This is a genomic window from Rhodoferax sp. SPJ4 (assembly GCF_058216275.1).
This window is the reverse complement of record NZ_JBYZMN010000004.1, coordinates 166,278-221,433: the sequence shown is the minus strand read 5'-3', so window position 1 is coordinate 221,433 and position 55,156 is coordinate 166,278. Positions and strand designations below refer to the sequence as shown.

Here is a 55,156-nt window from a genome sequence, read left to right as displayed (position 1 = left end):
AACCCGCCACGGGTGGCGGGCATGTCGCTGCCGGTGCCCAAGGGCCAGATCAGCTTCGAGGCCGTCACCGCCGCCCCTCCAGGCACCCAGACCCTGGTGCTGCGTGGCATCAGCTTCGCGGTCGCGCCGGGCGACGTGCTGGGGGTGATCGGCCCCAGCGCCTCGGGCAAGTCGTCGCTGGCCCGGGTGATGGTGGGCGTCTGGCCTGCCGTGGCCGGCAAGGTCCGGCTGGACGGGGCCGACATCTACCAGTGGAACAAAGATGAACTGGGCCCCCATGTGGGTTACCTGCCGCAGGACATCGAGCTGTTTGCCGGCACGGTGAGTGAGAACATTGCCCGCTTCGGCGAGGTCGATGCCGAGAGGGTGATTGCCGCCGCCAAGCTGGCCGGCGTGCACGAACTGGTGCTGCGTTTCCCCAATGGTTACGACACCCCGCTGGGTGACAGCGGTGGTGGCCTGTCCGGCGGCCAGAAGCAGCGCATCGGTCTGGCCAGGGCCTTGTACGGCAACCCGGCCCTGGTGGTGCTGGACGAACCCAATTCCAACCTTGACGAGGTGGGCGAGCGCGCCCTGGCCGCCGCCATCGTGCAACTGCGACAGCGCGGTGCGCTGGTGGTGGTGGTGTCGCACCGCACCAGCCTGCTCAGTGTCACCAACAAGCTGCTGGTGCTGGTGGACGGCGTGGTGCAATCGTTCGGTCCCACCCGCGAGGTGCTGGATGCGCTGAACCGCAAAAACGCCGCTGCGGCGCCGGCGCCGGCATTGGCCAGTGCGCCCCCGAAGGCCACAGAAAGCAAGGCATCATGACCACCTCTGAAACCCGTCCGACAGCCGACGCTGCGCCGGTGACCGATGCCGTGCCCCGCGTCGCGGCTTCCGTTGGAAGCCTGTCGCGCATCGACGAAAAAATGTTCTCGCGCATTGGCTGGGTGGTGGTGCTGGTGGGGGTGCTGGGCTTCATCCTGTGGGGGGCTTTTGCGCCGCTGGACCAGGGGGTGCCGGTGCCCGGCACGGTGATCGTCGACGGCAACCGCAAGACGGTGCAACACCCCACCGGCGGCATCGTCGACCAGATCCTGGTGGACGAGGGCGCGGTGGTCAAGGCCGGGCAGGTGCTGGTGCGCATGAACAGCACCCAGGCCAAGGCCCAGGCCGAGGTGCTGGGGGCGCAACTGGTGTCGGCCCGCGCTGTGCAGGCCCGTTTGCTGGCCGAGCTGGGCAGCGCCGACCGCATCACCTTCCCGCCCGACCTGCTGGCGCGCGGCAACGAGCCGGTGGTGGCGTCGGCCCTGTCCCTGCAGCGCCAGCTGTTTGCCAGTCGCCGGGCCTCGCTGGCCGGCGACATGTCGGCCACCCAGGAGGCGATCCGGGGCGTCGAGGCCCAGCAGCAAGGCATCGTCAGTGGCCGCGAAAGCCGCAAGCTGCAGCAGGAGTCGCTGAAGGAGCAGCTGGCCAGCATGCGCGAACTGGCCGATGTGGGCTATGTGCCGCGCAACCGCATGCTGGAGATCGACCGCCAGTACGCCCAGATCAATGCCGCCCTGTCCGACGACCAGGCCGCTTTGGGCCGACTGCAAAGCCAGGCCATCGAGCTGAAGCTGCGGCTGCTGCAACGGCGCGAGGAGTACCAGAAAGAGGTCCGCACCCAGCTGACCGACACCCAGCGCGACGCCGAAACCCTGGCCAGCCGCCTGACGGCGGCCGAGTTCGAGATGCTCAACACCGAGGTGCGCTCGCCGGTCGAGGGCGTGGTGGTCAGCCTGGCCGTTTTCACCTCGGGCGGTGTGGTGCCGGCCGGCTTCCGCCTGATGGACATCGTGCCGCAGAACCAGCCCATGGAAATCGAAGGCCAGGTGCCGGTGCATTTGATCGACAAGGTCCACCCCGGCCTGCCGGTGGACATGACCTTCCCGGCGCTGAACCAGCACAAGACCCCGCATGTCAATGGTGAGGTGACGGTGGTGTCGGCAGACCGGCTGGTCGATGAGGCCACCAAGCAGCCTTACTTCAAGCTCAAGGCCAAGGTCAGCCCGGCCGGCATGAAAGACCTGGCCTCGCAGCAGATCCGTCCCGGCATGCCGGTCCAGGTGTTCATCAAAACCGGTGAGCGCTCGCTGTTCAGCTATCTGTTTAAGCCCATCCGCGACCGGCTGGCCACGTCCATGTCGGAGGAGTGACGCCATGACCACCTGCTGTTCCCCCTGGCGGGGGCTGGTCCTGCTACTGGTGCTGGCCGCCGCGCCATGGGCCAGTGCCGAGGGATTGACCGAGGCCTTTGAAGCGGCACGGGCCCACGACCCCAAGTTCAGGAGCGCCTTGCGCGAATTCGAGGGCAGCCAGGAAGCCCGCATTCTGGGCCGGGCCAACCTGTTGCCCGACCTGTCGTTCAGCGCCTCACAGGCGCAGGTGCAACTCGACCGCAAGATCGGCGTCGCGCAAGACCACCTGTCCTACCAGAGCGAAAGTCGGGTCTTGCAATTGCGCCAACCCCTGCTGAACCTGGACGCCACCGCCCGCAACCGCCAGGGCGAGGCGCAATCGCTGTTCGGTGAGTCGGTGTTTGCCACGCGCCAACGTGAACTGATCCTGCGCATGCTGGAGGCCTACAGCAACGTGCTGCTGGCGCAGGAGCAACTGGCGCTGGCCGAGGCCCAGGCCGCCACGCTGGGCCAGCAGGTCGCCAGCAGCCAGCGCCTGTTGCGGCTGGGGGAAGGCACCAAGACCGATGTGTTCGAGGCCCGTTCCAGTTACGAGGTGGCCCAGGCCCAGATTGTCGAGGCCCAGAACGCGCGGAACAACCTGACCGCCGAACTCGCTGCCATCATCGGCCCGCGGCTTAAACCCGTGCCGCGGCGCCTGGTCAAGGAGTTGCCGCTGTTCACGCTGCAGCCGGCCACGCTGGCCGAATGGGAGACCCTGGCCATCCAGCAGAACAGCGACATCGAGGCCCGTCGCCAGGCGCTGGCGGTGGCGACGGAAGAGGTGAGCCGCGTGGAAGCCGGTCACCTGCCCCGCATGGACCTGGTGGCGGCCATCAGCCGCAGCGCGTCCGAATCGGTCAACACCATCAACCAGAACCTCGCCCAGCGTAGCCTGGGCGTGCAGTTGAACGTGCCCTTGTTTTCGGGTGGCCGCGTCAGCGCCCAGGTGCGCCAGGCCCTGGCGGCCCGCGGCCGGGCCGAGGCCGACCTGGACGACGCCATTCAGACCGTGCAGGTGGACCTGCGCAAGCAGTTCAATGCGGTGCAAAGCGGGGCCCTGCGGGTGCGCGCGCTGGAAAAAGCCTTTGAGACCACGCAGTTGCAGGTCGAGGCCACCAAGCGCAGCGTGCAGGGCGGCGTGCGTGTCCCGCTGGATGTGCTGAACGCCGAGCAGCAGAGCTACCTGGTGGCGCGTGACCTCGCGCAAACCCGCTTCCAGTACCTGATGGCCTGGCTGCGGCTGCGTTCGGCCGCGGGGCTGTTGAGCCCGCAGGACCTGACCCAGGTGGAGGCCAGCCTGCAGACGGGTCTGGCCACCTCGGCCATGTTCACCACCGAATGACGCCGGTCACGCCGGCCTGACGCTCCATCGTCTGGCGGGTGCGGCCAGGGCGCTTGACTGAGGGACAATCCCCTCATGGTGCTGTTGTTCGTGTTGAGTTTCGTGGCCTCGCTGGCCTCTGCGGTTTTCTGTATCCGCACAGCGCGCGGCCATGCCAGGCGTTACAGCCAGACCACCCCGCAGCGCTTTCACAAGGGCGATGTGCCGCGGCTGGGTGGCGTGGGCATCCTGCTGGGCATGGCGCTGGCCTGGGGTGCGGCCATGGTGTTCGACCTGGACGGGGGCGGACCCAATGTGCAGCTCAGTGGTCCCTGGGTGGGCATGTGGCTGCTGGCGGCACTGCCGGCGGTGCTGGGCGGTGTGGTGGAAGACCTGACGCAGCGGCTGGCGGTGCGCTGGCGGCTGGCACTGACCTGTTTGTCGGCGGCCCTGGCCTGTGGCCTGCTGGCGCTGGCGGTCGGCCGCACCGGTCTGCCCTGGCTCGATGCCGGTCTGCTGGCCTGGCCTTGGCTGGGTGTGGCGATCGCCTTCGTGGCCGTGAGTGGCCTGCCCCACGCTTTCAACTTGATCGACGGTTACAACGGCTTGTCGGGCACGGTGGCCTTGCTGATCAGCCTGGCGCTGGTGCATGTGGCGCTGCAGGTGGGCGACCGGCAACTGGCCGCGATGGTGGTGGGCCTGGCCGGTGCCACCGCCGGTTTTCTGCTGCTGAACTACCCGCGTGGCCTGCTGTTCGCCGGCGATGGCGGGGCCTATTTGTGGGGCGTGATGATTGCCATGGCCAGCATCATGCTGGTGCAGCGCCACCCCGGTGTGTCGCCCTGGTTTCCGATGCTGCTGCTGGTCTACCCGGTGTGGGAGACGCTGTTTTCCATCTACCGCAAGCTGGCCCGGGGCAGCTCGCCGGGCGTGGCCGACGCGCTGCATTTCCACCAGCTGATTTACCGCCGCATCGTGCGTGAGGTGTTCGACGAAGACGACGCCCGCCGCATGCTGGTGCGCAACAACCGCACCTCGCCCTACCTGTGGGGCTTCACCGTACTGAGCGTGGTGCCGGCGGTGCTGTTCTGGCACAACACGCCGGTGCTGGTGGGCTTCTGCCTGCTGTTTGTGGTGAGTTATGTGGCGGCCTATGTGGCCATCATCCGCTTCAAGGTGCCGGAGTGGCTGCGGCGCTGAGCTGCGTCACAATCGGGGCCATTGCCAACCCGAGTTTCTTCCCATGAGCGACACCCCCCAATCCAGCGAAGCCCCCGGCAGCCAAGTTTCAGCACGTGACAAGGCCGAAATCCTGGCCCAGGCCCTGCCCTACATCCGCAAGTTCCACGGCAAGACCCTGGTCATCAAGTACGGCGGCAACGCCATGACCGACCCCGAGCTGCAGGCGGATTTTGCCGAGGACGTGGTGCTGCTCAAGCTGGTGGGCATGAACCCCATCGTGGTCCATGGCGGTGGCCCGCAGATCGACGACGCGCTGGCCAAGATCGGCAAGAAGGGCACCTTCATCCAGGGCATGCGTGTCACCGACGAGGAGACCATGGAAGTGGTCGAGTGGGTGCTGGGCGGTGAGGTGCAGCAGGACATCGTGGGCCTGATCAACGCCGCCGGCGGCAAGGCCGTGGGCCTGACCGGGCGCGACGGCGGGCTCATTCGTGCGCGCCAGATGAAGCTGGCCGACAAGGACGACCCCAGCAAGGAACACGACATCGGCCAGGTGGGGGAGATCACCGCCATCGACCCGGCGGTGGTCAAGGCGCTGCAGGACGACCAGTTCATTCCCGTCATCAGCCCCATCGGCTTTGGCGAGCGCAACGAGAGCTACAACATCAACGCCGACCTGGTGGCGGCCAAGCTGGCCACGGTGCTGAAGGCCGAGAAGCTGGTGATGCTGACCAACATCCGTGGCGTGCTCGACAAACAGGGCGAGCTGATCGTGGAGCTGACGCCGCGCGAGATCGACGAGCTGATTGCCGACGGCACCATCAGCGGCGGCATGCTGCCCAAGCTGGCCGGTGCCATCGACGCCGCCAAGAGCGGGGTCAACGCGGTGCACATCGTCGACGGCCGGGTGCCGCACGCGATGCTGCTGGAAATCCTGACCGACCAGGCCTACGGCACGATGATCCGCTCGCACTGAGCGGGGGGCGGTTCAGGTCAGCGGGCCTTGGCGGCCGTCGGCCCGCAGGCCCGGCACAGCAGCATGGCCAGCTGCTGCAGCGCCTGCCATGGCAGTGCCGGCCAGCCGGCGCGCGGCAGGCCTTTGACGATGCCGTCCACCGCATGGGCGGCCGCCAGCAGGCGGTCGGTGCGGGCCCGGTCCAGCCGCGGCAGGGCGCGTTCGAACAGCCTTTCCTTGGCGCCCCAGACCCGCTGCTCGCGCAAGGCCATCGGGATGGGCCGGCCGGCGTCGACCGCGGTGCGCAAGCGGTGCAGGGTGCGGATGTCCTCGGCCAGCGTCCAGTGCACCAGCACTTCGGCCACGCCCTCGGCCTGCAGCCCGTCCAGCATGCGCTGGGCCCGCACCGCCTGGCCCGACAGCACGGCCTCACCGAGCTTGAAAACGTCGTAGCGGGCCACGTCCAGCACCGCCTGTTCGATCTGCGCCAGCGTCAGCTCGCCCTCGGGGTAGAGCAGGTCCAGTTTCTGGATCTCCTGGTGGGCGGCCAGCAGGTTGCCCTCCACCTTGTCGGCAAAAAACTGCAGCGCCCGCTGGCCGGCCTCGCCGCCCTCGGCCCGCTGGCCCTGGGCCTGCAGGCGCTGGGCAATCCAGCCGGGCAGGGCGGCCCGCTCCACCGCCTCCAGCTGCACCGTCACGCCATGCTGCTCCAGCGCGTTGAACCAGGCGCCGGTGCGGGTGGCCTTGTCGAGCCGGGGCAGCAGCACCAGGGTCACGGTGTCGCTCTGGCCCTCGGACTGCGCGGCCAGCTGCTGCAAGGCCACGCTGCCCTCCTTGCCCGGCTTGCCGGTGGGGATGCGCACCTCGATGAGTTGCTTGTCGGCAAACAGGCTCAAGGCGCTGCCGGCGGCCAGCACGCTGCTCCAGTCGAAATGGGCGCCGGCCACGGTGAACACCGTGCGCTCGGTGTGCCCCCGGGCTTTGGCCTCGGCGCGGATGGCGTCGGCGGCTTCCTGCACCAGCAAAGCCTCGTCGCCGTGCAAGGCGTACAGCGGCCGCAGCCCCTTGCGCAAATGGGCAGCGAGTTGCGACGGGGCCAGCTGCATCGCTTGGGGCTCAGGCCAGGCGGATGGTGGACAGGCGGCGCAGCAGCTGGTTGACCACTTCCTTTTCCATGTCGCGGTACAGCAGTGCTTCTTCGGTTTCCTTGGCCAGGGCCACCGATTCGTTGAAGCTCAGCGAGCGGTTCTGGGCGATGTCCACCGCCGGAATCAGTTCAATGCCGTCGCGCGAAACCAGACGGAATCTGAACAAGACCCGCAGGTCGAACTCGCGCACCTGGCCGGTGGGGCCGATGCCCACCACCACCTTTTGCCGCAGGTCGGTCAGCACCTCCAGCCGCACGTCGGCGTCCATGGCCTGGGCCTGGGGCAGCAATTGGACCTGGCTGTTGCTGGCCATGCTGCGGCGGAACTGGGCACCGAGCGCCGAGCCGGGCGCAAAGCCGGCATACAGCGAGGCAAAGTCGAAGGTGGGGGCCTGGCGCAGCGTGAAGCCGCAGCCGGCCAGGGTCATGGCCAGCCCACCCAGGGCGGCCGTGCGAACAAAGTGGCGGCGCAACATGCTCACAGCACCACGTTGACCAGACGGCCAGGCACCACCACCACCTTCTTGGGGGCGGCGCCGTTGGCGATCTTGGTGAAGGCCTCGCTGGCCAGGGTCAGCGCCTCGATGGTGGCCTTGTCGGCCTGGGCCGGCACGGTGACCGCACCGCGCAGCTTGCCGTTGATTTGCAGCACCAGCTCGATCTCGTCCTGCACCAGGGCCTGCGGGTCGACCACCGGCCAGGGTGCGTCCAGCAGTTCGCCCTGGGCGGCGTAGCCCAGATCGGTCCACAGCGCGTGGGCGATGTGGGGCGTGGCCGGGTAGAGGCAGCGCAGCAGAATGCCAAAGCCCTCGCGCAGCGCCAGCGCGTCGGCGGCGCTTTGCGGCAGGCCGAAATCGTCCAGCGCGTTGAGCAGCTTCATGGTGCCCGACACCACGGTGTTGTACTGCATGCGCTGGTAGTCGTAGTCGATCTGTTTGAGCACCTGGTGCACCTCCAGCCGCAAGGCTTTGGACCGCTTGTCAAACACCGTACCGGTCGGCGTGGCACCGGCCGACTGGGTGAACAGCGCCGCCGTGGCGAGCTTGGCGCCGAAGTTCCAGACCCGACGCAGAAAGCGGTAGCTGCCTTCCACCGCGGCGTCGTTCCACTCCAGCGTGGCCTCGGGCGGCGCGGTGAACATGGTGTAGAGGCGGGCGGTGTCGGCGCCGTATTTCTCGATCAGGTCCTGCGGGTCGACGCCGTTGTTCTTGCTCTTGCTCATCGTGCCCACACCTTCGTAGGCGATGGGCGTGCCCACGGGCAGCAGACCGTCGGCACTGTCGACCGCGTTCTTCAGCTTGGCGCCGGTGACCTTGCCGGTGTCGTCCAGCACATGCTCGACGTCGTGCGGCCAGAAGTACTCCTTGCCGCCCTTGCCGGTGCGCCGGCTGTAGATGTGGTTCAGCACCATGCCCTGGGTCAGCAGCTTGGTGAAGGGCTCGTCGATGGCCACCAGCCCCAGGTCGCGCATGACCTTGGTCCAGAAGCGGGCGTACAGCAGGTGCAGGATGGCGTGCTCGATGCCGCCGATGTACTGGTCCATGCCACTTCCCCCCGATGGAGACTGGGCGTCACGCATCCAGTACTGCGTGCCTTCGGCCACCATCTGGTTGGCCTGCGGGTCGCAGTAGCGCATGAAATACCAGGAGCTGTCGACAAAGGTGTCCATGGTGTCGGTTTCGCGGCGGGCGGGCTGGCCGCACACCGGGCAGGTCACGCCGGCGTGGAAGCCCTCGTGTTTGTGCAGCGGGTTGCCCGAGCCATCGGGCACACAGTCCTGCGGCAGCACCACCGGCAGGTCTTTTTCCGGCACCGGCACCGCACCGTGTTCGGCGCAATGGATGATGGGGATGGGCGTGCCCCAGTAACGCTGGCGGCTCACCCCCCAGTCGCGCAGCCGCCAGGTGGTTTTTTTCTCGCCCAGGCCCAGCTCGGCCAGCGCATGGGCTACCGCGTCCACGGCTTCTTTGTGGTGCAGGCCGCTGAAGTTGCCGGAGTTCACCGTCACGCCGCGCTGCTTGTCGGCGTACCAGTCCTGCCAGCGTTCATAGTCGAAATGCTCGCCATCGACCAGCACGACCTGGCGGATCTCGATGCCGTATTTCAGCGCAAAGGCAAAGTCGCGCTCGTCATGCGCCGGCACACCCATCACTGCGCCGTCGCCATAGCCCATCAACACGTAGTTGCCCACCCAGACCGGCAGCTCGGCGCCGGTGATGGGGTGGGTGACCACCAGCCCGGTGGGCTGGCCTTTTTTCTCCTGCGTGGCCAGTTCGGCCTCGGTGGTGCCGCCCTGCTTGCATTCCTCGATGAAGGCGGCCAGCGTCGGGTTGGTGGCCGCAGCGTGCACCGCCAGCGGGTGTTCCGGTGCCACGGCGCAGAAGGTCACGCCCATCACCGTGTCGGCCCGGGTGGTGAACACATACAGCTTGCCGTCACCGATCAGTGCGCCGTCGGCGCCGGCGATCTGGTGCGGGAAAGCGAAGCGCACGCCTTCGCTCTTGCCGATCCAGTTCTCCTGCATCAGCCGCACCCGCTCGGGCCAGCCGTTCAGCGTGGCCTGGGGGTTGCCCACCTGCACATGGTCGAGCAGTTCCTGAGCGTAGTCGGTGATCTTCAGGTAGTAGCCGGGGATTTCGCGCTTTTCCACCGTGGCGCCGGTGCGCCAGCCCTTGCCGTCGATGACCTGCTCGTTGGCCAGCACGGTCTGGTCCACCGGGTCCCAGTTGACGACCTGGGTCTTGCGGTAGGCGATGCCCTTTTCCAGCATCTTCAGAAACAGCCACTGGTTCCACTTGTAGTAGGCCGGGTCGCAGGTGGCGACCTCGCGGCTCCAGTCGATGGCCAGGCCCATGGCCTGCATCTGCTTCTTCATGTAGGCGATGTTGTCGTGGGTCCATGCGGCCGGCGGCACCTTGTTCTTCAGCGCCGCATTCTCGGCCGGCAGGCCGAAGGCGTCCCAGCCCATGGGCATCAGCACGTTGAAGCCCTTCATCCGCAGCTGGCGGGTCAGCATGTCGTTGATGGTGTAGTTGCGCACATGGCCCATGTGCAGCTTGCCGCTGGGGTAGGGCAGCATGGAGCAGGCGTAGTACTTGGGCTTGGCCTGGTCCTCGGTCACGCGGTAGGCGTCCTGAGCGGTCCAGTGGGCTTGCGCGGCGCGCTCGACCTCGGTGTGGTTGTATTTGTCGTTCATGGCAGATGGTGGGCGCGGCAAAGGGGCCCGAAGCGCTCGATTTTAGGCGCTGGGGGCCAGTCGCCGGGGGCGTTTCAGCGCCGGGCGTTGGCCGTCGGGCCGGACAGGGGCTCGGCCACAAAGCCGATGCGGTTCAGACCGGCCTTTTGTGCCACCCCCATCACCTGCACGACGAGGCCATAGGGCACGGCCGCGTCGGCGCGCAATTGCAACTCGGTGTCGGGCTGGTCGGCGGCCTGGCGGGCCAGTTCGGCGGCCAGCTGGTCCAGCGTGACGGGGCGGTCGGCCACAAAGGCCTGGCCGGTTTTGTCGACCACCACGGTGATGGCGGCCGGTGTGGCGGCGGGCTGGGCGGCGTCGGTGCGTGGCAGGTCCAGCCGCACGCTGCTGGCCAGCAGCGGGGCGGTGAGCATGAAGATCACCACCAGCACCAGCATCACGTCAACCAGCGGCGTCATGTTGATCTCGGCCATCGGCGGGTCGGTGTCATGGCGGCCCAGGCGACCGAAGGCGCCGGTGGGCCGCAGCGAGGCGTCGGAGGCGCGCGACCGGGCGGCGGGGCGGACGGGCATGGTGGGCTGGCTAGAGCTCGTCGGACAGCGACAGCACCAGCTCGCGCAGGTCGTGGGCAAAGCCTTCGAGATCGCCCTCGATGCGGCCCACCCAGCGGCCCAGCACGTTGTAGGCCAGCACCGCGGGAATGGCCACGGCCAGGCCGGCGGCGGTCATCACCAGGGCCTCACCCACCGGGCCGGCGATGCGGTCGATGGTCACCTGGCCCACGCTGGCCATGGCGGTCAGGGCCTGGTAGATGCCCCAGACCGTGCCCAGCAGGCCGACAAAAGGCGCGGTGGCGCCCACGGTGGCCAGCAGGGTCTGGCCGAACTGCAGCTGCCGCAGCCCGGCCTGCAGCGCGGTGCGCAGGCCACGGGTCAGGGCCTGGGAGGGGTCGCCGGCGCTGGCCAGCGTGGCCACCGGCGCAGGCCCGGTGGCGGCGAGCAGGGGGGTGACCAGGCCGGCGCGGTCAAACAGCGCGGCGGCCTGGGCGCCATCGGCCAGGTTGGCGGCCTGCCAGAAGGCGGCGGTGCTGCGTGCCACATCGCCCAGGGCGCGGCGCAGCAACCAGCTTTTCCACAGAATCACCACCCAGCTGGCGACCGACATCGCCAGCAGCAACAGCGCCACACTGCGGCTGACCGCATCGCCCGAAGACCACAGGGCGCCCATGGTGGGGTGGGTCAGGCCAGGCCGAGCACGTCGAACATGTCGAACAGGCCGGTGCGCTGGTTGCCGAGGAAGCGCACCGCCCGCAGGCTGCCCTGGGCATAGGTGGCCCGGCTCGACGATTTGTGGGTGACCTCGATGCGCTCACCGATGCCTGCAAACAGCACCGTGTGGTCGCCGACGATGTCGCCGCCGCGGATGGTGGCAAAGCCGATGCTGGACGGGTCGCGCTCGCCGGTCACGCCTTCGCGGGCGTAGACCGCGCAGTCCTTCAGGTCACGGCCTAGCGCCTCGGCAATCACCTCGCCCATTTTCAGCGCGGTGCCCGAGGGGGCGTCGACCTTGTGGCGGTGGTGGGCCTCGATGACCTCGATGTCGTAGCCGGTGGACAAGGCCTTGGCGGCCATCTGCAACAGCTTCAGCGTGACGTTGACACCCACACTCATGTTGGGCGCCATGACGATGGCGATGTCTTTGGCCGCGGCCTTGATCTCGGCCTTTTGCGCGTCGCTGAAGCCGGTCGTGCCAATCACCAGCTGCACCCCCAGTTCGCGGCAGGCCTTCAGGTGGGCCAGTGTGCCTTCGGGGCGGGTGAAGTCGATCAGCACCTGGGCCTGGGCCAAGCCCTGGGCCAGGTCGGCGGTGATGGCCACGCCGCTGGGCTGGCCCAGAAAGGCCGCGGCGTCCTGGCCCAGCGCCGGCGAGGACGCCACGTCGAGGGCGCCGGCCAGCACGCAGTCGTCGCTGGTGCGCACCGCTTCGATCAGCATCCGGCCCATGCGGCCCGATGCCCCCGCGATGGCCACGCGGTGGGGAAGGGGCGTGGCGCTCATTGCTGGGCGCTTTCGAGTGGCGGGTAGACGGTGAGCGCGGGCGCGCTGGCGGGCGCGGCATCGGCTGCCGCCACCGCGGGCTTGCCGGATTTGAATTTCTGCAGCGTTTCCTCGCTGGCCTGCAGCTCTGGCACCTTGCCAAACTTGCGCTTGGTGTCCAGTGTGCGGACGAACTCGGTCTCGCTGGGCAGGTCGGTGCCGTCGAAACGGTCGAAGTTGTCGCCCTTGAAGAACACGGTGAAGCGGCGCACCTGTGGTTCCGCGCCGTTGCGGCGGATGGTGAACACGTAGTCCCAGCGGTTGTCGTGGAACAAACTGGTCAGCAAGGGGGTGCCCAGGATCTCGCGCACCTGGTTGCGGTCCATGCCGGGGGTGAGCAATGCGGCCTGTTCGCTGGAAACGAAGTTGCCCTGCACCACCTCCACCTGGTAAGGCGCGATGGCCCGCACCACCTGGTTACTGGCATTGTTGAAACTGCTGCAGCCCGATGCCAGGGCACACAGGGTGGCGCCGGCCAGCACCAGCGGGCGAAAACCGGAGCGGTGTGGGAGAGGAAAGGGCATGTTCAAACCGGTGGCAATATGGTCAAATCATTGTACCGGCATGCTGTTTTCAGCCGCCCCTCCCCTGACGCCCTCGCCCGCGCAGGCCGTCACCACGGTCCCGCGCCCGACGAAAGCCTTGCATGAACACCATCGACGAACTCAAGAACACCGGCCTCAAGGCCACCCTGCCGCGCTTGAAGATTTTGGAAATTTTCCAGAAGGGCGGGCAGCGCCACATGACGGCAGAAGACGTGTTCCGGGTGTTGCTTGAGGAGCGCTCCGACGTCGGCCTGGCCACCGTCTACCGGGTGCTGACCCAGTTCGAGCAGGCGGGCATTCTGGACCGCAGCAATTTCGAATCGGGCAAGGCCATTTACGAACTCAACGAAGGCCAGCACCACGACCACCTGGTCTGCCTGGACTGCGGCAAGGTCGAGGAATTCAACGACCCCGAAATCGAGCGCCGCCAGCAGGCGGTGGCGTTGGCGCGCGGCTTTGCACTGCAAGACCACGCGCTGAGCCTGTACGGGCACTGCACCAAGGCCGACTGCCCCAGCCGGCCGGCACCTGGCACGCGCGGCCACCACGCTTGAAATGGGGTTGCGCCGGAAAGAGGCGCAAGCGATCAGGGTCCATGCGTTGCTTGCAACGCGCAGCGACCTCAGTGGTCGTTCTCCATCGCCCGGCGCTGCCGGGTGACGAACTCCTGGTAGGTGTCGATGCCTCGCAGCTGCAAAATGGCGTTGCGCACCGCGGCCTCCACCAGCACCGCGATGTTGCGGCCGGCCACCACCTGAACCACCACCTTGCGCACCGGCACGCCCAGCACGTTCTGCGTCAGCGGCTCGGCCGGCATGCGTTCGTAGTCGCGCTCCATGATCTCGCGGCGCACCAGGTGGACGATGAGCTTGAGCCGCATCTTGCGGCGCACCGCGGTCTCGCCAAAGATGGCGCGGATGTCCAGCAGGCCGATGCCGCGCACCTCCAGCAGGTTTTGCAGCAGCTCGGGGCAGCGGCCCTCGATGGTGGTCTGGTTGATGCGGAACAGGTCCACAGCGTCGTCGGCCACCAGGCCGTTGCCGCGCGAAATCAGCTCCAGGCCCAGTTCGCTTTTGCCCAGGCCCGATTCGCCGGTGATCATCACGCCCAGACCCAGGATGTCCATGAACACCCCGTGGATGGTGGTGCGGTCGGCGAAGTGCTTGGACAAATAAGCCCGCAGCACGTCGATGACAAAGGCCGACGACTCTTGGGTGGCGAACATCGGAATCTGCGCCCGTTCGCACATCGACAGCAGCGTGTCGGGCGCGGCCTGGCCATCGGCCAGCACCAGCACCGGCGGCTCCAGCGTGACGATGCGGCTGATGCGGCGCGCACAGTCGTCCGGTGAGCCGCGGGTCAGGTAGGCCACCTCGCGTTCGCCGAGAATTTGCACCCGGTAGGGGTGGATGTAGTTCAGGTAGCCCACCAGATCGGCGCCGGAACTCGCGGCCTTGACGGCCACCTCGTCAAAACGCCGCTCGGAAGCGCCCAGGCCGGCCACCCATTCCCAATGCAGGGCCGCGCGGTGGTTTTCAAACAGCGCGTCGGCGCTGACCGCAGTGGCCTTCATCAGGCGGGCTGGATCGACTGCCAGCTGGCAATCATGCCGTGCAACTCATCGGCGCTGGGGCTGGCCTTGATCTTCTCGCGCAGGGCCGCGTCGCTCAGCAACTCGGCAATTTCCGACAGCACTTCCAGGTGCTTTTGCGTGGCCGCCTCGGGCACCAGCAAAAAGATCAACAAGCCCACCGGCTGCTCGTCAGGGGCGTCGAATCCGATGGGCTGGGCCAGCTGGAACACCGCCGCCATAGGCGATTTCAGACCCTTGATGCGGCCGTGCGGGATGGCCACGCCATGGCCCAGGCCGGTGGAGCCCAGGCGTTCGCGGGCGAACAGGCTGTCGGTGATCAGGGCTCGGCTCAGGCCGTGGAGGTTTTCAAACAGCAGGCCGGCCTCTTCAAAGGCCCGCTTTTTGCTGGTTGCGTCCACACGCACAAGCACCTGTGCCGCGGGCAGGATGGAGGCGAGTCGGTTCATGGTGGGTCTGCGCAGGATTATGCACCTGCGGGGCAGGTGCTGGAGCCGGAGTATGAATGCGTCGTCAGGCCGGTGAACAGCGGGTCGGTGGCGATGCGTGAATATTTCACGAAATTTACTCACCTTTAAATCGAAAATTCACAATCGTGGTTTACCCTTGAGTGCCAGTACTGCTTTCGTACTGCATTTTCTAGGAAATTCCCATGTCCTCCAGTGCTTCCTTCAACCTGAACCTGCTGGGTCACAAAGCCAGCGCCGCCTCTGCCAACGACGGCAGCGCCGGCACCGCTACCCTGCAATTTGGCGATCTGTTGGCCATCAGCGGCAATGGCCAGGCGCCGGCCATGACGGCACCCAGCTTGCCTGCAGCGCCAGCGCTGCCCACTCTGGCCTTGCCCGCGCTCCCAGTGCTGGCTGCGCCGGAACTGCCGGCTTTGGCCGTTCCCACGCTGCCGGCATTGCCGACCGATGCGCCGGCTTTGCCCGCCCTGGCTGTGCCCACCCTCGCCGTTCCCACGTTGCCGACCCTGGCCGTGCCAGAACTACCGGCTTTGGCCTTGCCCGCACTGCCTGCCGATGTGCTGGCCTTGCCCACGCTGACCGCCCCGGCTGTGCCGGAGCTGCCCACCCTCGCCGTTCCCACGCTGCCGACGCTCGCTGCGCCAGAACTGCCTGCTTTGGCGGCGCCCACGCTTCCCGCCTTGACGGTTCCCACGCTGCCCGCATTGCCTGCCGATGCGCTGGCCTTGCCCACCTTGCCCGCCCTGGCCGTGCCGGAACTGCCCGCCGTCGCCGTTCCCACGTTGCCAACCCTGGCCGCGCCAGAACTGCCGGCTTTGGCCTTGCCCGCACTGCCTGCCGATGCGCTGGCCTTGCCAACGTTGCCCGCCTTGGCCGCGCCAGAGTTGCCAGCACTGGCCGTGCCGACGCTGCCGTCGTTGCCCGCCTTCTCGGGCGGCCTCCCGTCTGCTGCGGCCATTCTCGACATCGTGGCGCCGTTGCAGGCCCAACTGGGCGCGCTGCTGGCCAATGCGCCGCTGTCGCCCAGCACGCTGCCGCTGGACTCGCTGCCGGTCAGCATCAGCCATGGCGACGGCAGCGGTACGCTGGAGGTGGGCTCGCTCACCGCCACTGGCGCCCTGCACGGCATCAACAGCACCGCTGGCCTGCTGAGCCTGCTGCCCCCGCTGCCGCTGGCTTCCTTGGTCTGAGACTGACTGTTTCCCCGGGGCTCTGGCCAGCGGCCAGGCCGGGGATGGTCCATGAAAAAAGCCGCCCTTGGGCGGCTTTGGCTTTTGGGGCGCCAGCGTTCACATCAAACGCTTCGGTGCCTCGTGGTGGTGTGATTGCAGCCGGTCCTTGTGGCGGACCACCTGCCGGTCGAGCTTGTCGACCAGTTCATCCACCGCCGCGTACAGGTCTTCGTGCGAACTCTCGGCAAACATGTCGTTGCCCTTCACATGGATGTTGCACTCGGCGCGCTGCCGCTGCTGCTTTTCTCGGAGTTTTTCGACGCTCAACAAGACTTTGATGTCCACCAGTTGGTCAAAATGCCGGGTGAGTTTGTCCAGCTTGTTTGTCACGTAACTGCGCAGGGCAGGGGTGACCTCGAGGTGGTGACCGCTGATCGTCAAGTTCATACAAAGAACCTCCTTGGCTTCAGTTGAAATACGCCATGGGTTGCCATGGCACGACACACCGTTCACTTGAGTTCACTATGCGCCCGTTGCAGGGCAATTGCAAGTAGCCCTTTCGTTTGCCGACAGGGCGTGGAATGGCGGGGGTTCCGCCCGCTGTTTCCGGCTTGGGCCGACCGCCTCGGGGCTTACCCTAAACTGCAACGAAATTTTCAGGCAAGCCATGAGCCTAGACACCATGATCCACGCCGGATTGAACGGCGCCGGCACCCGCCCGTCCTGTGGCCTGGTGCTGATGGGCGGCGGTGCCCGCACGGCCTACCAGGCCGGCGTGCTGCTGGCGCTGTCCGAAATGCTGCGCCAGCGCGACGGCCCGCAGCGCCAGTTCCCGTTCCAGGTGCTGGTGGGCACCTCGGCCGGCGCGATCAACGCCACGTTTCTGGCCAGCGGCGCCACCCGCGGCCTGCAGCCCTTTGACGACCTGGCCCAGTTCTGGGCCCGCACCCGGTCCAGCGACGTGTACGACCTCAGCGTGTCGCCGCTGGCCAGTGTGCTGGGCCGGGCCAGCCGCTGGGTGGCGGCGCTGAACCTGTCGCGCAACGTGCGCCGCCAGGGCGCGCTGCTGGACAACCTGCCGCTGGTTGACACCTTGCACAAGGCGATTTACCTGCCCGGCATCGACGAGGCCTTGCGGGCCGGCACGCTGGACGCGCTGGCCATCACCGCGTCCAGCTACAGCAGCGGTGTGCACTGGACCTTTTGCCACACGCTGCGCGACGAAACCAGCAGCGGCTGGCTGCGGCCAGGCCGGCAGGTGGATTTCCAGCCCATCACCATCGAGCACCTGATGGCGTCCAGCGCCATCCCCTTCATCTTTCCGGCCACGCCGTTGTGGGTGGACGGCCACCGCGAGTTTTTTGGCGATGGCTCGATGCGGCAGATCTCGCCGCTGTCACCGGCGCTGCACCTGGGCGCCAACAAGATCATGGTGATCGGTGTGGGCCAGCCGCAGCGCGCCGGCTTTGCCGGCCCGGCGCCCATGGGCCAGCTGCGCACCCCCAGCCTGGGCGGCATCGCCGGCCATGCCATGGCCAGCGTGTTCCACGACACCTTGCAGGCCGACGTGGAGCAGGCCCAGCGGGTCAACGAAACCCTGGCCCGGCTGGCCCCATCGGTGGCCGGTGGCCTGCCCTACCAGCGGCTGGATGTGCTGGCCATCCAGCCTTCGCAGTCGCTGGACGCGCTGGCCCAGGCCCATGTGCGCGAGTTGCCGATCAACCTGCGATATGCCTTCAGCGGCCTGGGCGCGCTGGACCGGCGCCGCGGCGGCGGTGGTGCGGCGCTGGCCAGCTACCTGTTGTTCGAGCCGGGTTTTGTCAACGCCTTGGTGGCCCTGGGCCAGCAGGACGCACGGGCCAAACAGGCCGAGTTGCTGGCATTTTTTGCCCCGCCCGCCGCCCCGTGACGCGGCGTTTTGGGCGCATAATTCTGACAACTTCACTCCGGAGAATCTCCTTGGAAACCTGCCCCAGTTGGTAGCTTCCAGCGCCCGCACGGGACGTTGGAAGCGCACCGAACCCAACCCCGACGCGGGCTCCTCCATTGAGCCTGCCCACCTTTCTGTCTTGCAAGGGAGCGCGCCATGCTCAACATCTTCACCCTGGCCAACGGGCGGCTGTTCCAGGAAGAAATCGAATCGCTCGAAGAGCTGAAGAAATTCCAGCCGATCTGGGTCGACCTGGAGTCGCCCACGGTCGAGGAAAAACGCTGGATCAAGCAGCATTACGGCCTGTCGATTCCCGAAGACGCGATGGACGAGGACATCGAGGAATCGGCCCGCTTCTATGAAGAAGACAACGGCGAGCGCCACATCCGCAGCGACTTTCTGGTGGCCGACGCCGAAGAGCCACGCACCGTGCGGGTGGCTTTCATCCTGAACCTGGTCAACGAGGAGTTGCGCAGCAAAGGTGTGCTGTTCTCCATCCATGACGAGGACGTGCCGGTGTTCCGGCTGCTGCGGATGCGGGCGCGCCGCATGCCAGGGCTGATTGAAGACGCCCGCGAGGTGCTGCTGAAATTGTTCGATGCCGACGCCGAGTACTCGGCCGACACGTTGGAAGGCATCCACGACGCGCTGGAAAAAGCCAGCAGCCAGGTGCTGTCGGGCGACATCACGGACGCGCTGGCCGGCGAGGTGCTGGCCACCATCGCCCGCCAGGAAGACTTGAACGGCCGCATCCGCCGCAACGTGATGGACACCCGGCGCGCGGTGAGCTTCATGATGCGCAGCCGCATGCTCAACACCGACCAGTTTGACGAGGCGCGGCAGATTCTGCGCGACATCGACTCGCTGGACTCGCACACCGCCTTTTTGTTCGACAAGATCAACTTCCTGATGGACGCGGTGGTGGGTTTCATCAACATCAACCAGAACAAGATCATCAAGATCTTCTCGGTGGCCAGCGTGGCCCTGCTGCCACCCACCTTGGTGGCCAGCATCTACGGCATGAACATGCGTTTCCCCGAACTGGAATGGCTGGGCCAGACGGCCAGCTACCCCTATGTGGTGCTGCTGATGATTGCCAGCGCGGCGGTGCCGATGTGGTACTTCGCCAAGCGCGGCTGGCTGCGCTGAGGCAGAGCCCGGGCGATGCGTCCACGCCGTGTGCTGACCGTGGTGGGGGCCGTGTTGGCGGTGCTGGTGGCGGTCTATGGCCTCAAGGTCTGGCATGCCCAGGGCATTTGCGCCGAGCTGCAGGGCCAGTGGGAGCAGGAGGGCTGGGTCGGCGATTGCCGCTTCCTGGAGCGCAACGGCCAGCGGCCTGCCTCCTACCGCTGACGGGCCGGTGGCGGCCTCAGAGCCGCTGCAACCAGGCCTCGACCACCGCCCGGCTGTAGTGGCTGGCCACGTCGCGCACAAAGGCCGAGAAATCGGCATGGGCGTCGTCGTCGGCCCGGTCGGACACGGTGCGCAGTGCGGCAAAGGGCAGGCCGTAGTCAAAACACACCTGGGCCACCGCCGCCCCTTCCATTTCCACCGCCAAGGCTTCGGGCAGTTCGGCCTGCAGCCGCTGGCTTTCGGCGCTGGTGGAAACAAACCGGTCGCCGCTGGCCACCAGGCCGCGGTGCAGCCGCAGATCGGCCAGGCCATAGGCTTGCCGGGTTTCGGGCGCCAGCCAGCGGGCATGGTCGTCCAGCACGCCCTGGGCGGCGGCGGCCAGCGCGGCGCTGAGGGCGGTGTCGGTGCTGAAATGCGAGCGGCCGTACATCGGCACCTCGTAGCGGGGCACGATGGGCGAGGAGTCCAGGTCATGCTGGATGAAGCTGTCGGCCAGCACCAGGTCACCCACCCGCACCCCCGGCGCCAGCCCGCCGGCCACGCCGGTGAACAGGATGCGGCCCACGCCAAAACGCTCTATCAGCGCGGTGGCGGTGGTGGCCGCCGCCACTTTGCCTATGCGTGACAACGCCAGCACCACCGGCTGGCCGTGCAACTGGCCGGTGAAAAAGGTCCGGCCCGCGTGCTGCACCCGCTGGGCGCCGTGCAGGTGGTCGACCAGGCCGCGCTGCTCGTCGAGCAGGGCGCTGAGGATTGCGGTGCGAACGGTCATGGCGGGCGGCTTTCGGGGCAATAAAAAAGGGCGGCCTCGCGGCCGCCCCGAATTTTCCTCGACCGGCAGGCCGCCGGTCACCTCGCACTCAATTCACTTCTTGTCCCGCAGCTCGCGCCGCAGGATCTTGCCCACCGGGGTCTTGGGCAGTTCGGTGCGGAACTCCACCACCTTGGGTTGCTTGTAGCCCGTGAGGTTGGCCTTGCAGAAGGCGCGCACATCGGCTTCGGTCAGGGCCGGGTCTTTCTTGACGATGACCAGCTTGACCGCTTCGCCGGTCTTCTCATCGGCCACACCCACCACCGCGCACTCCATCACGCCCGCCAGGCCTGCCACCACGTCTTCCACCTCGTTGGGGTAGACGTTGAAGCCGCTCACCAGCACCATGTCCTTCTTGCGGTCGACGATCTTGTAGAAGCCTTTGGCGTCAACGACGCCCACGTCGCCGGTCTTGAAGTAACCGTCGGGCGTCATGACCTTGGCGGTCTCGTCCGGGCGCTGCCAGTAGCCGGCCATCACCTGCGGGCCCTTGATGGCGATCTCGCCCGGCTGGCCGGCCGGCACCTCGTTGCCGTCGTCGTCCAGCAGCTTGAAATAGGTGTTGGGAATCGGCACGCCGATGGTGCCGGTGTACTCGGTGCTGGTGGTCGGGTTGCAGCTGGCCGACGGCGAGGTCTCCGACAGACCGTAGCCTTCGCAAATCGGGCAGCCGGTTTTCTCCAGCCACAGCTTGGCCACCGCGCCTTGCACCGCCATTCCGCCACCCACCGAGATCTTCAGGTTGGACCAGTCCACGGTGTTGAAGTCCGGGTGGTTGGCCAGGCCGTTGAACAAGGTGTTGACCGCCGGGAAGCTGTGGAAGCGGTGCTTGCTCAGCTCCTTCAGCACCGCCGGCAGGTCGCGCGGGTTGGGGATCAAAATGGTCATGCCACCGGTGCGCATGCCCAGCATCATGTTCACCGTGAAGGCGAAGATGTGGTACAGCGGCAGGGCGCAGATGGCGGTGGGTTGTTCACCGGCCGGCACCTTCTTCATCACCGGGTCGTTCCAGGCCTCGGACTGCAGCACGTTGGCGATCACGTTCTTGTGCAGCAGCACCGCGCCCTTGCTGACGCCGGTGGTGCCCCCGGTGTACTGCAGCAGCGCCATGTCGTCGGGCTTGATGTCGGGGCGCTTGAGCGTGCCCTTGGTGCCGCGGGCCACCGCGTCGTTCCAGCGCACCGCACCGGGCAGGCTGTAGGCCGGCACCATCTTCTTCACGTTGCGCACCACGTAGTTGACGATGCTGCCCTTGATCAGGCCCAGCATGTCACCCATGGCCACCAGCACCACATGCTTGACCGGCGTGGCGGCAATGCACTGCTGCAGCGTGGCGGCGAAGTTCTCGATGATGACGATGGCCTGGGCACCCGAGTCCTTGAGCTGGTGCTCCAGCTCGCGTGGGGTGTACAGCGGGTTGACGTTGACCACCACAAAGCCGGCGCGCAGCACGGCAGCCACCGCCACCGGGTACTGCGGCACGTTGGGCATCATCAAGGCGACCCGGTCGCCCTTGGCCAGGCCCAACCCCTGCAGGTAGGCGCCAAAGGCCTCGCTCAGTGAGTCGGTCTGCGCAAAGCTGACGTTCTTGCCCATGAAGCTGTAAGCCGTGCGGTCGGCGAACTTCTGGAAGCTTTCCTCCATCAGCGCCACCAGCGAGCTGTAGCGGGTGGGGTCGATGTCGGCCGGCACACCAGGGGGGTAGGCCGAGAGCCAGGGGCGGTCAGTCATGGGGGGTCTCCTTTGTCTGTGGGGGGCGGACGCTGGGCTGTGCCCGGCGTCACTCGATGGCTTTGCCCATGTCCTCGACGACCTTCTTGGCGTCGCCGAAGACCATCATGGTCTTGTCCATGTAGAACAACTCGTTGTCCAGGCCGGCGTAACCGGCGGCCATAGAGCGCTTGTTGACGATCACCGTCTTGGCCTTGTAGGCCTCCAGGATCGGCATGCCGTAGATGGCGCTGCCCTTGACATGGGCGGCCGGGTTCACCACGTCATTGGCGCCCAGGATGATGGCCACATCGGCCTGGCCGAACTCGCCGTTGATGTCTTCCATCTCGAACACCTGGTCGTAAGGCACCTCGGCCTCGGCCAGCAACACGTTCATGTGGCCCGGCATGCGGCCAGCCACCGGGTGGATGGCGTACTTGACAGTGATGCCCTTGTCGGTGAGCTTTTGCGCCAGCTCCTTCACCGCGTGCTGGGCCCGGGCCACCGCCAGGCCATAGCCCGGCACGATGACCACGGTCTCCGCATTGCCCAGCACAAAGGCGGCGTCGTCGGCGCTGCCGCTCTTGACGCTGCGCTGCACCGCGCTGCCGGTGGCCGCGGTCGCCGCGTCACCACCAAAGCCGCCTAGAATCACGTTGAAGAACGAGCGGTTCATCGCCTTGCACATGATGTACGAGAGGATGGCACCCGAGCTGCCCACCAGCGAGCCGGCAATGATCAGCATGGAGTTGTTGAGACTGAAGCCAATGCCCGCGGCCGCCCAGCCCGAATAGCTGTTGAGCATCGACACCACCACCGGCATGTCGGCCCCGCCGATCGGGATGATGATCAACACCCCCATCACAAAGGCCAGCGCCAGCATGGCGAAGAAGGCGGTCCAGTTCTCGGTGGCCATGAAGACCAGGCCCAGGCCCACGGTGGTCAGGCCCAGCACCAGGTTGATCTTGTGCTGGCCGGCAAACTGCACCGGCGCGCCCTGGAACAAACGGAACTTGTACTTGCCGCTGAGCTTGCCGAAGGCGATCACCGAGCCGCTGAAGGTGATGGCGCCAATGGCCGCACCCAGGAACAGCTCCAGCCGGTTGCCGGCCGGAATCGGCAGGCCCTTGGCGGCGATGCCAAAGGCGTAGGGCTCGGCCACCGCCGCCACCGCGATGAACACCGCGGCCAGACCGATCATGCTGTGCATGAAGGCCACCAGCTCGGGCATCTTGGTCATCTCCACCCGGTTGGCCATGTAGGCCCCCAGGCCGCCGCCGACCACCAGGCCGCCCAGCACATAGGCCATGCCCAGCGACTTGCCGCCGGACAGCTCGACGATCAGCGCGGCGGTGGTCAGCGCGGCAATCGCCATGCCGATCATGCCGAACAGGTTGCCGCGGATCGAGGTCGTGGGGTGACTCAGGCCCTTCAGCGCCTGGATGAAACAGACCGAGGCCACCAAATACAACAGCGTGACGAGGTTCATGCTCATTTGGCAGCTCCCTGAGCGGCCGGGGCCTTCTTTTCTTTCTTCTTGAACATCTCCAGCATCCGGCGCGTCACCAGAAAGCCGCCGAAGACGTTGACCGCGGCCAGCGCCACGGCCAGCACGCCCATGGTCTTGCCCAGCGGGGTTTCGGTGAGTGCGGCAGCCAGCATGGCGCCGACGATGACGATGGCCGAGATGGCGTTGGTCACTGCCATCAGCGGCGTGTGCAGCGCAGGCGTCACGGTCCACACCACGTGGTAACCCACGTAGATGGCCAGCACAAAAATGATCAGGTTGATCAGGGTGGGGGACACGGCATCCATGAAAGCGGCTCCTCGAATGTTGTTATTTGCGGCGCAGTTCGCCGTTGTGCGTCATCAAACAGGCGGCGACGATGTCGTCCTCGAGGTCCACCTTGAGCGTGCCCTCCTTGGTGATGATGAGCTTGAGGAAATCGAGCACGTTGCGGGCGTACAGCGCCGAGGCGTCGGCCGCCACCAGCGCCGGCAGATTGGTCTCGCCGACCAGCGTCACACCGTGCTTGACCACGGTGCGGTTGGCCTCGGTCAGCGGGCAGTTGCCGCCCTGGGCTGCGGCCAGGTCCACGATCACCGAGCCGGGCTTCATGGCCTTGACCATGTCTTCGGTCACCAGCACCGGTGCGGCGCGGCCGGGAATCAAGGCGGTGGTGATCACCACGTCGGCCTGGGCCACCCGCTTGGCCACTTCGGCCTTCTGGCGGTCCAGCCAGCTCTGCGGCATGGGCCGGGCATAGCCGCCCACGCCTTCGGCGGCTTCCTTCTCTTCGGCGGTCTCATAGGGCACGTCGATGAACTTGGCGCCCAGCGACTCGACCTGCTCCTTCACCGAAGGCCGCACGTCGCTGGCCTCGATGACGGCGCCCAGGCGCTTGGCCGTGGCAATGGCCTGCAGACCGGCCACACCCACACCCAGGATCACCACGCGGGCGGCCTTGACGGTGCCGGCGGCGGTCATCAGCATGGGGAAGAAGCGCTGGTATTTGTCGGCGGCCATCATCACCGCCTTGTAGCCGGCGATGTTGGCCTGGCTGGACAACACGTCCATGCTTTGCGCCCGCGAGGTGCGGGGCGCGGCTTCCAGCGCAAAGCCGGTCAGGCCGGCCGTGGCCAGGCGCTGCAGGCCTTCGCCATCAAAGGGGTTGAGCATGCCCACCAGGGTGCTGCCTTTGGTCAGTGCAGCCACCTCGGTGGCTTGGGGGGAGCGGACCTTGAGCACCAGCTCGCAGCCGTAAGCGCCAGCGGCGTCGGTGATCTCGGCACCCACCGCGGTGTAGGCGGCGTCGGGGGCGCTGGAGGCCAGGCCGGCACCGGACTGCACCCGCACGGTGTGGCCCTGGGCCTTGAGTTTCTTGGCTGTCTCGGGGGTCACAGCCACACGGGTCTCACCGGGTAGGGTCTCGGTGGGTACGCCAATCAGCATGCGCGTCTCCTCTCAATGCTTGTTGTTCACCCGTTGTTCGCCCGCCTCGGTGGCGTGGGCCGGAGGCGGCGGACGCAAACGGTGTGAAATTGTTACTTAACGAAAGCTTACATGACTTTTTTGCGCTGGTTCGACAGGACAAACGATCAGTCGGCCCTCTCTAAAACCAGCGCATCCTATGGTAGCCGCTCTTGACGGCCGCCACGATAATCGGGCATGGATGAACGATGGAAACCCAGTGTCACCGTGGCCGCGGTGATCGCCCGAGACGGCCGTTATCTGCTGGTCGAAGAGCACACGCCCGAGGGCCTGAAACTCAACAACCCGGCCGGCCACCTGGACCCGGGCGAGTCGCCTGCCGCCGGCTGTGCCCGCGAGGCGCTGGAAGAAACCGCCCACCGTTTCACGCCCACCGAACTGGTGGGGGTGTATTTGTCGCGTTTCCAGCGGCCGGCCAGCGGCGAGGACATCACCTACCTGCGTTTCGCTTTCTGCGGCGAGGTCGGTGATTTGCTGCCGGGCCGCGCGCTGGACACCGGCATCGTGCGCACGCTGTGGCTCACGCCCGACGAGGTGCGGGCCAGCGTGGCCCGCCACCGCAGCCCGCTGGTGCTGCGCTGCATGGAAGACCACCTGGCCGGCCGCCGCTTTCCGCTGGACCTGGTGCAGACCGACGCCAGCGTTTTCCTCGGCCCCTGAGGCGGGGCCCCAGCCCTGGCGCCGGTGGGGCGAGGGCCGCGTCCGTAAAATTGCGCCCATGTCCAAACACCGCATCGTCGTCGGTCTGAGCGGCGGCGTCGATTCCGCGGTCACAGCCCATTTGCTGAAGCAGCAAGGCCACGAGGTGGTCGGCATCTTCATGAAGAATTGGGAAGACGACGACGACAGCGAGTACTGCTCGTCCAACGTCGACTTCGTTGACGCCGCGGCGGTGGCCGACGTGCTGGGCATCGAGATCGAACATGTCAACTTCGCCGCCGACTACAAAGACCGGGTCTTCGCCGAGTTCCTGCGCGAGTACAGCGCCGGCCGCACACCCAACCCCGATGTGTTGTGCAACGCCGAAATCAAGTTCAAGGCCTTTCTGGACCACGCGATGCGGCTGGGCGCCGAGAAAATCGCCACCGGGCATTACGCTCGCGTTCGCCACAACCCGGCCACTGGCCTGTTTGAACTGCTCAAGGGCCTGGACAACACCAAGGACCAGAGCTATTTCCTGCACCGACTGACCCAGGCCCAGCTGGCCAAGACGCTGTTCCCGGTGGGTGAGTTGCACAAGACCGAGGTGCGGCGCATCGCCGACGCCATCGGCCTGCCCAACGCGAAGAAAAAAGACTCCACCGGCATCTGCTTCATCGGCGAGCGGCCTTTCCGCGAGTTCCTGAACCGCTACATCAGCCACCAGCCTGGCCCCATCAAGGACGAGCGTGGCCGCACGCTGGGCCAGCACCTGGGCCTGAGCTTCTACACGCTGGGCCAGCGCCAGGGCCTGGGCATCGGCGGCGTGAAAGGCCGGCCTGAAGCGCCTTGGTTTGTGGCCCGCAAGGACATGGTCGCCAACACCTTGTGGGTGGTGCAAGGCCATGAACACCCCTGGCTGCTGTCGCAGCAATTGGTGGCCGACGACACCAGCTGGGTGGCGGGCGTGGCCCCGGCCGCCGGTCCGCTGGCCGCCAAAACCCGCTACCGCCAGGCCGACGCGCCCTGTGCCCTGGTGCCTGACGCCGGTGGCGCCTTCGCGCTGCGGTTTCCGGCCGCCCAGTGGGCGGTCACGCCGGGCCAGTCCGCGGTGCTGTACCAGGGCGAGGTCTGCCTGGGCGGGGGCGTGATCCGCGAGGCGACCTGATCCCCGGGGAGATTTCGATTGTCAATTAAACATGACACATCTAGTATGTGTTCATGTTGACATATTTTGGCGAACCCGGGCCTGGCCGACCCCTGCAGGCCCCGCCGCACCGCAGTGCGCCGCCCGAGCGCCACGCCCTCGTCATTGGCAGCGGTTTTGGTGGCCTGGCGGCGGCGGTTCGGCTTGGTGCCCGCGGTTACCGGGTCACGGTGCTGGAAAAGCTCGACGCCCCCGGTGGCCGCGCCTATGTCTACCGCCAGGACGGCTTCACCTTCGACGCCGGCCCCACCGTCATCACCGCGCCCTTTCTGCTCGAAGAGCTGTGGGCCTTGTGCGGGCGCAAGCTGGCCGACGACATCGACCTGCGGCCGGTGGCCCCCTTCTACCGGATCCGCTTCGACGACGGCACCTGTTTTGACTACAGCGGCGACGCCGAAGCCATGCGCGCCGAGGTGGCCCGCCTGGCGCCCGGCGACGTGGCCGGCTACGAGCGCTTTCTGCAGGCCAGCGAGGCCATCTTCAAGGTCGGCTTCGAGCAGCTGGGCCATGTGGCCTTCGACCGCTGGACCGACATGGCCAAGGTCGTGCCGGATTTGCTGAAGCTGGAGGGCTACCGCACTGTCTATTCACTGGCCTGCAAGTATGTGGCCGACCCGCGGCTGCGGGTGGTGTTGACCTTCCAGTCGCTGCTGGTCGGTGGCAACCCGTTCTCCACCACCTCGGTCTACTGCTTGATCGCCTTCCTGGAGCGGCGCTGGGGCGTTCACTTTGCGATGGGCGGCACCGGCAGCCTGGTCACCGGCCTGGTGGGTCTGATCGAGGGCCAGGGCAACCGGGTGCTGTGCAACCAGGGCGTGGCCGAGATCCTGGTGCAGAACGGCGCGGCCTGCGGTGTGCGGCTGGACAGCGGCGACACGCTGGCGGCCGACATCGTGGTGTCCAACGCCGACTCGGCCACCACCTACCGCCACCTGCTGGCGCCGCAGCACCGCAAGCGCTGGACCAACCAGCGCATCGACAAAAGCCATTACTCCATGAGCCTGTTCGTATGGTACTTCGGCACCCGCCGCCAGTACCCCGACGTGGCCCACCACACCATTCTGCTCGGCCCGCGCTACAAGGAGTTGCTCAAAGACATCTTCGACCGCAAGCTGCTGGCCGACGACTTCAGCATGTATTTGCACCGGCCCACCGCCACCGACCCCTCGATGGCGCCGCCCGGCTGCGACGCCTTCTACGTGTTGTCGCCGGTGCCGCATTTGCAAAGCGGCACCGACTGGGCCCAGGTGGCCGAGCCTTACCGGCAGGCGCTGCAGCAGCGTTTGAGCGACACCGTCTTGCCCGGCCTGGCCGACGAGGTGGTGACTTCGCGCCTGCTGACGCCGCAGGATTTTCAGGACCGGCTCTCGTCCTTCCGCGGGGCGGCCTTCGGCATGGAGCCGCTGCTGACGCAGAGCGCCTGGTTCCGTCCGCACAACCGCAGCGAAGAAGTCGGCCGGCTCTTTCTGGTGGGTGCCGGTACCCATCCTGGCGCCGGCCTGCCCGGTGTGTTGTCGTCGGCCCGTGTGCTCGATTCGGTGGTGCCCCATGCCCATGAACTGGTCTGATGCCCACGGGGCAAGCGCCCTGCCACTGGCCACGGAGGGGGCGCCGCCGCTGGTCCCGCCGCTGGACGACATCGCCGCCTGCCGCGAGCTGCTGCACCAGGGCTCGCTGACGTTTTTTGCCGCCTCGCTGCTGCTGCCCCGGGCGGTGCGCGAGCCGGCCTCGGCGCTCTACGCCTTCTGCCGCATCGCCGACGACGGGGTGGACCACAGCACCGACGCCGGCCAGGCCCGGGCCGCCATCGCGCTGCTGCGCACCCGGCTGGACCGCGCCTACCAGGGCCGGCCGCTGCCGCTCACCGTGGACCGCGCGCTGGCCCATGTGGTGGCCCGGCACCAGATTCCGCAGGCCCTGCCCGAGGCCTTGCTGGAAGGCTTTGAGTGGGACGTGGCCGGCCGCAGCTACGACACGCTGGACCAGCTGCACGCCTACGCCGCCCGCGTGGCCGGCAGCGTGGGCGCGATGATGGCCTTGCTGATGGGCGTGCGCAGCGCCGACGGCCTGGCCCGGGCCTGCGACCTGGGGGTGGCGATGCAGCTGTCCAACATCGCCCGCGACGTCGGCGAAGACGCCCGCATGGGCCGACTGTACTTGCCGCGCGACTGGATGGTCGAGGCCGGGCTGGACCCCGACGCCTGGCTGGCCAATCCCCACTTTTCGCCGGCGCTGAGCCAGGTGGTGCAGCGGCTGCTGGACGCCGCCGACGGCTTGTACGCCCGGGTCGACGCCGGGGTGGCCCTGCTGCCGCTGGCCTGCCGCCCCGGCATCAACGCCGCCCGTTTCCTGTACGCCGAAATCGGCCACGAGGTGGCACGGCGCGGCCTGGACTCGGTGAGCCAGCGCGCCGTGGTGTCGCGCGGCCGCAAGGCGCTGGTGCTGGGCTGGTCGCTGCTGTGCCTGGCGCCGCCGCAGGCCGCCGCCGCGCTGCCGCCATTGCCCCAAACCCGCTTCCTGGTGGACGCCGCCGCCGCCAGCACGCCGCTGGCCCTGACCATCGCCTTGCCGCCCCCCTGGTGGAACCTGGTGGGCCGGGCGGTGTGGGTGATCGATTTGTTCGAGCGCCTGGGTCAGCGCGAGCGCGCACCGTTCGGGCCGCCATGACCATTCCCTTGATCGCCATCGAGGTGGTGGTGGGCTTTGCGGTGCCGGTGGCCTGGGCCGTCTGGCAGCTGGTGTCGGTGCGGCGCGAGCTGCGGCGCGACCGCGAGAAGGCGGCCCGCGAAGCCGCAGACCAGAAAGCGGCGTCGGGCACCGACCCGTCCGCGGACTGACCGCGGTTCAGCCCCGCCTCGGCATCCGGAACGGCAGCAGCGCCTGCACCCAACGGCTGCGGAAGCGGTCCAGGCACAGGCTTTCGTGCACCGCCCGCACCCGCTGCCCCAGCAGCTGCGAGGCCACCACCGAGCGCGCGTAGAACGGCCCGTCTTCCAGCGTGTGCAGCACCTGCGCCGGGTGCGGGGCTTCGCCCCGGGTGGCCCGCGGCACGCGCCAGCCGGAGTCGGGCAGGGCGGCCAGCGGCGGCGGCTCGAAGGCCTGTTCGCCCCCGTGGCCGTCAAAGCGCAGCGCCAGTGGCTGGCGCTGGCCATGGCGGGGCGTCACGTCGTACAGCACCGCCGTGTCGGGCCCGCCGGCCGGGCCGACCAGGCTGGCGCGCGACCAGTGCCAGCACTGGAAATCGTGTTCCAGCGCGGTGTCGCCCTGGTTGCTGTCGAGGTAGCCCTCGCCGGCCCAGCGCAGGCCGGGCTGGGCAAAGTCCACCTCGATGCGGGCGCAGGGCGCCAGCGGCTGCCAGTGGTGGCGGGCCTGGGCGTCCAGCGCGTGGCGCCGGCCGGCCAGCGCACGCGGGAAGAGCCGCACCGCGCCGCGCAGCCGCGATGGCCAGGGCGCGGTCACCTCGTCCACCACCACCGTCAGGGCCTGGCCGTCCCAGAACAAATGGCTGGGTCCGATCGACAGGCTGTGGGTTTCGCGGTGCACGGCCGCGTGGTTGCGCTCGGTCATGGCCCAGCGGCTGGCCGCCGGCGAGTACAGCGCCACGTTCACCGCGCAATGGGCCAGTGGGTCGGCCTGGGCCGAGCGCCGCCTGGCCTGGGCGTAGTAGGGCGAGAACACGCTGCCCAGGAAGGCGATCAGTGTCAGCCCGTGGCGGCCGTCGTCACTCAGGCCGTCGAGGTACCACCAGGCGTAACCACCGGGTGGCACCGGGCGGTTGAACTGCGGGCCCACAGGTTCAGCAAGGGGGGTCATGACCGGTCTTCCAGCACACTCAGCGCGGCCTGCCGGCCCGACAGCGTGGCCATGGGCACGCCAGGGCCGGGGTGGGCGCTGCCGCCGGCCAGGTACAGGCCCTCGATGGCGGTGCGCGCGCCGGGCCGGCGAAACGAGGCCAGCCAGCCGTGCGAGGGGGCGCCGTACAGCGCGCCGCCGGTGCCAGGGAACAGCCGCGCAAAGACGTCGGGTGTGGTGGCGCTGCCCTGGGCCAGGTCCAGGGGTAAACCACCGCGCGCCAGCTGGGCCTGCACCGCCGCCGCCTGGGCGGCCACCCGTTCGGTCGGCCACGCGGGGCCACCGGGGTTGGCCGGCGCGTTCACCAAACACAGCAGTCGCTCAGGTCCGGGCCGGGCGAGCTGGCCGGTGTCGTCGCGGTCCTGGGCACACAGGTAGACGGTGGGCCGGTCGGGGGCAGCGCCACCGGCAAACAGGTGCTGGAATTCGCGGGCGCAGTGGTTGGAAAACAGCACGTTGTGGCGCTGCAGCGAGGCCCCTGCGGTGTCGGCCCGCAGGTTCCAGGTCAGGGCCGACAGCGAGCGGGGCGCGGCCCGCGTGGACGGTGTGGCCGCGCGGGCCGCGTCGCCCAGCAGGCCCTGGGCCAGCGCCGCCACGTCGCCGTTGAACACCACCTGGTCGGCCGCCAGCCGCTCGGTGCCGCCGTCGGGGCCCTGCAGCGTGACGCCGCTCACCCGGCCATCGCGCAGGTCGATGCTTTGCACCCGCTGGCCGTAACGCAGTGTGGCGCCGCGCGCGCTGGCCAACTGGGCCATGGCCTGGGCCAAGCGATGCATGCCGCCGTCCACCAGCCACAGGCCGTCCTGCTCCACATGGGCGATCAGCATCAGCGTGGCCGGGGCCTGGAAGGGCGAGGAGCCGCAGTAGGTGGCGTAGCGGCCGAACAGCTGGCGCAGCCGCGGGTCGCTGAAATGGCCGCCGAGGGCGCGCCACAGCGTGGCAAACGGCGAGATGCGCAGCAGCGCCGGCGTGCCCCGCCAGCCGGCCCGGTGGAACATGCCCAGCGGCGTGGGCCGCGAGCCACGGATGTAAATCGGTTCCAGCGTGTGGTAAATCTGCCGGGCCCGCCGGTGAAAGGCCCGAAAACGCCGCGCCTCCAGGGCCCCGGCAAAGCGCCCCACCGCATCGGCCGAGGCCTCCAGGCAGGCAAACAGGTCGAGCTGCGCATTCGCCCCGTCATCGCCAGGCCAGCGGTGGCTGGCCAGCGTGTGGGCGGGCCGCAGGCCCACCTGGTCGCCAAAGCGGGCGCCACAGTCGGCAAACAGCTCGTCAAACACCCAGCGCATGGTGAACACCGTGGGCCCGGCATCGCCGGCCTGGCCACCGGCCACCACCTCGCGCAACTTGCCGCCGGGTTGGGCCGCGGCCTCCACCAGCACCACCTCGCGGCCGGCAGTCGCCAGCCGCGCGGCACAGGCCAGCCCGCCCATGCCCGCCCCGACCACCACGGTGCGCTGGGGGGTCATGGGCGTTGGGCGGCGACCGTGCACAAGGGGGCAGCCGCTGCGGGTGTGTTTATATTGATTGACATTTCATTGTGTCAATTTAGTATGACACATCCACGCACCCACCGGAGCACGCCATGGACCCCCTGACCCGCATCGAGCGCGCATTGCATACCGCCCTGGCCGCCGGCGAGTCGCCCCAGGGCCCGCCCCGGCTGGCCGCGGCGCTGCGCCACGCGGTGTTTCCCGGTGGCGCGCGCATCCGGCCCCAGCTCTGCCTGGCGGTGGCCCAGGCCTGCGGCGACGACGCACCGGCGCTGAGCGACGCCGCGGCAGTGGCCATCGAGCTGCTGCACTGCGCCTCGCTGGTCCACGACGACCTGCCCTGTTTCGACAACGCCGCCACCCGGCGTGGCCAGCTGTCGGTGCACCGGGCTTATGGCGAGCGGCTGGCGGTGCTGGCCGGCGACGCGCTGATCGTGCGCGCCTTCCAGTCACTGGCACTGGCCGCCGCCACTGCGCCCACCCGCCTGGTGCCCTTGCTGCTGACGGTGGCGGAGGCCACCGGCACGCCGTTCGGCATTGTCGCGGGCCAGTCCTGGGAATGTGAGCCCCAGCTGGATTTGGGCGACTACCAGCGGGCCAAGACCGGCGCGCTGTTTGTCGCCGCCACCGCCGCCGGTGCCCAGGCGGCCGGCGCCGACCCGGCCCGCTGGCATGGCCTGGGCGAGTGGCTGGGCGAGGCCTACCAGGTGGCCGACGACATCCGCGACGTGGTGGCCGACCCGCAGTGGCTGGGCAAACCGGTGGGGCAGGACCGCGCCCTCGACCGCCCCAGCTCGGCCCGGACGCTGGGCCTGGCCGGCGCCATCGCGCATTTCGACCAGCTGGTGGCCAGTGCCATGCACGCCATCCCCGACTGCCGCGGCGCGGCCCGGCTGCGCGCCATGGTGGCCATGGAGTCCGAGCGGCTGGTGCCCAAGGCCTGGTCGGCCGGGTTGACCGGCACCGCCCCGCCCGCGCTGATGGCCGCCTGAGCGCCGGCCCATGACCGTGGCCGCCGCCTTCCCGCCGGCCGCGCCCAGCCGCTGGGTCCGCTGGGGCGACGCCTGGCACCGGCTGCGCAACCGCCTGCTGGCCAGCCCGCGTTTTCACCGCTGGGCCAGCAGCTTCTGGCTCACCCGACCCATTGCCCACCGGCGTGCCAACGCACTGTTCGATGTGGTGGCCGGCTTTGTCTATTCGCAGGTGCTGCTGGCCTGTGTGCAGCTGCGCTTGTTCGAGCTGCTGGCCGAGGGCCCGCAAACCCTGGCCCAGCTGGCGCCCCGCCTGGGGCTGAGCGAGGCGGCGGCCAGCCGGCTGCTGCGCGCCGCCACCGCGCTCAAGCTGGTGCAGCCGCGTGGCCAGGGCCGGCTGGGCCTGGGCATGCTGGGCGCGGTGCTGGTGGGCAACCAGCCGGTGGCGGCCATGGTGGCCCACCATGCCGCGCTGTACGCCGATTTGCGCGACCCGGTGGCCTTGCTGCGCGGTGAGCTGGGCAGCACCGCGCTGGGCGGCTACTGGCCTTACGCCGGCGCGGTGGCCGCGCCGCTGTCGGCCGAGCTGCCAGCGGCGCAGGTGGCGCGCTACACCGAACTGATGGCCTCGTCGCAGCCGCTGGTGGCCTCCGAGGTGCTGGACAGCCACGATTTCTCGCAGCACCGCCATGTGCTCGACATCGGCGGCGGCAACGGCAGTTTTCTGGCCCAGGTGGCCCAGCGCCACCCGGCGCTGGCGCTGACGCTGTTGGATTTGCCGGCGGTGGCCGCGCAGGCGCGGGCGCATTTGTCGGCGCTGGGCCTGGGCCCCCGGGTCACGGTGGTGGGCGGCAGTTTTCTGCACCAGCCCTTGCCCACCGGGGCCGACCTGGTGACGCTGGTGCGGGTGTTACACGACCACGACGACGCGGCCGTGCTGGCCTTGCTGCAGGCGGTGCACCGCGCGCTGCCACCGGGCGGCCAGGTGCTGATCGCCGAGCCCATGGCCCAGACCCCGGGCGCCGAGGCCATGGGCGACGCCTACTTCGGCTTCTACCTGCTGGCCATGGGCCAGGGCCGGCCACGCAGTGCGGCCGAGCTGTCGGCGCTGCTGTGTCAGGCCGGCTTTCAGAGGCCCCGATTGCTGGCCAACCCCATGCCTTTGCAGACCCGGGTGCTGGTGGCCCGCGCCGGTGTGTCAATGACCTGATGCGAAATGTGTAAACCTCTATTGACATTCCAAATGGTAAACATAGGATGACACTATGAGCCGTCAATCCCGTCTGACACAAACCTTGGTGTGCATGCGCTGTGGTGCCGAGGTTCGGGTCTTTGTGGAAGGGGTTTTGCAATGAAGACACAAGCGGTGGTTTTGCAGCGGCCCGGCCAGTTGTCGCTGAGCTGCCTGGACCTGACGCCGGCCGGCGACGACGACATCGTGGTCGACATCGAGTTCAGTGGTATCAGCACCGGCACCGAAAAGCTGCTCTACAGCGGCGAGATGCCGGCCTTCCCCGGCATGGGCTACCCGCTGGTGCCGGGTTACGAGTCGGTGGGCCGGGTGGTGTGGGCCCGCGACGGCTCGCCCCGCCAGGTGGGTGAGCGGGTTTTCATTCCCGGCGCCCGTTGTTTTGGCGAGGTGCGTGGCCTGTTCGGCGGCGCCGCCTCCAAGCTGGTGGTGGCGGCCGACCGTGCCGTGCCCATCAGCGAGCACCTGGGTGAGCAGGCGGTGCTGCTGGCGCTGGCCGCCACGGCCTACCACGCAGTGGCCGGCGGCGGCAAACGCGAACGCATCGTGCCGCCCGATTTGATTGTGGGCCACGGCGTGCTGGGCCGCCTGCTGGCCCGGATGACGGTGGCCGGTGGTTTCCCGCCACCCACGGTGTGGGAGCTGAACCCCGAGCGCGCCAGCGGCGGCCTGGGCTACCCGGTGCTGACCCCCAACGACGACCCGCGGCGCGACTACCGCGCCATCTACGACGTCAGCGGCGCCGCCGGCATCCTGGACCAGCTGATCGCCCGCCTGGCCCCGGGCGGCGAGATTGTGCTGGCCGGCTTTTACAGCGAGCCGTTGTCGTTTGCCTTTGCCCCGGCCTTCATGCGCGAGGTCAGCATCCGCGCCGCCGCCGAATGGCAAAAACCCGACCTGCTGGCGGTGCGTGAACTCACCGAAACCGGCCGCCTGTCGCTGGACGGCCTGATCACCCACCACGACGAACCGCAGCGGGCGGCCGACGCCTACCGCACCGCTTTCGGCGATTCCGCCTGTTTGAAGATGGTTCTCGACTGGAGACATTGCGCATGAACACCTCACCGATTCCGGCCACCGCACCGATCAAGTTCGTCGAGCGCCTGCGCAGCGAGGCGGCTGCCGAACCCGACCAGGTGTCCACCGCGCCTGTCACCAAGGAAACCCAGATCATCGCCATCTACGGCAAGGGTGGCATCGGCAAGAGCTTCACGCTGGCCAACCTGAGCTACATGATGGCGCAGCAGGGCAAGAAGGTGCTGTTGATCGGCTGCGACCCCAAGAGCGACACCACCAGCCTGCTGTTCGGCGGCCGGGCCTGCCCCACCATCATCGAAACCTCGTCCAAGAAAAAGCTGGCCGGCGAGGCGGTGGCGATTGGCGACGTCTGCTTCAAGCGCGACGGTGTCTACGCCATGGAACTCGGTGGCCCCGAGGTCGGCCGGGGCTGCGGCGGCCGCGGCATCATCCACGGCTTCGAGCTGCTGGAAAAGCTGGGCTTCCACGACTGGGGCTTTGACTACGTGCTGCTCGACTTTCTGGGCGACGTGGTCTGCGGCGGCTTCGGTCTGCCGATTGCCCGCGACATGTGCCAGAAGGTCATTGTGGTGGCCAGCAACGATTTGCAGTCGCTGTACGTGGCCAACAACGTCTGCAGCGCGGTCGAGTATTTCCGTAAGCTCGGTGGCAATGTGGGTGTGGCCGGCATGGTGATCAACCGCGACGACGGCACCGGCGAAGCCGCGGCCTTTGCCAGCCAGGTCGGCATTCCGGTGCTGTCCACCATTCCCGCCAACGAAGACATCCGCCGCAAGAGCGCCAGCTACGAAATCATCGGCCGGCCCGGCACCGCCTGGGGCCCGATGTTCGAGCAGCTGGCCGAAAACGTCGGCACCTCGCTGCCGGTGCGGCCCAAGCCGATGTCGCAAGACCAGTTGCTGGGCCTGTTCTCGGCCTCCGCCGTGGGCCGCGACGTGGTGCTGGAACCGGCCACGCAGTTCGACATGTGTGGCAAGAAGGAAGTCGTCAAGGAAACCCTCGAAGTCGTCTACGACGAAGTCTGAGCACCACCCCATGGCCAAAACCATTCCCATCCTGCCTGCCGAGTCGGTGTCGCCCACCGCGCCGGGGGTCAGCCACACCACGCTGGAAGGTGACGGCATGGGTTGCCATGCCGGCGGCAGCCAGTTGCTGGCGGCAGCCAAGTCGGCCGGCAAGAGCGAGGTGCTGGACCAGTACGCCCGCGACTACCCCAAGGGCCCGCACGACCAGCCGCAGAGCATGTGCCCGGCCTTTGGTTCGCTGCGAGTGGGCCTGCGCATGCGCCGCACCGCCACCATCCTGTCGGGTTCGGCCTGCTGCGTGTATGGCCTGACCTTCACCTCGCATTTCTACGGCGCCCGCCGCAGCGTGGGCTACGTGCCCTTCAACAGCGAAAGCCTGGTCACCGGCAAGCTGTTCGAGGACATCCGCGACGCGGTGCACCAGCAGGCCGACCCGGCGCTGTACGACGCCATCGTCATCATCAACCTGTGTGTGCCCACCGCCAGCGGCGTGCCGCTGCAAATCCTGCCCAAGGAAATCAACGGCGTGCGCATCATCGGCATCGACGTGCCAGGCTTTGGTGTGCCCACCCATGCGGAGGCCAAGGACGTGCTGGCCGGCGCCATGCTGCGCTACGCCCGCAGCGAGGCCGAAGCCGGCCCGGTGCAGGCGCCGCGTGGTTACGACAAAAATGGCCGGGCCGACAAGCCCACCATCGCGCTGCTGGGCGAGATGTTCCCGGCCGACCCGGTGGTGATTGGCATGATGCTGGAGCCGCTGGGCCTGGCCGCCGGCCCGGTGGTGCCCACCCGCGAGTGGCGCGAGCTGTATGCCGCACTCGACTGCAGCGCGGTGGCCGCCATCCACCCCTTCTACACCGCCAGCCTGCGCGAGTTCGAGGCGGCCGGCCGGCCGGCCGTGGGTTCGGCCCCGGTGGGTCACGACGGCACCGAGGACTGGCTGCAGGCCATCGGCCAGGCCACCAACGTGGCCCAAGCCAAGATCGACGCGGCCAAAAACCGCTTCCTGCCGGCCATCCGTGGCGCGCTGGCCAAAACGCCCATCAATGGCCGCATCACGCTCAGCGGCTACGAGGGCTCGGAGCTGCTGGTGGGCCGGCTGCTGGTGGAAAGCGGCGCTGACCTGCGCTACGTGGGCACGGCCTGCCCGCGCACCGCCTGGAGCGAGGCCGACCGCCAGTGGCTGGAAGCCAAGGGCGTGCAAGTGCAGTACCGCGCCTCGCTGGAACAAGACCTCGCCGCCATGGCCGAGTACCAGCCCGATCTGGCGATTGGCACCACGCCGGTGGTGCAGGCCGCCAAGCAGGCCACCATTCCCGCGCTGTACTTCACCAACCTCATCTCCGCCCGCCCGCTGATGGGCCCGGCCGGTGCCGGCTCGCTGGCCCAGGTGGTCAACGCCGCCATTGCCAACAAGGGCCGCTTCCAGGCCATGAAAGACTTCTTTGGCAGCACCGGCGAAGGCCATGCCTCCGGCGTCTGGGAAGCCGGCCAGGAGTCGCCCAAGGACAGGCCCGAGTTCAAGGCCGAAACCCGCCGTCAGCTGCTCAAGCTGATGAAGAAGCGCAAAGCCGAGGAGATGGTGTGAGCTACGTCATCGACCACGACCGGGCCGGCGGCTATTGGGGCGCCGTGTATGTGTTCACCGCCATCAAGGGCCTGCAGGTCGTCATCGACGGCCCGGTGGGCTGCGAGAACCTGCCGGTGACCTCGGTGCTGCACTACAGCGACGCGCTGCCACCACACGAGTTGCCGATTGTGGTGACCGGCCTGGCCGAGGAACAGCTGGGCCGCGAAGGCACCGAGGGCGCGATGAAGCGCGCCCACGCCACGCTGGACCCCGACCTGCCATCGGTGGTGGTGACGGGTTCGATTGCCGAGATGATCGGCGGCGGCGTCACGCCCGAGGGCACCAACATCCTGCGCTTTCTGCCGCGCACCATCGACGAAGACCAGTGGCAATGCGCCAACCGCGCGATGTTCTGGCTGTGGAGCGAGTACGGCATGAAGAAGGTGCCGGCCCGCAAGCCCTTTGCCGAACGGCCGGCCGGCGAGAAGCCACGCGTCAACATCATCGGCCCGAGCTACGGCACCTTCAACATGCCCAGCGACCTGGCCGAGATCCGCCGGCTGGTGCAAGGCATCGGCGCCGAGGTCAACATGGTGTTCCCGCTGGGCAGCCACCTGGCTGATGTGTCGCGGCTGGTGGAAGCCGATGTGAACATCTGCATGTACCGCGAGTTCGGCCGCATGCTGTGCGAGGCGCTGGACCGGCCTTATTTGCAGGCGCCGATTGGCCTGCACAGCACCACCAAGTTCTTGCGCACGCTGGGCGGCATGCTGGGGCTGGACCCCGAGCCCTTCATCGAACGGGAAAAGCACACCACCATCAAACCCATCTGGGATTTGTGGCGCTCGGTCACGCAGGACTTCTTTGGCACCGCCAGCTTTGCGGTGGTGGCCAACGAAACCTACACCCGCGGCCTGCGCCATTTCCTTGAAGACGAGATGGGCCTGCCCTGCAACTTTGCGGTGGCCCGCAAGCCCGGCGAGAAAACCGACAACGAGGCGGTGCGCCAGCTGGTGCGCGACAAACCGCCACTGGTGATGTACGGCAGCTACAACGAACGCATGTACCTAGCCGAAGGCGGTGGCGGTGGCTCGCCCATGCGCGCCACCTTCATCCCGGCCTCGTTCCCCGGCGCCATCATCCGGCGCCACACCGGCACCCCCTTCATGGGCTATGCCGGCGCCACCTACCTCATTCAGGAATTCTGCAACGCGCTGTTCGATGCGCTGTTCCACATCCTGCCGCTGGGCACCCAGCTCGACCAGGTCGACCCCACACCCGCCCGCGTGCTGGCCGAAGACATGCGGCCCTGGGACGACGACGCCCATGCCGCGCTGGCCGAGTTTGTGCAGACCGAGCCGGTGCTGGTGCAGATCTCGGCGGCCAAGCGGCTGCGCGACCGCGCCGAGCGCGACGCCCGCCAGGCCGGTGAGGACCGCGTCACCGCCGAGCGTGTGGCCCGGGCCCGCGAGGCCTTGCGCCAGGGGGCGACCGCATGACCCGTTTGATTTTCAGAACCTGTCCGGCCTGGCCGGGCACACCCGATGTCGTGGCAACCGCTGCGGCTACCCCTGTCGCGCGGGATTGGCGCGACGACGGCCGTCAGGCCATTTAAGCAAAGGAAATTTTTATGGCAGACAGAACAGGCTCGCTTTCCGGCCTGACGGAAACAGAGGCAAAGGAGTTCCACGGGATCTTTATGAGCAGTTTCATAGGGTTCACCGTGGTAGCCATCGTGGCGCACGTGCTCGTCTGGGCCTGGCGTCCCTGGCTCTAAACCACCCACAGGGGGAACGCTATGAATGACCCAATGACCAGTTCCATTTCGCTGTTGCTGAAAGACGAGTCCCGAGCGTTTGGCAGCATCTTCTGGATGGGCTTCACCTTGGTGTTGATGGTGGCCCTCGTGGCACAGGTGCTCACCCTGCAATGGCGCCCTTGGTTCCCTGGAGCCGAGAGCGAGAAGTCGATGATTGGCGGCGTCAAATCGGCTGTTTATACCTTCATGTCGCATTTAAGTTAGGAGATCGGAATCATGTGGAGAATTTGGATGCTTTTCGACCCGCGCCGTGCGCTGGTCGCGTTGTTCACGTTTCTGTTTGTGCTGGCAATCGTGATTCATTTCATCTTGCTCAGCACCGGCAGGTTCAACTGGCTGGACGGTGGTTCCAAAGCCATTGCGGCCCAAAACACGGCCATGCCGGCGCCGGCAGCCGGCAAATAGCGGCGGCGTTTTGCCACCCCGGGGAACGGGGTTGGGGCCGGCTGCCCTGACCCTGTTCACCTCCAAGGTTTTCGTCGGGACGCGGCTCGCAGGCCGCCGTCCGTCCGGAGGAGTTGACCATGTCCATGCTCAGTTTTGAAAGAAAGTACCGCGTCCGCGGGGGCACCCTGCTGGGCGGGGATTTGTTTGATTTCTGGGTAGGGCCGTTCTACGTCGGCTTCTTCGGGGTCACAACGATCTTCTGCGCTGTGCTGGGCATTCTGATGATCGCCTGGGGCGCATCCCAGGGCGGCACCTGGAACCTCTGGCAGATCAACATCGCGCCGCCCGACCTGTCGTACGGCCTGGGCATGGCGCCGCTGCTCAAGGGCGGCCTGTGGCAGCTCATCACGGTCTGTGCCATCGGGGCTTTTGTGTCCTGGGCGCTGCGTGAGGTGGAGATCTGCCGCAAGCTGGGCATGGGTTACCACGTGCCGGTGGCCTTTTCGTTTGCCATCGGCGCCTACGTCACGCTGGTGGTGGTCCGCCCGGTGCTGATGGGCGCCTGGGGCCATGGCTTCCCCTACGGCATCATGAGCCACCTCGACTGGGTGTCCAACACCGGCTACCAGTACCTGCACTTTCACTACAACCCGGCCCACATGCTGGGGGTGAGCTTCTTCTTTGCCACCACCTTCGCGCTGTCGCTGCACGGCGCGCTGATCCTGTCGGCCACCAACCCGCAGGCCGGCGAACCGGTAAAAACACCGGAACACGAAAACACCTTCTTCCGCGACACCATCGGCTACTCCATCGGCACGCTGGGCATCCACCGCCTGGGCCTGTTCCTGGCGCTGGCCGCGGTGTTCTGGAGCGCGGTGTGCATCGTCATCAGTGGCCCCTTCTGGACCCGCGGCTGGCCCGAGTGGTGGGGCTGGTGGCTGAACATGCAAATCTGGCGCTGAACGCACCCACTGCCCCAGGAGACACACATGGCTGAATATCAAAACCTTTTCACGCAGGTGCAGGTGCTGGCGCCGTCCTACCCCGGTGTGCCGCTGGCACGCGACGGCAACGAGCGCGAAGGCACACCCACCCACGTTCATCTGTTCGGCCGGCTGGGCGATGCCCAGCTGGGCCCCATTTACCTGGGCTGGTTCGGCCTGGCCTCGGCGATCTGCTTTTTTGTGGCCTTCGAGATCATCGGCCTGAACATGCTGGCCTCGGTGAACTGGGACCCGATCCAGTTCGCCCGCCAGTTCTTCTGGCTGGCGCTGGAGCCGCCGGCCCCGGCCAACGGCCTGAAAATTCCGGCGCTCAACGAAGGCGGCTGGTGGCTGATGGCCGGCTTCTTTCTGACGCTGTCGCTGCTGCTGTGGTGGGTGCGCATGTACCGCCGCGCCAAGGCGCTGGGCATGGGCACCCATGTGGCCTGGGCCTTTGCCGCCGCCATCTGGCTGTTTCTGGTGCTGGGCTTCTTCCGCCCGCTGCTGATGGGCAGCTGGGGTGAGGCCGTGCCCTTTGGCATCTTCCCCCACCTGGACTGGACGGCCGCCTTCTCCATCCGCTACGGCAACCTGTTCTACAACCCCTTCCACATGCTGTCGATCGCCTTTTTGTACGGCGCGACGCTGATCTTCGCGATGCACGGCGCCACCATCCTGGCGGTGAGCCGCTTCGGCGGCGAGCGCGAGATCGAGCAGATCGTGGACCGTGGCACCGCCTCGGAACGTGCCGCGCTGTTCTGGCGCTGGACCATGGGCTTCAACGCCACCATGGAATCCATCCACCGCTGGGGCTGGTGGTTTGCGGTGCTGTGCCCGCTGTGCGGCGGCATCGGCATCCTGCTCACCGGCACCGTGGTGGACAACTGGTATTTGTGGGCTGTGAAGCATGGGGTGGCACCCATGTACCCCAGTGTGTTCCCGGCGGTGGCTGACCCCGCGCTTCTTCAGGGAGTCAAGTGATGAGAACCCTCCAAGCCATCGGCCTGGTGCTGGCCGCAGCCGCCCTGTTGTCCGGCTGCGAACGCCCCCCTGTGGATTCGGTGCAGCGCGGCTACCGCGGCACCGGCATGGAACAGGTCTACAACCCGCGCACCGTGGCGCTCAAGGCGTCCACCCACGCCGTGCCCGAGGCCTTGCCACCGGCCAGCGCCGACGGCCCCAAGGCCGGGCAGGTGTACCAGAACGTCAAGGTGCTGGGTGATTTGAGCGTGGGCGAGTTCACCCGGTTGATGACGGCCATGAGCAACTGGGTGGCGCCCAAAGAGGGCTGCACCTACTGCCACAACCCGGCCAACTTTGCCGACGACAGCAAGTACACCAAGGTGGTGGCGCGCCGCATGGTGCAGATGACACAGCACATCAACCAGGACTGGAAGACCCACGTCGCCGGCACCGGTGTGACCTGCTACACCTGCCACCGCGGCAACCCCGTGCCCTCGGCCATCTGGCAGGCGCCGGCCCCGCTGAAACAAGACGCCCGCCTGGCCGGCAGCCGCGCCGGCCAGAACAGCCCGGCCACCACGGTGGCGCTGGCCGCATTGCCGTACGACCCGTTCACGCCCTTCTTGTCGCAAGACAAACCCATCCGCGTGGTGGGCACCAGCGCCTTGCCCTCGGGGAACCGCATGTCCACCAAACAGGCCGAGTTCACCTACAGCCTGATGATGCACATGTCGGACTCGCTGGGGGTGAACTGCACCTACTGCCACAACAGCCGCGCGTTCTCCGACTGGAGCAGCAGCCCGCCGCAGCGCGGCACGGCCTGGTATGGCATCCGCATGGTGCGTGAGCTCAACACCGACTACCTGGTGCCGCTCACCAACACCTTCCCGCCCAACCGCCTGGGCCCCACCGGCGACGTGGCCAAGGTGAACTGCGCCACCTGCCACCAGGGCGCCTACAAACCTCTCAACGGCGCCAGCATGCTCAAAGACCACCCGGAGCTGGCCAGCCTGCACAAAGCGGTGGCCCAGACCGCCGCCGCCAAATAGCCGGCGACCCGTCCGCCGTGCCAAGCCCCGGGGCCTTTGTGCCCCGGGGCTTTTTTTGTTTGCGGCTGTTAAGGCCTTAAGCCTTGAGGCCGCAACGTCTTGGCGCCCTCAAGCCAACCATGTGTAGCCAGCGTTCGAAAGACCAAACGAGAAAAGCGTCGGTCAATATTTGAACTCAGTCGGTCCGCAAAGTAACTCCGGATTGATGAGCCGGTCAGGGCTTCGTGGAACTTTGATTCAAATATTCTGCCCGAGTCATGTTGTACATGGCGATCCGAGTTGGTTTTGTCTCTAGGCTCCAGACGAACTTCATCCGATCTTCAGTTAGCCCAGTAGCTACACCAACAAATTCAAGGTCGCTTTGCGCGAAAGCGCGCTTCTTTCCGATCTTGACGACCAGGCAGCACACATTTTGAAATAGCCTGTCAGATGGCACTGGCAAAACACCGAAATTGGTTCCGCCGGGGTCTTGCGCGCTTGGGAAAGCTATGCCGTGGGCATTGGTCTTGACCAACAACAAGTCACGGAGTGCTCGGCTGTGCAGATATTCATGCCGGCTCGCCTCCTTGTTAGAAATAATGTGAGCAAGAAACTTGTCGACTAACAGATGTAGTTGCAACTCAGAAAACGAGTACTTATTGAGAATATTTTTAATGGTGTGACCCGGGTCACTTCCAAAATAACTTGTGAAACCGCGCTTGTAAACGTTGTGGTATTCGCCGAGAAAAACTAGCTTAAGAATTGCGTCTGGAATAATTCGGAATCCTGCCACCTGCACTAACTGACCTGGCGAAGCTTGCACCTCTGCTACCGCCGTTTCCAGCGTACTCGAAACGTAGAACCACGGGTCATGAATGTCGTTCAATCGGCCTGGTCGCTTGACCAGCTCGGCCTTGGGATAGTCAATTTCCTTTAACAGGTCGTATCGCTCCTTCTCGAGGATACGAGCCCGCCAGTAAGTTGAGCTTCGGGGAATTCCAAACGAAAGAACTCCAAAGTCTTCGACAATAAGAGAGGCGAAACTTTGAAACGTTTCTCGAGTGTTGCTACGAAGTGCAGACTCGATGAGTTCGTCGCAGCGGTCAAGAGTGAGTTTCAATATCTAGTGCTCGAGTTTGGCGCCCCTAAAGCTTGGCGGAAGCGAGCAGTCTAGTAAGCATTCGATTGACTGGCTAGCCACGCGTCGAGATGGCGCCGGATTGCATGTTCTATGCGAATTCTGGCTAGATTTTGTGCAAGGGTGCCATCTCACTTGATTGTCGTTAGCTCCCGGCTCGGCCACTATTGCGCTAGGGAAGTGTGGGCTTGGTAGCCTCTCTCGACCGCATCCCCCATTTCCACAGCGCCTCGCTGGGCAGGGGCAGCACCATGAACCAGTGCTCCAGAATGGCCAGCGACATCAGTGCGGCCAGAAAGGTCAGGCGGGTGGCGTCGTGGCCGGTGTCGGCCTGGGCCATTGCCGAGCGCCACAGCACCACCGCAAAGCCGGTGGACACCGACACCGACAGCGGAAACAGCAAGTTCATCCGCTGGCGGCGGAAGTAGGTTTGCAGATAGGCCAGGTGGGGCGGCAGAAAGCCCTCGTTGAGGTTGCGCACGCCCAGAAACACATTGAGCTTGGCGCTCTGGCGCATCAGCCACAAAATCACAAAGGTCCACCAGCCGGTCTGGTTGCTGCCGCCCCAGGTGGCGGCCAGCACCGCCAGCGCCAGCAGCACCAGCGCGGCCTCGTGGTGGGCCACGGCCTGAAAGGCATAGCGGGCGCGTTGCCACCCCACGCTGAAGGGCGGGCAGGCGGTGCGGCGAGGGCCGGTCACGTAGCCCAGCAGAAACGCCACCTCCTGCCAGGCCCACACCAGCACCGCGCAGGTGAAGCCGCAGTAGGCCCCGGCCACCGAGCTGTCGTTGCTGCTGACGGCCATGCCCACCAGGGCCATGGCCAGCACGGCGGTGGTGCCCGCCAGGGTCCATTTGAAGGTGCGCTGCGGCAGGCCGTCCAGGTACAGAATCAGCCCGGTGCTGAACCACCAGATGAACAGCGCGTACAGCACCGGGTAGACATACTGGCCCATGGTCAGCCCGGTGGGGGTGGGTTCACCAGGCCGGTGCCATGCGCACCTGCGCCGGCAGGTCGTTGCGCTTGACCGGCAGGCAGTACAGCCGCACAAAGGTGGCCAGGCCCTGGGCCGCCAGGCCGGCCTGGGCCAGCAGGCCACCCAGGCCGCCACGCGCCTTGGCGGCGGCCAGCGCCTGCGAGATCTGGAACAGCCGGTCCAGCCCGGCGCGGAAGGCCGGGTGGTCGGTGTCCAGCGTCAGCGGGAACACCTGCTTGGTGATTTCCGAGGTGATGTTGAACACCGCGTAGTCGTAGGCCGTGGGTTCCAGGCCCATGGCCTGTTTGAGCGCCGGGCGAGTGTGGTCGCGCACGTACATGGTGGCGTACACCGCCAGCAGGAAAAAGCGTATCCACAGCCGGTTGCCGCCGCGCAGCAAATGCGGGTTGGCCCGCATGATCAGCGCAAACGATTCGCCGTGGCGAAACTCGTCGTTGCACCAGCGTTCGAACCAGCGAAAGATGGGGTGAAAGCGCAGCTCGGGGTGGCGCTCCAGCTGGCGGAAGATGGTGATGTAGCGGGCGTAGCCAATCTTCTCCGACAAATAGGTGGCGTAGAAGATGTACTTGGGCTTGAAGTAGGTGTAGGCCTTGGTGCGCTTCAGGCCGCCCAGGTCCACACCCAGGCCAAAGTCTTTCAGCGACTGGTTGATGAAGCTGGCGTGGCGCGATTCGTCGCGCGCCATGAAGGTCATCAGCGCCTTGATGTCGGGGTTGTCGACGTTCTTGCGGATCTCGTTGTACAGCACACAGCCCGAGAACTCCGAGGTCACCGAGCTGATCAGGAAGTCGATGAACTCCTGGCGCAGCGCGGGGCTGAGCTTGGGCATCAGCGTGGCCACTTCGTCGGCAAACTGGGCGTTGCGCTGGAAATGGTCGTGGTTGTTGTCGCCCTCGTACTCGGCCATCATCGCGTCCCATTCGGCGCGCACCGGGCTCACGTCGAGGCGGTTCATCGCGGCGTAGTCGGTGCGGTAGAACTTGGGGCTCAGCAAGGTGTTGGCCTCGGCCATCCGGGTCGCGTCTTCCGAGCTGGCCACCGGTGCGGTGAAGGGGGTGTCCATGGCGGGCTCCTGGGGAATCAATGGGTCGAGGCTGGGGCGGCGTTCGGTGCCGGCAGCAGGCTGGCAAACACGGCGGCGTTGGTCGGCCCGAAGGACTCCAGGTCCACCAGCCGGCCGGTGACGGGGTCGGACAGCGTGAGCCGGCCGTCGGCGCGGCCAATCAGCTCAAAGGGCTGCTCGGGGCCGAAGCCGCTGCGCTTGCGCTCGCGGGCCAGCCCGCGCAGCGTGCCGCGCACAAAGCCGGCCTGGCCTTCCACCATTTGCACGGTGCGGCCGGTGGTGGCGTCGATCACCGCCACCGCACCGTCGGGCCTGTCTTCAAAACGCAGCGCACGCACCACCTGGGCCGGCGCGTCGGGCGTGCGGATGTTCACCCCCGACCAGCGCACGGCGGCGGTGCCGGCCAACGTGAGCAGCACCAGGGCCGCGGCGGCCCACAACAGGCCCCGGGGCACGGCATCGGGGGAGGGCACTTGGGGGGCGGTGGGCATGGCGGGCTTCAGGTGGGGCTGAGGTGGTGGGGGCTGGCGTGGCCGGTGTCGGCCACGGCCGGTGCGCTGCGGGCGTTCAGCGCCAGGCCGCGCGAGCGGCTCCAGGCCTGGGCCAGCAGCTGGGCCACCCGGGCGGCGTCGGGCACGTTACGCAGCATGGGCTCGGGCGTGGCCAGCCGCCAGGGGCGGGCATGGGGCCACAGGTGGGCGAAGGCGATCTTCTCGCCGGGCACCAGGGTCAGCGGCAGGTCGCCGGTGCCGTCGGGCCGGGCCTTCAGGTCGGCCGAGGCGATGGCCTTGAACGGCAGGTTGAAGGTGAGCGTCAGCACAATGCCGATGCGCATCACCACCCGCTCGCTGGTCAGGGTGTACACGGTGCTGCGGGCGCTCAGCCAGGCCAGCACCGCCAGCAGGCCCAGGCCCAGCGCGGCAATCGGCAGCAAATACACCGCGGCCATCAGCGCGTCGGCCGCGTTGCCGTGGTCCGCCCAGCTGCTGGCCGCACGCAGCGCCAGGATGACGGCAAAGTAAATCGCCACCGAGCGGGTGTGGAACACGTCGCGGGCCATGGCCCAGGTGTCGGGCGCGCCCTGCCACAGAATGGTTTCACTGGCCGGCAGCGGCTCGGGCAGCCCGTGGGCGGCCTCGAACTCGTGCTCGAACTCGTGGTTGGTTTCTTTCACAGCAGCGGCTCCGAGCGGTCGGCCGTGGCGTACAGCGTGCCGGCACCGTAGTAGCCAACGATCTTGTCTTCTTCCAGCAGCGTCACCTGGTCGGGCAGGCGGGTGGTGGGCACCTGCTTGAACTGCGCGCCCAGGATGGAACGCACCACCACGCGGTGGCCGCCGATCTTGCTGAAGTTGATGGGCAGCAGCACCGCGTGCGAGCCGCTGTCGCCGGGCACCTCCACCTCCAGGTAGCGGAACAGCATCTCGGAGCGGTCGACCCAGACGTCGCGCACCGTGCCACCTTGCACACCGTCGGCACCCACCACCGGCAGGCCGCGCGGGTCGGTGTCCTGGCGGGCCACCTCGAAGCTGCTGTCGGTGCGCAGCGGCACGATGCGGGGCAGGCCCTCGAAGGTCAGGTCGGGGGTGTCAGAACGGTCGGCATAGGCGCCGGGGCCCACACCGTCCAGCATGGCGTGGCCGGTGGGTTCCAGCGGGGCGCCGGGCCAATCGCCGGTGGGCCGGGCGTACAGCGTCTGCGGCGACTTGGCCAGGTTGGGCACGGTGACGCTGCCGCCGTGCTGCAGCTTGAAGGTTTTGGGCGACGGCATGGCCGGCCAGCCCTGCACCGTGATGTGGGCCGAACGGTCGGACTCCAGCGGGTAGCCTTCGCGCTTGTTCTCGCGCAGCAGGTAGTAGATCAGCGAGGCGAAAAAGCCCCAGAACACGTAGAGCGCAATCTGCGCCACGTCGATGTACCCAGTGATCGCGCCTGTGGACATGGTGGTTTCTCCTTGGAAAAAAGGCTAGCCGGGAAAATCGGCCAAGCCAAACTTGGTAGACACAGCGGGGCGTGGGGGTGCTTGCTGTCGCACCAGAGGACCCAGCGCCACCAGCGTGGCAAACAGCAGGCCCAGTTCAATGTGGTACACAAAGCTGTAGCCCATGGCGGGGTTTTGCAGCGCCGGGCCCAGCGCGCCGTGCATCGCCAGGTTGGACACCAGGTCGCGCAGCGCGCCGCCCAGGGCCAGCGCCACGCCGTAGGCGCTGGCGTACACCGCGCCCCAGGCGCCCAGCGCCAGGCCGGTCAGGCCGCTGGCTTCCAGCCCCATGGCCGCGGTGAGCGTGCCCACCGAAAACAGGCCACCACCGAAACCGATCAGCAGCGCGCCCAGCCGGAACAGCCCGGCCGAGCCCAGCGGTTCGGCAAAGATCACGCAGGAAAACGCCACCAGCCCGACCAGCGTGCCCAGCGCCGACAGGCGGTGCGGGTCGGTGCCGCGGCCCAGCCAGCGGGCGGCCAGCGCAAAGGCCGTCAGCGCGCCGGCGGCCATCACCGCGGTGAGGGTGGTGGTGTCGCCCACCGCCAGGTGCAGGATCTCGCCGCCATAGGGCTCCAGAATCACGTCCTGCATGCTGAAGGCGGCCGTGCCCAGGCCCAGCGCCACCAGAAAACGCAGCGCGCCGGCCTGGCGGGCAAAGGCCGCCCAGGTGTCGCGGAAGGCCGGTTGCGCTTGGTCGGCGGCGGTGGCGGCCGGGTTGCGGGCCTCCTGTTTCCACAGCGCCGCGATGTTCAGCGCCATGGTCAACACGGCCGCGCCCTGCACCACCTGGATCAGCCGTAGCTGGCTGAACTCGCTCAGCGCCACACCAAAGGCCAGGCCGCTGACCAGCGTGCCGGCCAGCAGCATCACGTACATCAGCGCCACCACCCGGGGCCGGGCCTCGGCGGGCGCGAGGTCGGTAGCCAGGGCCAGGCCGGCGGTCTGGGTGGTTTGCAGGCCGGCGCCCACCAGCAAAAAGGCCAGCGCCGCGCTGGCGTGGCCCAGCCAGGCCGGGCCGCGTGTGTCGCCCGACAGCAGAATCAGCGCAAACGGCATGATGGCCAGCCCGCCGAACTGCAGCAGCGTGCCAAACCAGATGTAGGGCACGCGGCGCCAGCCCAGCACCGAGCGGTGGGTGTCAGAGCGGAAGCCCACCAGCGCACGGAAGGGCGCAAACACCAGTGGCAGCGCCACCATCAGCGAGACCAGCCAGGCGCTGACGCCCATCTCAACAATCATCACCCGGTTCAGCGTGCCGATCAGCAGCGCGGTGGCCATGCCCACGGTCACCTGGAACAGCGACAAGCGCATCAGCCGACCCAGCGGCAGCTCGGTGGTGGCGGCGTCGGCGAACGGCAGAAACCGGGTGCTGACCCGGGTCCACGCGTTGGCGATGCCGCCGCCCAAGGGTTTCATGTGCGCACCAGCTCCAGCGCCTGGGATTTGTAGAAGCTGCTCGACACCCGCAGGCTGCGGGCGGTGCGCCAGCCGTCCAGGCCGGGGTGGGCGTGGATCAGCCTGGCCAGGGTTTTTTCGCCCACCGGCTCGATGAAGGGCGCGCGGTTGCCGCGCGGGAACAGCCGGCCCACGGCAATCATCGTGGCCAGCAGCGGCGTCCGCGGCGCAAAGGTGAACAGCAGCGAGGCGCGGGTGCGTTCGGCCAGCGTGGCCAGCACCGCCACCATGTCGCCCTGCACGTAATGGATCATCGAGTCCATGCCCACCACATGGTCGAAGTGGCCCAGCGCCGGGTCCAGCATGTCGCCGGAGCGGAAGTCGATGCGGCCCTGGCCCAGGTCGGTGGGCACACGGTCGCGGGCCAGCTGCACCAGCGTGGGCGACAGGTCGATGGCAACCACCTCGGCGCCACGGCGGGCGGCTTCCACCGCCAGCGCGCCGGTGCCACAGCCGGCGTCCAGCAGCCGCTGGCCGTGCAGGTCGGCGGGCAGCCAGTCGAGCAGGGTGCTGCGCATCTGGTCGCGGCCGGCGCGCACGGTGGCGCGGATGCCGCTGACCGGCGCGGTGGAGGTGAGCCGGGCCCAGGCCTCGACCGCGGTGCGGTCAAAGTACTCCTCGAGCTGGCTGCGGCGTTGCTGGTAGGTGGCGTGGGCCATGGGGGTTCCGTGTGGGGTGGGTCAGTCGAAGCCGAGCAGGTCGAAGATGTCGCGGTCTTTCATGGGCACGGCGCTCAGCGGGTCTGTGCCCAGCCACAGCGCGGCGGCCAGCCGCATGTATTCCTTTTTCACCGCCTCGAGTTCGGGCGAGGTTTCCATTTCGAACAGCGTTGACTTCTTCAGCCGGCTGCGGCGGATCACGTCCAGGTCGGGGAAATGGGCGGCCAGCTTCAGGCCGATCTTGTCGTTGTACTTGTCGATCTGGTCGGTGGCGGCGCTGCGGTTGGCGATGACACCGCCCAGCCGCACGTTGTAGTTCTTGGCCTTGGCACCGATGGCCTGCACGATGCGGTTCATCGCGAAGATGGAATCGAAGTCGTTGGCGGTGACGATCAGCGCGCGGTCGGCATGCTGCAGCGGCGCGGCAAAGCCACCGCAGACCACGTCGCCCAGCACGTCGAAGATCACCACGTCGGTGTCTTCCAGCAGGTGGTGTTCCTTCAGCAGCTTGACGGTCTGGCCCACCACATAGCCGCCGCAGCCGGTGCCGGCCGGCGGGCCGCCGGCCTCGACACACATCACGCCGTTGTAGCCGGGAAATACAAAGTCCTCGATGCGCAGCTCTTCGGCGTGGAAGTCCACCGTTTCCAGCACATCGATCACCGTGGGCAGCATCTTCTTGGTCAGGGTGAAGGTGGAGTCGTGTTTGGGGTCGCAGCCGATTTGCAGCACCCGCTTGCCCAGGTGCGAGAAGGCGGCCGACAGGTTGCTCGAGGTGGTGCTTTTGCCGATGCCGCCCTTGCCGTAGATGGCGAACACCTTGGCGTTGCCTATCTTCAGGTTGGGGTCGAGTTGCACCTGCAGGCTGCCCTCGCCGTCGGGCGGTGGGCGGGGGCCGCGCCGGATCTCGGCGGGGGCAATGGTGGCGGTGCTCATGCGGGTGCTCCTTCGTAGACGCCTTCAAGGCGGTCTTCCAGCTCTTCACCGGCGCGCCGCAAGGCGTCCAGCGTCTTGTCATCGGGTTGCCAGAAGTTGCGGTCCGAGGCCTCGATCAGGCGGTTGGCCATGCGGACCGAGGCGGTGGGGTTGAGTTTGGCCAGGCGCTCACGCATCACCGGGTCCAGCATGAAGGTCTCGGTGAGCTGCTTGTAGACCCAGGGCTGAACCTGGCCGGTGGTGGCCGACCAGCCCAGCGTGTTGGTCATGTGGACCTCGATCTGGCGCACACCCTCGTAGCCATGTTCCAGCATGCCCTCGTACCACTTGGGGTTGAGCATGCGGGTGCGGGTTTCCAGCGCCACCTGTTCTTTCAGCGAGCGCACCGCGCCGTCGCCCTGGGTCTGGTCGCCGATGTAGACAGGCGGCGTCTGCCCGCCCTTGGCCACCTTGACGGCCTGGGTGATGCCGCCCAGCGTGTCGAAGTAGTTGTCCACCGTGGTCACGCCCAGCTCCACCGAGTCGAGGTTCTGGTAGGTCAGCTGCACGTCGGCCAGCACGCTTTGCAGCAGTGCCGCCTGCGGCGCGGCGCGGCCGCTGCGGCCGTAGGCAAAGCCCTTGCGGCGGCTGTAGGTTTCGGCGATGTCGCCCTCGTCGCCCCAGGTGCTGCTCTCGACCAGGTTGTTGACGTTGGCGCCGTAAGCCCCTTCGGCGTTGCCATACACCCGCAGCGCCGCCACCTCCAGCGTGCAGCCATGTTCCTGCTGGTAGGCCAGTGCGTGTTTGCGCACCCAGTTCAGCGCCAGCGGCTCGTCGGCCGCGGCGGCCAGGTAGGCGGCCTCGGCCAGCAGCTTGATCTGCAACGGCATCAGGTCGCGGAAGATGCCCGACAGCGTGATGACCACATCGACCCGGGCCCGGCCCAGCTCGGCCAGCGGGATCAGCTGGGCGCCGGCGATGCGGCCGTAGCTGTCAAAGCGCGGCAGCGCGCCCATCAGCGCCAGCGCCTGGGCGATGGGCGAGCCCTCGTTCTTCAGGTTGTCGCTGCCCCACAGCACGATGGCCACCGACTCCGGCAGCGGGTGGCCGTCCTGGGCGTAGCGGTCGAGCAGGCGCTGGGCCTGCTGGGCGCCGTCGCGCACCGCAAAGGCGCTGGGGATGCGGAAGGGGTCGAAGCCGTGGATGTTGCGGCCGGTGGGCAGCACCGCCGGCGTGCGCAGGATGTCGCCGCCCGGGGCGGGCCGGATGTAGCGACCGTCGAGCGCCTGCAGCAGTGCCGCGACCTCGGTGTCCTGGGCCAGCTTGGTGTTGGTGTCGGCCAGTTCGGCCAGCAGCGTCTGGTGGGCGGCGTCGCGCGGCAGGCCGCTGAGCTTGAGCGCCTGGTCGGCGCTGTGGCCGGCCACCAGCGCCTCAATGGCCGGGCGCGGCAGCGGTTGGCCATGGGCGGCCTCGGCCATGGCCAGCAGCATGTCGGTGCGCTCGGCGGCGTTGGCGGCTCGGCCAGTCACATGCAGGCCGTGCGGGATCAGCGTGTACTCCAGTGCCAGCACTTCATTGGCCAGTGCCGGCACCCGAACCTCGGCCTGCGCCAGCGTCCACAGCGGCTCGGCCACCGCCAGGTCCAGCCCGGCGGCCTGGGCCTGCAGCAGCACCGCCAGCGCGGGCCGTTCGTCGGACTGAGGGGCCAGGCCACGCCAGCGCTCGATGGAGGCCTTGAGTTCGTGCAGGCCCTTGTACAGGCCGGCCTGGGCGATGGGCGGCGTCAGGTAGCTGATCAGCGTGGCGCCGGAGCGGCGCTTGGCGATCGCGCCCTCGGACGGGTTGTTGGAGGCGTAGAGGTAGATGTTGGGCAGGTCGTTGATCAGCCGGTCGGGCCAGCAGGCGCCGGACAGGCCGCTTTGTTTGCCGGGCATGAACTCCAGCGCGCCGTGGGTGCCGAAATGCAGCACCGCGTCGGCCTGGAAGTCTTCGCGCAGGTAGCGGTAAAAGGCCGAGAAGGCATGGGTGGGGGCCAGGCCTTTTTCGAACAGCAAACGCATCGGGTCGCCTTCGTAGCCCAGGCCGGGCTGCACGCTCACCAGCACGTTGCCGAACTGCCGGCCCAGCACCCAGATGCCCTGGCCGTTGCTGAGCTGGCGCCCGGGCGCCGCGCCCCATTGCGACTCGATCTCCTGCAGCCAGCGTTCGCGCCGCACATGGTCGTCGGTGGCGATGACGGTGTGCACATTGGCGTCGGCGCCATGCTGGGCGGCATTGCCCTGCAGCACCGCGCTGCGCAGCGTGTCGATGCTGTCGGGCAGGTCCACGCTGTAGCCCTGGGCCTTCATCGCCACCAGCGTGTGGAACATCGACTCAAACACCGACAGGTGGGCGGCGCTGCCGATGTTGCCGGCGTTGGGCGGGAAGTTGAAGATCACGATGGCCACCTTGCGGGCGGCCCGGTCACTGCGTTTCAGCGCCACCAGCTTGGTCACGCGGGCGGCCAGCATCTGGGCCCGCTCGGGGCAGCTGTGCATGTCCTGGGCGCGGTCGTTGGCGGTGAAGGTGCAGGCGTGGTGGCAGCCGGTGCAGGTGACGCCGGGCGCGCCCGGCCGGCCACCGAAAACCATGGGGCTGGTGGCGCCGTCGAGCTCGGGGATGGCCACCATGATGGTGCTTTCCACCGGCATCAGGCCCCGGTCGCTGCCACCCCAGGCGTCCAGGGTCTGGAACTCCACCGGGTGGGCCGCGACGTAGGGCACGTCCAGCCGGGCCAGGATGTCTTCGGCCGCCTGGGCGTCGTTGTAGGCCGGGCCGCCAACCAGCGAGAAGCCGGTGAGCGACACCACCGCGTCCACCAGCACCTGCTCACCGTCGATGAAGAACTTCTCGATCGCCGGCCGCGCGTCCAGGCCGGCGGCGAAGGCCGGAATGACCCGCAGGCCACGCGCCTCCAGCGCCGCGATCACGCCGTCGTAATGGCCGGCGTTGGCCGACAGCAGATAGGAGCGCAGCACCAGCACCCCCACCGTGCCCCGGGTGGCCGGGGTGGCGGCCGGCAGCGCGGTGGCCTGGTCCGACAGGCGGCCCGCCATGCGCGGGTGGTAGACGCCCACATCGGGGTAGTCCACCGGCGGCAGCACCTTGACGCGGCCGCGCAGCACGCGGCGCTCGCCGGCCGCGCCGCGGTCGACCACATGGCGCAGCAGGTTGAGCATGTTCTCGTCGGAGCCGCCGAACCAGTACTGCAGCGTGACAAAGTAGGCCCGCACGTCCTGCGCCGTGCCGGGGATGAAACGCAGCAGCTGCGGCAGCCGGCGCAGCATCTTCATTTGCGCTGCGCCGCCAGTGGCCTTTTTGTCCTGGTTGCCGCGCAGCTTTTTCAGCAAGGCCATGGGCCCGCTGGCCGGCTTGTCCATGTCGAAGGCGCCCAGCCGGGTCAGCTTGACCACCTCGGCGGCCGAGGCCAGGCAGATCATCGCGTCGCACTGCGCGCGTCGGGCCTTCAGTGCGTCGATCACCGGCAGGAAATGGTCTTCCATGAACAGCATGCCCACCACCACGATGTCGGCGCGGGCGATGTCGGCGTTGGCGCGGGCGATGGCGGCCTCGTTTCCGGTGTACTCCGACGCCGCGTGCAGCGCGATGGTGATGCCAGGGAACTCGCGCGCCAGCACCGGCCGGGCGCGCGCGGTGGCGCTGGCCAGGTGGGTGTCCATGGTGACGATGACCACATGGATGGGCGCGCGCGGGGCGGCTGCACTGGCCCGGGGGGGCGTGCTGGCGACCAGGCCGACCCGGACGGCCAGGCCCGACAGTCCGGCTTCAACGGCCGAAATGGGCTTTGGCGTCATACAAGGTGTCCACGGTGATGGTGGTCAGGCCACGTTCGCTGGCGAAACGCTCGGTGTTGCGGCGGGCCTTGCCGCGCACGAAGAAGGGGATCTTGTTCAGCTCTTTCTGGGCGTCTAGAGCCCAGGTGGTGGTGTCCACCGCAGTGGCCGCGGCCACCGTGATGGGGGCCGACGCGGCGGGCGCCATGGGCGCGGC

Annotated in this window: 55 protein-coding genes (2 of these 55 only partly in view); 27 read left to right on the top strand and 28 right to left on the bottom strand. The window is 67.6% G+C overall.

The annotated features are described in order from the left end of the window. The 5 genes from AC4BAR_RS14195 to argB all read left to right on the top strand — a co-directional run. Positions 1-810, top strand: the 3' portion of a protein-coding gene (locus tag AC4BAR_RS14195) for a type I secretion system permease/ATPase (RefSeq protein WP_490628538.1). It extends 945 nt beyond the left edge of the window; 810 of the gene's 1,755 nt are visible here — the last part of the coding sequence; the start codon falls outside the window, past its left edge; its stop codon occupies positions 808-810. Next, on the top strand, positions 807-2,180 hold the full coding sequence (locus AC4BAR_RS14190; RefSeq protein WP_490628537.1) for an HlyD family type I secretion periplasmic adaptor subunit: 1,374 nt from the start codon (positions 807-809) through the stop codon (positions 2,178-2,180). Before AC4BAR_RS14195 ends, AC4BAR_RS14190 begins: the two co-directional genes overlap by 4 nt. A 4-nt stretch (positions 2,181-2,184) precedes the next feature. Further along, positions 2,185-3,546, top strand: a complete 1,362-nt coding sequence (locus AC4BAR_RS14185) for a TolC family outer membrane protein (protein WP_490628536.1) — start codon at positions 2,185-2,187, stop codon at positions 3,544-3,546. A gap of 75 nt (positions 3,547-3,621) precedes the next feature. After that, complete coding sequence (locus tag AC4BAR_RS14180) at positions 3,622-4,725, top strand: glycosyltransferase family 4 protein (RefSeq protein ID WP_490628535.1); 1,104 nt, start codon at positions 3,622-3,624, stop codon at positions 4,723-4,725. A gap of 43 nt (positions 4,726-4,768) precedes the next feature. Further along, a complete protein-coding gene (gene argB, locus AC4BAR_RS14175) occupies positions 4,769-5,683 on the top strand; it encodes an acetylglutamate kinase (protein WP_490628534.1) in 915 nt (304 codons plus the stop codon). Between the two features lie 17 nt (positions 5,684-5,700). Here the strand turns inward: argB and holA are convergent, their stop codons facing one another. From holA to AC4BAR_RS14140, 7 genes are all read right to left on the bottom strand, one after another. Further along, positions 5,701-6,768 (bottom strand): DNA polymerase III subunit delta, encoded by a 1,068-nt coding sequence (gene holA / locus AC4BAR_RS14170; RefSeq protein WP_490628533.1) that lies wholly within the window; start codon positions 6,766-6,768, stop codon positions 5,701-5,703. Positions 6,769-6,778: 10 nt separating this feature from the next. Beyond that, positions 6,779-7,285, bottom strand: coding sequence for an LPS-assembly lipoprotein LptE (locus tag AC4BAR_RS14165; RefSeq protein WP_490628532.1), 507 nt, complete (start codon positions 7,283-7,285; stop codon positions 6,779-6,781). A 2-nt stretch (positions 7,286-7,287) separates the two neighbouring features. Continuing rightward, positions 7,288-10,005: a leucine--tRNA ligase gene (leuS, locus tag AC4BAR_RS14160; protein ID WP_490628531.1), complete on the bottom strand. Its 2,718-nt coding sequence runs from the start codon at positions 10,003-10,005 to the stop codon at positions 7,288-7,290. A gap of 74 nt (positions 10,006-10,079) precedes the next feature. Continuing rightward, complete coding sequence (locus tag AC4BAR_RS14155; RefSeq protein WP_490628530.1) at positions 10,080-10,577, bottom strand: ExbD/TolR family protein; 498 nt, start codon at positions 10,575-10,577, stop codon at positions 10,080-10,082. 10 nt (positions 10,578-10,587) lie between these two features. Further along, positions 10,588-11,232, bottom strand: coding sequence for a MotA/TolQ/ExbB proton channel family protein (locus tag AC4BAR_RS14150; protein ID WP_490628529.1), 645 nt, complete (start codon positions 11,230-11,232; stop codon positions 10,588-10,590). Positions 11,233-11,243: 11 nt separating this feature from the next. Continuing rightward, on the bottom strand, positions 11,244-12,062 hold the full coding sequence (gene dapB / locus AC4BAR_RS14145; protein WP_490628528.1) for a 4-hydroxy-tetrahydrodipicolinate reductase: 819 nt from the start codon (positions 12,060-12,062) through the stop codon (positions 11,244-11,246). After that, a complete protein-coding gene (locus tag AC4BAR_RS14140; RefSeq protein ID WP_490628527.1) occupies positions 12,059-12,625 on the bottom strand; it encodes an outer membrane protein assembly factor BamE in 567 nt (188 codons plus the stop codon). The genes dapB and AC4BAR_RS14140 overlap by 4 nt, the downstream gene beginning before the upstream one ends. A 122-nt stretch (positions 12,626-12,747) precedes the next feature. Here AC4BAR_RS14140 and fur point away from each other — a divergent pair, with 122 nt between their 5' ends. Then, positions 12,748-13,200, top strand: a complete 453-nt coding sequence (gene fur, locus AC4BAR_RS14135) for a ferric iron uptake transcriptional regulator (RefSeq protein ID WP_490628526.1) — start codon at positions 12,748-12,750, stop codon at positions 13,198-13,200. Between the two features lie 68 nt (positions 13,201-13,268). On the opposite strand, the gene hprK is transcribed toward fur, so the two are convergent. After that, complete coding sequence (gene hprK, locus AC4BAR_RS14130; protein WP_490628525.1) at positions 13,269-14,219, bottom strand: HPr(Ser) kinase/phosphatase; 951 nt, start codon at positions 14,217-14,219, stop codon at positions 13,269-13,271. Continuing rightward, positions 14,219-14,686, bottom strand: a complete 468-nt coding sequence (locus AC4BAR_RS14125; RefSeq protein ID WP_490628524.1) for a PTS sugar transporter subunit IIA — start codon at positions 14,684-14,686, stop codon at positions 14,219-14,221. The genes hprK and AC4BAR_RS14125 overlap by 1 nt, the downstream gene beginning before the upstream one ends. Before the next feature lie 203 nt (positions 14,687-14,889). Here AC4BAR_RS14125 and AC4BAR_RS14120 point away from each other — a divergent pair, with 203 nt between their 5' ends. Next, complete coding sequence (locus AC4BAR_RS14120) at positions 14,890-15,897, top strand: hypothetical protein (RefSeq protein WP_490628523.1); 1,008 nt, start codon at positions 14,890-14,892, stop codon at positions 15,895-15,897. Between the two features lie 99 nt (positions 15,898-15,996). Here the strand turns inward: AC4BAR_RS14120 and hpf are convergent, their stop codons facing one another. Beyond that, positions 15,997-16,326 carry a ribosome hibernation-promoting factor, HPF/YfiA family gene (hpf, locus tag AC4BAR_RS14115; protein WP_490628522.1) on the bottom strand — a complete coding sequence of 110 codons (330 nt, stop codon included), beginning with the start codon at positions 16,324-16,326 and terminating at the stop codon, positions 15,997-15,999. 220 nt (positions 16,327-16,546) lie between these two features. Here hpf and AC4BAR_RS14110 point away from each other — a divergent pair, with 220 nt between their 5' ends. The 3 genes from AC4BAR_RS14110 (at position 16,547) to AC4BAR_RS14100 (ending at position 19,162) form a co-directional block, all read left to right on the top strand. After that, complete coding sequence (locus AC4BAR_RS14110) at positions 16,547-17,788, top strand: patatin-like phospholipase family protein (RefSeq protein WP_490628521.1); 1,242 nt, start codon at positions 16,547-16,549, stop codon at positions 17,786-17,788. Positions 17,789-17,965: 177 nt separating this feature from the next. Further along, positions 17,966-18,958, top strand: a complete 993-nt coding sequence (locus tag AC4BAR_RS14105; protein WP_490628520.1) for a magnesium and cobalt transport protein CorA — start codon at positions 17,966-17,968, stop codon at positions 18,956-18,958. Positions 18,959-18,973: 15 nt separating this feature from the next. Beyond that, a complete protein-coding gene (locus AC4BAR_RS14100) occupies positions 18,974-19,162 on the top strand; it encodes a hypothetical protein (RefSeq protein ID WP_490628519.1) in 189 nt (62 codons plus the stop codon). Between the two features lie 16 nt (positions 19,163-19,178). Here the strand turns inward: AC4BAR_RS14100 and AC4BAR_RS14095 are convergent, their stop codons facing one another. From AC4BAR_RS14095 to AC4BAR_RS14075, 5 genes are all read right to left on the bottom strand, one after another. Continuing rightward, positions 19,179-19,934 carry a 5'-methylthioadenosine/adenosylhomocysteine nucleosidase gene (locus AC4BAR_RS14095; protein ID WP_490628518.1) on the bottom strand — a complete coding sequence of 252 codons (756 nt, stop codon included), beginning with the start codon at positions 19,932-19,934 and terminating at the stop codon, positions 19,179-19,181. A 93-nt stretch (positions 19,935-20,027) separates the two neighbouring features. Then, the gene (locus AC4BAR_RS14090) at positions 20,028-21,704 is read right to left on the bottom strand and encodes a long-chain-fatty-acid--CoA ligase (RefSeq protein ID WP_490628517.1); all 1,677 of its coding nucleotides are present in this window, start codon (positions 21,702-21,704) and stop codon (positions 20,028-20,030) included. Positions 21,705-21,753: 49 nt separating this feature from the next. Then, positions 21,754-23,178 (bottom strand): NAD(P)(+) transhydrogenase (Re/Si-specific) subunit beta, encoded by a 1,425-nt coding sequence (locus tag AC4BAR_RS14085; RefSeq protein ID WP_490628516.1) that lies wholly within the window; start codon positions 23,176-23,178, stop codon positions 21,754-21,756. Beyond that, positions 23,175-23,498, bottom strand: a complete 324-nt coding sequence (locus AC4BAR_RS14080; RefSeq protein ID WP_490628515.1) for an NAD(P) transhydrogenase subunit alpha part 2 — start codon at positions 23,496-23,498, stop codon at positions 23,175-23,177. The genes AC4BAR_RS14085 and AC4BAR_RS14080 overlap by 4 nt, the downstream gene beginning before the upstream one ends. Positions 23,499-23,520: 22 nt before the next feature. Beyond that, complete coding sequence (locus AC4BAR_RS14075) at positions 23,521-24,636, bottom strand: Re/Si-specific NAD(P)(+) transhydrogenase subunit alpha (RefSeq protein WP_490628514.1); 1,116 nt, start codon at positions 24,634-24,636, stop codon at positions 23,521-23,523. A 216-nt stretch (positions 24,637-24,852) separates the two neighbouring features. Here AC4BAR_RS14075 and AC4BAR_RS14070 point away from each other — a divergent pair, with 216 nt between their 5' ends. From AC4BAR_RS14070 to AC4BAR_RS14050, 5 genes are read left to right on the top strand one after another with little or no spacing between them, the layout of a single operon-like run. Beyond that, complete coding sequence (locus tag AC4BAR_RS14070; protein WP_490628513.1) at positions 24,853-25,335, top strand: NUDIX hydrolase; 483 nt, start codon at positions 24,853-24,855, stop codon at positions 25,333-25,335. Between the two features lie 58 nt (positions 25,336-25,393). Next, positions 25,394-26,482, top strand: coding sequence for a tRNA 2-thiouridine(34) synthase MnmA (mnmA, locus tag AC4BAR_RS14065; protein WP_490628512.1), 1,089 nt, complete (start codon positions 25,394-25,396; stop codon positions 26,480-26,482). A 53-nt stretch (positions 26,483-26,535) separates the two neighbouring features. Beyond that, positions 26,536-28,089, top strand: coding sequence for a phytoene desaturase (locus tag AC4BAR_RS14060; protein WP_490628511.1), 1,554 nt, complete (start codon positions 26,536-26,538; stop codon positions 28,087-28,089). Then, entirely contained in the window at positions 28,076-29,188 is a 1,113-nt protein-coding gene (locus AC4BAR_RS14055; protein ID WP_490628510.1) for a phytoene/squalene synthase family protein, read from the top strand. Before AC4BAR_RS14060 ends, AC4BAR_RS14055 begins: the two co-directional genes overlap by 14 nt. After that, a complete protein-coding gene (locus tag AC4BAR_RS14050) occupies positions 29,185-29,358 on the top strand; it encodes a hypothetical protein (RefSeq protein WP_490628509.1) in 174 nt (57 codons plus the stop codon). The genes AC4BAR_RS14055 and AC4BAR_RS14050 overlap by 4 nt, the downstream gene beginning before the upstream one ends. A gap of 7 nt (positions 29,359-29,365) precedes the next feature. On the opposite strand, the gene AC4BAR_RS14045 is transcribed toward AC4BAR_RS14050, so the two are convergent. Continuing rightward, a complete protein-coding gene (locus tag AC4BAR_RS14045; RefSeq protein ID WP_490628508.1) occupies positions 29,366-30,334 on the bottom strand; it encodes a carotenoid 1,2-hydratase in 969 nt (322 codons plus the stop codon). Continuing rightward, positions 30,331-31,839, bottom strand: a complete 1,509-nt coding sequence (gene crtD, locus AC4BAR_RS14040) for a 1-hydroxycarotenoid 3,4-desaturase CrtD (RefSeq protein ID WP_490628507.1) — start codon at positions 31,837-31,839, stop codon at positions 30,331-30,333. Before crtD ends, AC4BAR_RS14045 begins: the two co-directional genes overlap by 4 nt. A gap of 116 nt (positions 31,840-31,955) precedes the next feature. On the opposite strand from crtD, the gene AC4BAR_RS14035 reads away from it, so the two are divergent. The 12 genes from AC4BAR_RS14035 (at position 31,956) to pufC (ending at position 42,917) form a co-directional block, all read left to right on the top strand. Further along, on the top strand, positions 31,956-32,855 hold the full coding sequence (locus tag AC4BAR_RS14035; RefSeq protein WP_490628506.1) for a polyprenyl synthetase family protein: 900 nt from the start codon (positions 31,956-31,958) through the stop codon (positions 32,853-32,855). 10 nt (positions 32,856-32,865) lie between these two features. Beyond that, positions 32,866-34,044 carry a methyltransferase gene (locus AC4BAR_RS14030; protein WP_490628505.1) on the top strand — a complete coding sequence of 393 codons (1,179 nt, stop codon included), beginning with the start codon at positions 32,866-32,868 and terminating at the stop codon, positions 34,042-34,044. Positions 34,045-34,185: 141 nt separating this feature from the next. Beyond that, on the top strand, positions 34,186-35,139 hold the full coding sequence (gene bchC / locus AC4BAR_RS14025) for a chlorophyll synthesis pathway protein BchC (RefSeq protein WP_490628504.1): 954 nt from the start codon (positions 34,186-34,188) through the stop codon (positions 35,137-35,139). Then, positions 35,136-36,146: a chlorophyllide a reductase iron protein subunit X gene (locus tag AC4BAR_RS14020; RefSeq protein WP_490628503.1), complete on the top strand. Its 1,011-nt coding sequence runs from the start codon at positions 35,136-35,138 to the stop codon at positions 36,144-36,146. The genes bchC and AC4BAR_RS14020 overlap by 4 nt, the downstream gene beginning before the upstream one ends. Before the next feature lie 10 nt (positions 36,147-36,156). Beyond that, entirely contained in the window at positions 36,157-37,734 is a 1,578-nt protein-coding gene (bchY, locus tag AC4BAR_RS14015; RefSeq protein ID WP_490628502.1) for a chlorophyllide a reductase subunit Y, read from the top strand. Further along, positions 37,731-39,215, top strand: a complete 1,485-nt coding sequence (gene bchZ, locus AC4BAR_RS14010; protein ID WP_490628501.1) for a chlorophyllide a reductase subunit Z — start codon at positions 37,731-37,733, stop codon at positions 39,213-39,215. Before bchY ends, bchZ begins: the two co-directional genes overlap by 4 nt. A gap of 131 nt (positions 39,216-39,346) precedes the next feature. Beyond that, entirely contained in the window at positions 39,347-39,493 is a 147-nt protein-coding gene (pufB, locus tag AC4BAR_RS14005) for a light-harvesting antenna LH1, beta subunit (RefSeq protein WP_490628500.1), read from the top strand. Between the two features lie 33 nt (positions 39,494-39,526). Continuing rightward, on the top strand, positions 39,527-39,739 hold the full coding sequence (locus AC4BAR_RS14000) for a hypothetical protein (RefSeq protein WP_490628499.1): 213 nt from the start codon (positions 39,527-39,529) through the stop codon (positions 39,737-39,739). 12 nt (positions 39,740-39,751) lie between these two features. Then, positions 39,752-39,940 carry a light-harvesting antenna LH1, alpha subunit gene (gene pufA, locus AC4BAR_RS13995; protein WP_490628498.1) on the top strand — a complete coding sequence of 63 codons (189 nt, stop codon included), beginning with the start codon at positions 39,752-39,754 and terminating at the stop codon, positions 39,938-39,940. A gap of 119 nt (positions 39,941-40,059) precedes the next feature. Next, entirely contained in the window at positions 40,060-40,884 is an 825-nt protein-coding gene (gene pufL, locus AC4BAR_RS13990; protein WP_490628497.1) for a photosynthetic reaction center subunit L, read from the top strand. 27 nt (positions 40,885-40,911) lie between these two features. Continuing rightward, on the top strand, positions 40,912-41,886 hold the full coding sequence (pufM, locus tag AC4BAR_RS13985) for a photosynthetic reaction center subunit M (RefSeq protein WP_490628496.1): 975 nt from the start codon (positions 40,912-40,914) through the stop codon (positions 41,884-41,886). Further along, the gene (gene pufC, locus AC4BAR_RS13980; RefSeq protein ID WP_490628495.1) at positions 41,886-42,917 is read left to right on the top strand and encodes a photosynthetic reaction center cytochrome PufC; all 1,032 of its coding nucleotides are present in this window, start codon (positions 41,886-41,888) and stop codon (positions 42,915-42,917) included. Before pufM ends, pufC begins: the two co-directional genes overlap by 1 nt. Positions 42,918-43,131: 214 nt before the next feature. Here the strand turns inward: pufC and AC4BAR_RS13975 are convergent, their stop codons facing one another. The 11 genes from AC4BAR_RS13975 to bchB form a co-directional block, all read right to left on the bottom strand. Next, complete coding sequence (locus AC4BAR_RS13975; protein WP_490628494.1) at positions 43,132-44,016, bottom strand: RES domain-containing protein; 885 nt, start codon at positions 44,014-44,016, stop codon at positions 43,132-43,134. A 190-nt stretch (positions 44,017-44,206) separates the two neighbouring features. Beyond that, positions 44,207-44,989: a putative photosynthetic complex assembly protein PuhE gene (gene puhE / locus AC4BAR_RS13970; RefSeq protein WP_490628493.1), complete on the bottom strand. Its 783-nt coding sequence runs from the start codon at positions 44,987-44,989 to the stop codon at positions 44,207-44,209. Between the two features lie 22 nt (positions 44,990-45,011). Next, positions 45,012-46,094, bottom strand: coding sequence for a magnesium-protoporphyrin IX monomethyl ester (oxidative) cyclase (gene acsF / locus AC4BAR_RS13965; RefSeq protein WP_490628492.1), 1,083 nt, complete (start codon positions 46,092-46,094; stop codon positions 45,012-45,014). A gap of 17 nt (positions 46,095-46,111) precedes the next feature. After that, on the bottom strand, positions 46,112-46,585 hold the full coding sequence (gene puhC, locus AC4BAR_RS13960; RefSeq protein ID WP_490628491.1) for a photosynthetic complex assembly protein PuhC: 474 nt from the start codon (positions 46,583-46,585) through the stop codon (positions 46,112-46,114). 8 nt (positions 46,586-46,593) lie between these two features. Then, on the bottom strand, positions 46,594-47,268 hold the full coding sequence (gene puhB, locus AC4BAR_RS13955) for a photosynthetic complex putative assembly protein PuhB (RefSeq protein WP_490628490.1): 675 nt from the start codon (positions 47,266-47,268) through the stop codon (positions 46,594-46,596). Beyond that, the gene (gene puhA, locus AC4BAR_RS13950) at positions 47,265-48,035 is read right to left on the bottom strand and encodes a photosynthetic reaction center subunit H (RefSeq protein ID WP_490628489.1); all 771 of its coding nucleotides are present in this window, start codon (positions 48,033-48,035) and stop codon (positions 47,265-47,267) included. The genes puhB and puhA overlap by 4 nt, the downstream gene beginning before the upstream one ends. A 24-nt stretch (positions 48,036-48,059) precedes the next feature. After that, complete coding sequence (locus AC4BAR_RS13945) at positions 48,060-49,493, bottom strand: BCD family MFS transporter (protein WP_490628488.1); 1,434 nt, start codon at positions 49,491-49,493, stop codon at positions 48,060-48,062. Beyond that, the gene (gene bchM / locus AC4BAR_RS13940; protein ID WP_490628487.1) at positions 49,490-50,191 is read right to left on the bottom strand and encodes a magnesium protoporphyrin IX methyltransferase; all 702 of its coding nucleotides are present in this window, start codon (positions 50,189-50,191) and stop codon (positions 49,490-49,492) included. The genes AC4BAR_RS13945 and bchM overlap by 4 nt, the downstream gene beginning before the upstream one ends. A 21-nt stretch (positions 50,192-50,212) precedes the next feature. Further along, positions 50,213-51,127, bottom strand: coding sequence for a ferredoxin:protochlorophyllide reductase (ATP-dependent) iron-sulfur ATP-binding protein (gene bchL, locus AC4BAR_RS13935; protein ID WP_490628486.1), 915 nt, complete (start codon positions 51,125-51,127; stop codon positions 50,213-50,215). Continuing rightward, a complete protein-coding gene (locus tag AC4BAR_RS13930; RefSeq protein WP_490628485.1) occupies positions 51,124-54,960 on the bottom strand; it encodes a magnesium chelatase subunit H in 3,837 nt (1,278 codons plus the stop codon). Before AC4BAR_RS13930 ends, bchL begins: the two co-directional genes overlap by 4 nt. Next, positions 54,932-55,156, bottom strand: the 3' end of a protein-coding gene (bchB, locus tag AC4BAR_RS13925; protein WP_490628484.1) for a ferredoxin:protochlorophyllide reductase (ATP-dependent) subunit B. The gene runs 1,389 nt beyond the window's last position; 225 of the gene's 1,614 nt are visible here — the last part of the coding sequence; its start codon lies off the right edge, out of view — the gene reads right to left on this strand; it ends in the stop codon at positions 54,932-54,934. The genes AC4BAR_RS13930 and bchB overlap by 29 nt, the downstream gene beginning before the upstream one ends.

Bases quoted from the DNA above. Each gene is read 5' to 3' on its own strand.
- AC4BAR_RS14190 (WP_490628537.1), top strand. From the start codon at position 807: ATGACCACCTCTGAAACCCGTCCGACAGCCGACGCTGCGCCGGTGACC.
- AC4BAR_RS14185 (WP_490628536.1), top strand. From the start codon at position 2,185: ATGACCACCTGCTGTTCCCCCTGGCGGGGGCTGGTCCTGCTACTGGTG.
- AC4BAR_RS14180 (WP_490628535.1), top strand. From the start codon at position 3,622: ATGGTGCTGTTGTTCGTGTTGAGTTTCGTGGCCTCGCTGGCCTCTGCG.
- argB (WP_490628534.1), top strand. From the start codon at position 4,769: ATGAGCGACACCCCCCAATCCAGCGAAGCCCCCGGCAGCCAAGTTTCA.
- holA (WP_490628533.1), bottom strand. From the start codon at position 6,768: ATGCAGCTGGCCCCGTCGCAACTCGCTGCCCATTTGCGCAAGGGGCTG.
- AC4BAR_RS14165 (WP_490628532.1), bottom strand. From the start codon at position 7,285: ATGTTGCGCCGCCACTTTGTTCGCACGGCCGCCCTGGGTGGGCTGGCC.
- leuS (WP_490628531.1), bottom strand. From the start codon at position 10,005: ATGAACGACAAATACAACCACACCGAGGTCGAGCGCGCCGCGCAAGCC.
- AC4BAR_RS14155 (WP_490628530.1), bottom strand. From the start codon at position 10,577: ATGCCCGTCCGCCCCGCCGCCCGGTCGCGCGCCTCCGACGCCTCGCTG.
- AC4BAR_RS14150 (WP_490628529.1), bottom strand. From the start codon at position 11,232: ATGGGCGCCCTGTGGTCTTCGGGCGATGCGGTCAGCCGCAGTGTGGCG.
- dapB (WP_490628528.1), bottom strand. From the start codon at position 12,062: ATGAGCGCCACGCCCCTTCCCCACCGCGTGGCCATCGCGGGGGCATCG.
- AC4BAR_RS14140 (WP_490628527.1), bottom strand. From the start codon at position 12,625: ATGCCCTTTCCTCTCCCACACCGCTCCGGTTTTCGCCCGCTGGTGCTG.
- fur (WP_490628526.1), top strand. From the start codon at position 12,748: ATGAACACCATCGACGAACTCAAGAACACCGGCCTCAAGGCCACCCTG.
- hprK (WP_490628525.1), bottom strand. From the start codon at position 14,219: ATGAAGGCCACTGCGGTCAGCGCCGACGCGCTGTTTGAAAACCACCGC.
- AC4BAR_RS14125 (WP_490628524.1), bottom strand. From the start codon at position 14,686: ATGAACCGACTCGCCTCCATCCTGCCCGCGGCACAGGTGCTTGTGCGT.
- AC4BAR_RS14120 (WP_490628523.1), top strand. From the start codon at position 14,890: ATGTCCTCCAGTGCTTCCTTCAACCTGAACCTGCTGGGTCACAAAGCC.
- hpf (WP_490628522.1), bottom strand. From the start codon at position 16,326: ATGAACTTGACGATCAGCGGTCACCACCTCGAGGTCACCCCTGCCCTG.
- AC4BAR_RS14110 (WP_490628521.1), top strand. From the start codon at position 16,547: ATGAGCCTAGACACCATGATCCACGCCGGATTGAACGGCGCCGGCACC.
- AC4BAR_RS14105 (WP_490628520.1), top strand. From the start codon at position 17,966: ATGCTCAACATCTTCACCCTGGCCAACGGGCGGCTGTTCCAGGAAGAA.
- AC4BAR_RS14100 (WP_490628519.1), top strand. From the start codon at position 18,974: ATGCGTCCACGCCGTGTGCTGACCGTGGTGGGGGCCGTGTTGGCGGTG.
- AC4BAR_RS14095 (WP_490628518.1), bottom strand. From the start codon at position 19,934: ATGACCGTTCGCACCGCAATCCTCAGCGCCCTGCTCGACGAGCAGCGC.
- AC4BAR_RS14090 (WP_490628517.1), bottom strand. From the start codon at position 21,704: ATGACTGACCGCCCCTGGCTCTCGGCCTACCCCCCTGGTGTGCCGGCC.
- AC4BAR_RS14085 (WP_490628516.1), bottom strand. From the start codon at position 23,178: ATGAGCATGAACCTCGTCACGCTGTTGTATTTGGTGGCCTCGGTCTGT.
- AC4BAR_RS14080 (WP_490628515.1), bottom strand. From the start codon at position 23,498: ATGGATGCCGTGTCCCCCACCCTGATCAACCTGATCATTTTTGTGCTG.
- AC4BAR_RS14075 (WP_490628514.1), bottom strand. From the start codon at position 24,636: ATGCTGATTGGCGTACCCACCGAGACCCTACCCGGTGAGACCCGTGTG.
- AC4BAR_RS14070 (WP_490628513.1), top strand. From the start codon at position 24,853: ATGGATGAACGATGGAAACCCAGTGTCACCGTGGCCGCGGTGATCGCC.
- mnmA (WP_490628512.1), top strand. From the start codon at position 25,394: ATGTCCAAACACCGCATCGTCGTCGGTCTGAGCGGCGGCGTCGATTCC.
- AC4BAR_RS14060 (WP_490628511.1), top strand. From the start codon at position 26,536: ATGTTGACATATTTTGGCGAACCCGGGCCTGGCCGACCCCTGCAGGCC.
- AC4BAR_RS14055 (WP_490628510.1), top strand. From the start codon at position 28,076: ATGAACTGGTCTGATGCCCACGGGGCAAGCGCCCTGCCACTGGCCACG.
- AC4BAR_RS14050 (WP_490628509.1), top strand. From the start codon at position 29,185: ATGACCATTCCCTTGATCGCCATCGAGGTGGTGGTGGGCTTTGCGGTG.
- AC4BAR_RS14045 (WP_490628508.1), bottom strand. From the start codon at position 30,334: ATGACCCCCCTTGCTGAACCTGTGGGCCCGCAGTTCAACCGCCCGGTG.
- crtD (WP_490628507.1), bottom strand. From the start codon at position 31,839: ATGACCCCCCAGCGCACCGTGGTGGTCGGGGCGGGCATGGGCGGGCTG.
- AC4BAR_RS14035 (WP_490628506.1), top strand. From the start codon at position 31,956: ATGGACCCCCTGACCCGCATCGAGCGCGCATTGCATACCGCCCTGGCC.
- AC4BAR_RS14030 (WP_490628505.1), top strand. From the start codon at position 32,866: ATGACCGTGGCCGCCGCCTTCCCGCCGGCCGCGCCCAGCCGCTGGGTC.
- bchC (WP_490628504.1), top strand. From the start codon at position 34,186: ATGAAGACACAAGCGGTGGTTTTGCAGCGGCCCGGCCAGTTGTCGCTG.
- AC4BAR_RS14020 (WP_490628503.1), top strand. From the start codon at position 35,136: ATGAACACCTCACCGATTCCGGCCACCGCACCGATCAAGTTCGTCGAG.
- bchY (WP_490628502.1), top strand. From the start codon at position 36,157: ATGGCCAAAACCATTCCCATCCTGCCTGCCGAGTCGGTGTCGCCCACC.
- pufB (WP_490628500.1), top strand. From the start codon at position 39,347: ATGGCAGACAGAACAGGCTCGCTTTCCGGCCTGACGGAAACAGAGGCA.
- AC4BAR_RS14000 (WP_490628499.1), top strand. From the start codon at position 39,527: ATGACCAGTTCCATTTCGCTGTTGCTGAAAGACGAGTCCCGAGCGTTT.
- pufA (WP_490628498.1), top strand. From the start codon at position 39,752: ATGTGGAGAATTTGGATGCTTTTCGACCCGCGCCGTGCGCTGGTCGCG.
- pufL (WP_490628497.1), top strand. From the start codon at position 40,060: ATGTCCATGCTCAGTTTTGAAAGAAAGTACCGCGTCCGCGGGGGCACC.
- pufM (WP_490628496.1), top strand. From the start codon at position 40,912: ATGGCTGAATATCAAAACCTTTTCACGCAGGTGCAGGTGCTGGCGCCG.
- pufC (WP_490628495.1), top strand. From the start codon at position 41,886: ATGAGAACCCTCCAAGCCATCGGCCTGGTGCTGGCCGCAGCCGCCCTG.
- puhE (WP_490628493.1), bottom strand. From the start codon at position 44,989: ATGGGCCAGTATGTCTACCCGGTGCTGTACGCGCTGTTCATCTGGTGG.
- acsF (WP_490628492.1), bottom strand. From the start codon at position 46,094: ATGGACACCCCCTTCACCGCACCGGTGGCCAGCTCGGAAGACGCGACC.
- puhC (WP_490628491.1), bottom strand. From the start codon at position 46,585: ATGCCCACCGCCCCCCAAGTGCCCTCCCCCGATGCCGTGCCCCGGGGC.
- puhA (WP_490628489.1), bottom strand. From the start codon at position 48,035: ATGTCCACAGGCGCGATCACTGGGTACATCGACGTGGCGCAGATTGCG.
- AC4BAR_RS13945 (WP_490628488.1), bottom strand. From the start codon at position 49,493: ATGAAACCCTTGGGCGGCGGCATCGCCAACGCGTGGACCCGGGTCAGC.
- bchM (WP_490628487.1), bottom strand. From the start codon at position 50,191: ATGGCCCACGCCACCTACCAGCAACGCCGCAGCCAGCTCGAGGAGTAC.
- bchL (WP_490628486.1), bottom strand. From the start codon at position 51,127: ATGAGCACCGCCACCATTGCCCCCGCCGAGATCCGGCGCGGCCCCCGC.
- AC4BAR_RS13930 (WP_490628485.1), bottom strand. From the start codon at position 54,960: ATGACGCCAAAGCCCATTTCGGCCGTTGAAGCCGGACTGTCGGGCCTG.